A 55962-nucleotide genomic window follows, 5' to 3' on the forward strand; every position below is an offset into this window, starting at 1 on the left:
TGCATCGCGATCACGCGATCGTTTTCCGCCGTGATCCGGCCGCCCTGGTCGGGCGCGCCCTCGATCTTGCGATCCCCTTGGAAGCGGATCAGGTAGTCCGTCGCCTCGCCGTAGCGCACCACGCTGAGGCCGGGCAGCAGCTTCTCGTCGAGCGCGCCGGACACCTTCGCTTCGTCCACCGCGCTCGCGAAGCGCACGTGCGCCTCGGTGCCGCCGGCGAAGTCGACGCCCACCTTCACGCCGAAGAGCGCGGCCCAAACCGCGCCGATCACGATCACGCTGATCGAGATCGCGACCCAGCGCCGGAAGTACGAGATGAAATCGATCTTGGTGTTCGGCCGGATGACTTCGAAGAACTTCACGACGATTCCCCCGGCCTAGACCGACAGCTCGGAGACCGGGGCGTCGCCCGGCTTCCACTGGTAGAGCGCGCGCGTGACGACGAGCGCGGTGAACACGCTGGTGAGGATGCCGACCGCGAGCGTCACGGCGAAGCCCTTGATGGGGCCGGTGCCGTACTGGAACAGCACGATCGCGGCGATCAGCGTCGTGATGTTCGAGTCGAGAATCGTCCACAGCGCGCGCTCGAAGCCGGTCGCGATCGCGGCGCGCGGCGTGCGGCCGCTGCGCAGCTCCTCGCGAATGCGCTCGAAGATCAGCACGTTGGCGTCGACCGCCATGCCCATCGTGAGGATGAGGCCCGCGATGCCCGGCATCGTGAGCGTGGCTCGCCCGAGCGAGAGCAGCGCCAACAACACCACCACGTTCACCGCGAGCGCGATCGCCGCGTAGAGCCCGGACTTGCGGTAGTAGACGGCCATGAACGCCACCACCACGGCGAGCGCGACGATCGAGGCGATGCCGCCCGCGCGAATCGAGTCCGCCCCGAGCGCCGGCCCGATCGTGCGCTCTTCCTCGATGCGCACGGGGATCGGCAGTGCACCGGAGCGCAGGATCACCGCGAGGTCGTTGGCCTCTTCGGCGCTGAAGTTGCCCGTGATCACGCCTTGCTGCGTGATCCGCGACTGAATCACCGGCGCGCTCACCACGCTGCCATCGAGCAGAATCGCGAGCTGGCGCCCGCGATTCGCCTCGGTGAGGTCGCCGAACTCGCGGCCCGCGTCGGCGGACCAGGTGAAGCTCACCTGCCGCTCGGCGCGTGTCTGATCGAAGGTGACGCGCGCGTCTTCGAGCTGATCGCCGCGCATGTTCGCCGCCTCGGGCAGCAGGTACGCGCCGAGCACGGCGTTCGTCTTTTTCTCGAGCTCTGGCGCGATCACCATGCCCGCCGGCAGTCCGCCGCTGTGCTTCGCCCGCAACAACTCCTCGGTCTGCGCGTAGTCCTCGACGATCTTGAACTCGAGGTGACCCGTCTGCCGGAAGATGTCGGGCACGCGCGAGACGCCGGGAATCTGCACGAGGATGCGGTCCGTGCCCTGGCGCGTGACGACCGACTCCGGAATGCCCGTGAGGGGATCGTCGATGCGGCGGCGGATCACCTCGATCGACTGATCGATCGCGCGCTTGTGCACCTCGACCAGCCACTCGTCGGTGAGCGTGACCGAGAGGTCGTAGTCGCCTTCGTTCGCGACGTCGATCGTGTCGTACTCGCCGAGCACCTTCTCGACCGCGGCGCGATCTGCGGTCGTCGACGGCTTCAGGAGCAGCCGGTGCGCAGTCGGGTCCACGCTCGACGTGACACCCGTGACCTTGTCGTCGGCGAGCTGTTGCTCGACGCCGTTCTTGATCGCGGTCAGCTCTTGGCGCACCGCGGCGTCCAGATCGGGTCCCAGCACGATGTGGACGCCGCCGCGCAGGTCGAGCCCGAGGCGCATCACGTCGTCGACCCAGAGCGGAGTCGCCTTGCGCTGCTCCTCGGGAATGAAGTTCGCGGCCGAGATCCAGGTGCAGAACAGCATCAGGAGCCCGAGCAGGATCCACTTCGTGCGCAGGCTCACTTCGCCTCTCCCTTCGGCGCGTCCGCGAGCTTGCGCTCGATGCGCGAGCGCTCGACCTCGATCTTCACGCTGCCGCCCTTGCCGATCTCGAGCGTGAGCACGTCATCGGTCACGCCGACGACCGTGCCGCGAATGCCGCCCGCCGTAACCACGCGGTCGCCCTTGGCGAGCGCCTTCAGCAGCGTCTCGTGCTCCTTGCGGCGCTTCTGCTCCGGCCGAATCAGCAGGAAGTAGAGCGGCACGAGCATGATCAGCATCGGCACGACCATCGTCTCGAACGCGCCGGGCTGTGCTTGAAGCCAAATCGCGGACGCTGCGTCCATCACACCTTCCCTGCGTCGCGCGCCAGTGCTTCGGCCCGCGAGGTGTCTTCCCACGGAAAGCCAGCGCGGCCGAAGTGACCGTGATAACTCGTGGCGCGATAGATCGGGCGGCGCAGGCGCAGCGCGTCGTTGATGCCGCGCGGCGTGAGGTCGAAGTGCTTGCGCACGAGCTTGTCGAGCTGCACGCCGTCGAGCTTCGAGGTGCCGAACGCGTCGACGCGAATGCTCACGGGCTCCGCGACGCCGATCGCGTACGCGACCTGCACCTCGCAGCGCCGCGCGACGCCGGCGGCCACGAGGTTCTTGGCGACCCAGCGCGCGGCGTAGGCGGCGCTGCGGTCGACCTTCGAGGGGTCCTTGCCCGAGAACGCGCCGCCGCCGTGGCGACCCATGCCGCCGTAGGTGTCGACGATGATCTTGCGGCCGGTGAGGCCGGCGTCGCCCATCGGGCCGCCGACCACGAAGCGCCCGGTCGGATTCACGTGGAAGATCGTGTTGTCGTCGATCAACTCGGCGGGCAGCGAGGGGCGAATCAGCTTCTCGACCACGTCGCGGCGCAGGTTGTCGTAGCCAACCGCTTCATCGTGCTGCGTCGAGAGCACCACCGCGGAGATGCGCGCGGGGCGATCGCCCAGGTACTCGACCGAGACCTGCGACTTCGCGTCGGGGCGCAGGTACGGAAGCTCGCGCGACTCGAACAGCGCGCGCTGGCGCTCGATCAGCTGGTGCGCGAAGCGGATCGGCGCGGGCATCAGCTCGGGCGTCTCGTCGCACGCGAAGCCGAACATCATCCCCTGGTCGCCGGCGCCCTGCTCTTTGTGCAAGCCCTCGCCTTCCGTCACGCCCTGGGAGATGTCCGGGCTCTGCTTGCCGATCGCGACCATCACGGCGCAGGTGTCGGCGTCGAAGCCCATGCGCGAGTCCGTGTACCCGATGTCGCGCACCACATCGCGCACGAGCGAGGGGAAATCGATCACGGCGCGGGTGGTGATCTCGCCCGCCAGCACGATCAGGCCGGTCGTCGTGAGCGTCTCGCAGGCGACCCGGGCGGCCGAGTCTTGCGCCAGGATCGCGTCCAGCACCGAGTCCGAGATCTGGTCGCACATCTTGTCCGGGTGGCCCATCGAGACCGACTCGGAAGTGAACACGCTGCGGTTGGACATGGAGGCTCCGAGGCTTTGCGGCGCGGCCTCGCACTCGCGCAACTCGCGGGCGAAAGAGGCGGCGCACAGTAAGGAACGCCCCCTAGCGGGGCAACGAAAAAGCCGAGTGGATTCGTGGGGAGTAGGTGCCCGGACGCCGGCGGGACGTGGCGCGATCGGACGCGTGCGAGCGGAAGCGGACGCAGGCGGACGGCATCGCGCAAGCAGTCCCGACCACGCGGGGTCAGACCCGAAATGGCCGAGAAGTTGCGGGCGTGGGCCGCAGCCTCAGCTCTCGTGCGGGCGCGTCAGCAGCGCGCCCAGCGCCGCTAGCGCGGCCTCGGCGTCTGCTCCTTCGGCGCGCAGGCGCAGCCTCGTGCCCTGGGTCGCAGCGAGGCCGAGCAGCGAGATCACGCTGCGCGCGCTGATCCAGTCGTCGGGGTCGGTGCTATCGGCGCGCGTCACCGAGATCTCGCTCGTGAACTTGTTCGCGGTCGCCGCCAATTCGCCTGCCGGTCGCGCGTGCAAGCCGAGCTCGCTCGCCACCTCGTATTCCGCCTCGATCACTTCGCGCGCTCCCCAGGCAGGAGCTCGCTCGCCACCGAGATGTTGCGGCGGCCGTACTCCTTCATCGTCGTCGCGACTTCGGCGAGGGTCTTGCCCTCCCCCCAGCTCGCGAGCTTGATCAGCATCGGCAGGTTCACGCCGGTCACGACTTCGACGGGGCGCTCGCCCAGGAACGAGAGCGCCACGTTCGAGGGTGTGCCGCCGAACATGTCCGTGAGAATCAGCGCGCCGGCGCCGCGATCGACCGCGTCGAGCTCCTTCGCGATCGCGCTGCGGATCTGTTCGACGCTCATCGCCGGCCCGATCGCGACCGCGCGAAAATCGGGCGCGTTCGGAACGATCAGCCGCACGGCCTGCAGCATCTCCTCGCCGACCCGGTAGTGCGAGACGACCACGACCCCGACGCGCATCAGCTCTTCTCCACGTCGCGGTGCGAGACGCTCACGTTCTGCCCGAGCCGCCGCAGCTCCGTCGCGAGCTCCTCGAGCACCGCCACCGAGCGATGCCGCCCGCCCGTGCACCCCACCGCCACCGTGAGATAGGACTTGCCCTCGCGCTCGTACAGAGGCAGCAGGAACGAGAGCAGCGAGCCGAGGTGCGCGAGCAGCTGCTTCGCGGGCGGTGTGTCGAGCACGAAGCTCGCGACCTCGGGGTCGAGGCCGGTACGCGGGCGCAGGCGCGGCTCGAAGTGCGGGTTCGGCAGGAAGCGCACGTCGAACACGAGGTCGGCGCCGCGCGGCAGGCCGTGGCGGAAGCCGAACGAGACGAGGCTCACGACCGGCCCGCGCACGGACTCGCCCGCGCCCGCCCACTCGGCGATCGCGCGCCGCAGCTCGTGCACGTTCAGGTCGGACGAGTCGAGTCGCAGGTCCGCGAGCCGCGCGACTTCTGCGAGCAGCTCGCGCTCGCGTGCGATGCCTTCCTCCACCGAGCCCGCCGGCGAGAGCGGATGCACGCGGCGCGTCTCGCGGTAGCGGTCGACGAGCACGTCCGTCGTGCAATCGAGGAACAGCACGCGCACTCGCACATCACCCCTACGCAGCTCGTCGATCACGCGCGGCAGGTCGCTCAGGAAGCGCTCTTCAGCGCGTCGATCGCGAGCGCGATCTTCTCGATCGGCGGATCCGCCTGCGTGCACAGATCGAGCACCTGACTCGTGAGCTGCGCGGGCAGATTGTCCACGCAGTAGAAGCCGAGATCTTCGAGCGCGTTCATCGCCGTGGTCTTGCCGCTGCCCGACAGCCCCGACACGAACACGACGCGCGGCGCGCTCATCGCTCGCTCTCGCCGCGCAGCCGCGCGTCGACCTTCTCCGCGCCCGAGCGCCCGCGTAATCGCTGCTCGTGATCGCGCACCGCCGCCTCCACCAACGTGGCCATGTTGGCGGAAGGCCGCACCGGCAACACGAGGCAGGGCAGCGAAATCCCGAGCAGCGACTCCGTCGGCCGCTCGAGCCCGACGCGCTCGTACTGCGCGCCCTCGCGCCAATGCTCAAGCCGAAACATCAGCGACACCGCCGACTCCTCCGCCACCGCCCCCGGCCCGTACAGATCGGGCACGTACAAGATCCCGAGCCCGCGAATCTCCAGGAAGTGCCGAATCGCCTGCTTCGCGCGCCCCATCAGCCGCGCGTTCTCGACCCACAACTCCACGACGTCGTCCGCGACGAGCTGATGTCCCCGCGCCACGAGCTCGAGCGCGGTCTCGCTCTTCCCGACGCCCGAAGGCCCTAACAACAGGGCGCCCGCGCCGCGCACGCGCAAGAGGCCGCCGTGTACCTGCATGCGCCGCACCTCGCAGTCTCGATGCCCGCAAAGCTACAGCGCCCAAGGAACCGACACGTTCACCTCTTCTGCGCAGGCGCGAGTCCGCGACGCGCCGGCTTCTCGCCTCCGCCGACGCGAGTCCGCGATGCGTCGCCTCGAAACGCCCGCGCGCAGCGCAAACCGCCGCAATCCCTAACGCGCACAGCGTGCGGAAGCGGGGCCTCGATGGCCCCGCTTCCGCCCTTTCCCAACAACGCGCGACGAGCACCCCAGGCAAGGAGGTGCCGCGGCGGGCGGGGGCCGGCGGCGGCGAGGTAAAGCGGAGCGAGGGCCCCTGAGAATGCGCGCCTTCAGAAAATGCGCGCACGCCCAGAGCCGCCGCTTCCCACCAAAGGCCCGAGTGAGCCACGAGCAGCCGACGCCCCCCGCCCGCCGCGGCGCCGGCGCAACGCGTTCAGAGAGCCGCGAAACAACTCGCCGACGACCGGCCTAGAACCGCGCGTCCTCGTGCTCGATCGCGCGCAGCACGTCCTCGCGGGTCGCCGCCGACTCCACCGCCCGCCGAAACGCCGGATCCCGCAGCGAGCGAGAGATCCGCGCCAGCGCCTTCAGGTGCTGCCCGCCCGCGTTCTCCGGCATCACGAGCAGGAAGAAGAGATGCGTCTTCTGCCCATCCACCGAATCGAAGTCCACCCCTGCGCTGCTCTTCGCGAAGGCCGCCATCAGCCTCGGCAGCCCGGCGACCTTGCCGTGCGGAATCGCCACGCCTTCGCCGATGCCCGTGCTCTGTAGCCGCTCGCGCTCCGCGAGCACCTCGACCAGCTTCGCCTTGTTCGCCGCCGGCTCCGCCGCCGCGACCGCGGTGCAAATCTCCTCGAGCACCTCGCGCTTGCTCGTCGCCCTCAAGTCCACGATCACCGCGTCGCGCAGCAGGATGTCGAGAATCTTCATGGCGGCGGCGTTCCTAAGACGCGATTGCCCGAGGGCGAACCGAAATCAGGCAAGCTAACCGACCTGCCGTCGCTGAGTCGAGGAGAGGATGTTCATCGCCTCGCGGTACTTCGTGACCGTGCGCCGCGCGATGTCGATGTTCGTGCCCTTCAGGATCTCGGCGATGCGCTGATCCGAGAGCGGGTTCCTCGGATCCTCCGCCGCGATCAGCTTGCGGATGCGCTCCTTCACGCTCTCGCTCGCGATCGCGTCGCCGTCGACGCGCGAGATCGACGAATTGAAGAAGTACTTCAGCTCGAAGATGCCCTGCGGCGTGTGGCAGTACTTGTTGGTGGTGACGCGGCTGACGGTGGACTCGTGCATGCCGATGTCGTCGGCCACGTCGCGCAGGTTCAGCGGCTTCAGATACGCGATCCCGCGATCGAAGAACTCGCGCTGAAAGCGCACGATCGATTCCATCACCTTGAAGATCGTGCGTTGGCGCTGGTGGATGGACTTGATCAACCAGAGCGCCGAGCGCACGCGCTCCTGCACGTACTCGCGCGTGTCCTTCGAGACCTCGCGCGACTTCGCGAGCACGTCGCGATACATCGCGTTGAGCTTCAGCTTCGGCAGGCCGTCTTCGTTCAGCACGACGTGGTAGTCGTCGCCGATCTTGTGCACGTAGATGTCGGGCACGATGTAGATCGGCTCTTCGCCGCCGAACGCGCGGCCCGGCCGCGGCTCGAGGTTGCCGATCACCTGCGCCGCCGCCGCGATCTGCTCGATCGTCGCGCCGGTGTCGCGCACGAGTCCCTTGAACTCGCGCTTCTGGAGCTGGTCGAGGTGATTGGCGACGAGCGCGCGCACGAGCTCGTCCTTCACCTTGAAGTGGTCGAGCTGCAACAACAAGCACTCGCGCAGATCGCGCGCGGCGATCCCGGGCGGATCGAGCTTCTGGATGCGCTGGATGGCGGCTTCGACCCGCTCGATCGGCACGCCCGACTGGCGCGCGATCTCTTCGGCCGGCGATTGCAGGTAGCCGTTGTCGTCGATGTTCCCGATCACCCAGCTCGCCGCGGCTTGGTCGTCGGGATCCGCGTCCGCCATCTGGAGCTGGAACGTGAGGTGATCCTGCAGCGACTCGCGCTTCACCGCGGTCGCCTCGTAGCTGCGCCGCTCGTCCTCGCCGCTCGCGCCGACGCCGCCGTAGCTCGTCTGCGGGTACGCCTCCGCGTAGCTCTGCCAGTCGATGTCGGCGAGGCGATCCGCGGCCGCCTCGGTGTCGCTCTCGCGCACCGGCGCTTCCTGCTCGGTCGCCTGCTCGGGCATCGCTTCGGAAGCGGCTTCGGCGACGGCATCGCGCGCCGGCTCGTCGTCGCCTTCCGGCACTTCCTCGAGCACCGGGTTCTGCTCGAGCTCCTGCTGCACGCTCGTCACCAGCTCGAGCTGCGAGAGCTGCAGCAGCTTGATCGCCTGCTGCAGCTGCGGCGTCATCACCAGCGACTGCGAGAGCTTCAGCGACTGCTTGAGTTCGATCGCCACGGTCTAGACCCGCGGTTCCAGCTGGAAGTTCTCGCCGAGGTAGAGCTCGCGCACGCGCGCGTCGTTCGCGATCTCGGTCGGCGAGCCGTGGCGCAGGTTGCGGCCGTCCTTGATCACGTAGGCGCGATCACACGACGCCAGCGTCTCGCGCACCTTGTGCTCGGTGATCACGATCCCGATTCCCTTCTGCTTGAGCCCCACGATGATCTTCTGGATCTCGTCCGTGGTGATCGGGTCGATTCCGGTGAACGGCTCGTCGAGCAGCAGGAACTTCGGGGACAGCACCAAGGCCCTCGCGATCTCGACGCGCCGCCGTTCGCCACCGGACAACGAATCGGCCCGCTGCCGGGCCTTTTCGGTCAGCCCGAACTCGGACAACAGCGCCTCGCGCCGCTCTTTTCGCTTCGCCGCGCTGGGCTCGATCGTCTCGAGGATCGCGTTCAGGTTGTCCGCCACCGAGAGCTTCCGGAAGACCGAAGTTTCCTGCGGCAGATAGACCACGCCGAGCCGCGCGCGCCGGAACATCGGCAGCGACGTGATCTCGCGCTCGCCGAGGAAGACGCTGCCGTGGGTCGGCCGAATCGCGCCGACGATCATGTTGAACGTGGTCGTCTTGCCCGCGCCGTTCGGGCCGAGCAGGCCCACGATCTCGCCCGGCCACACCTCGAGGTCGAGGCCGTCGACCACGGTGCGCTCGCCGTACTGCTTGACGAGCCCCTTCGCGGTGATCGCCTCGCCCTTCACGGCGTCCCGCAGTCGCGGCCGAACACCTTGCTGTTGCCGCTCATCTCCACCTTCTCGCGCTCGAGGAAGAAGGTGATGCGCTGCGCCTCGGCGCGATTGCACTCTTCGGTCAGCTCCGCCGGGCTGCCCGTGCACACGAGCTTGTCTTCGGTGCGGTAGAAGATCGCCTCGTCGCACTTGGCGGTGCGATCGCGCTGCTTCACGACGACGTTGCCGCGCGCGAGCACTTGCTCCGGCTGACTCGTGTCGCCCTTCGTCATCGCCTCGAGCTCGTCGCACTGCAGCGTGATGTCGCCCTGCACGGCGTTCACGTGTCCGGTGAACGAGAGCTTTCGGCCGCCGGGAACGGACTGCACGTCGAGCGTGTCGCCCTGCATCTCGATCGGCTCGCGCAGCTCGTCGCCGCCCTGGTTCCGCCGGCGCGGCTTCTCGCTCGGTTTCGGGGCGACGGGCGCCGCAAGCCGCGCCGCGACGCCCTGCGCGAGCGCATCCAGCGCGCGCGGAAGGTCCGCCTCGTTCGCCGCTTTCTCGGCGAGCGGCTCGCCCAGCGTCTCGCCCGAATCGAGGTCGAGCACGCGTGCGTCGATCGCGAGTGCCTCGCCCATCGGCGTCACGCTGCCCGTCACGAGCGTGCGAACGCCGGTGCGGTCGCGCAGCGCGACGCGCTCGGCCGTGCTCGGCTTCTCCGGGTATTCGCCGATCGCGTTCGGCGGAACGATCGCGCCGATGCCCTGCCCCCCGAGCCGCTGCGCGACGGCCGTCGCGATGTCCGGCGCGCCCTCGGAGCTGGCGCCCATCGAGACGAACGGCGCGACCCCGACGTCGCCGCGCTGCTGCGGCGGCGCCTCGGCGCCGCACGAGCCGAGCAGCAGCGCCACGAGAGCGACGCGGTGCAGCGCGCGGCGCGAGCTCACGGCGCTTCCTCCGCGATCGACGCGCCGCCCAGCAGCCGCAGCCGGTTCTGGCGCACGAAATATTCGAGGCCGCGGCCGCGGAACACCTGCGCGCGCTCGCGCCACACCACCGGCGCGTCGCTCGTCACGACGCCGCGCGTGTGCCCGTAGCGCAAGCGGTCCGTCTCGAACGCACTGCCCGAGGCGGTGCGGCCGTCCACGCCGCCGCTCGCGGTGAACTCCTGCGCCGCAAGGTCGAGCACGCCGTGCGCACACACGAGCTCGAGCGCACCGGGCAGCTCAGCACGCACACCCGTGAGCGAGATGCGGCCGGTCGCCGGCGACACCTCGGCGCGCTGCGCCTCCACGACGAGCTCGCTCCGTTCGCCGCTCGCGAGCACGTAGCTCATCCCGCTAATCGTGAGGCCCGCCGTGCGCGGCGGCTCCGCCGCACTCGCCGCGGCCCAAAACGCCGCGAGCCCCAGGAACAGGGCTCGCGAACCGAACGAATGGAGGCCGGAGGCGCGCAAGGTGCAAGCAACATACCCAGGTGAAGTGCCCGGGCAACGAAGAAAAACGCCGAACCGCGCCGGAAGTCGTCAGGCCTCGCAGGGCCTCAGACTTCCTCGTGGCCCGTGAGCGTCTTGACCGGCTCCTTCTCGGCCAGCCAGTGCGCGGGACGCATCACGACGTAGTCCACCACCACGCCGACGGGATGCAGGATCGTCGCGATGATCTTCAGCGGGTGCCCCGTGCGATCCGAACGGTGGTCGTCGGCGAGGGCAGGCGCTGCGAACGCGAGAGCGAGCGTGAGAGCGGCGATGCGCGTCATGGGAATTCCTCCGCGCGCCAGCCTAGCCCGCGCGCTCCGGCTTGAATCGGCGGATGCCAGCCGCGCGTTGAGCCGTGAGAAGATGGAGGTGGAGGAGCACTCGTGGCCATCGACGAAGGAAAGAAAGCGCCGGCGTTCACGCTGAAGGACGCCGACGGCAAGCCGGTCTCGCTGAGCGACTTCAGCGGCAAGGACATCGTGGTCTACTTCTATCCCAAGGACGACACGCCGGGCTGCACGAAGGAAGCCTGCGGCTTCCGCGACGCGTGGTCGGAGCTGCAGAAGCTCGGCGTGGTGGTGCTCGGCGTCTCCCCCGATGGCGCGATCGCGCACCAGAAGTTCGCCGCGAAGTACGCGCTGCCGTTCCCGCTGCTCTCCGATCCCGACAAGTCGGTGATGGAGAAGTTCGGCGCCTGTGGCGAGAAGATGATGTACGGGAAGAAGGTGATCGGCGTGATCCGCTCCAGCGTGTGGGTCGGACGCGACGGCAAGGTGCGCAAGCACTGGAAACGCGTCGCGAAAGCGGAGGCCCATCCCGAGGAAGTGCTGGCCGCGCTGCGCGCGGGTTGATTGCGACGCGCCGCGCCGCGGTCAGTGCGTGACGCGTGCACCGATCAGCGCGGTCACCGCGTCGCTGATGCCGTCCACGCTCAGGTGGAACATGGGGAAGATGCGCTCGACGAGGCGCACCGTTTGGTAGCGGTTCCAGTCTTCGCGCGGCTCGGGGTTCAGCCACACCACGCGCTCGAAGTGGTCGCGGATGCGGTGCAGCCAGTCGATGCCGCGCGTGCCGCTCTGGCGGCGCGGGTCGATGTTGCCGTTCGGCTCGAGCAGCTCGGCGGGATGCATCGCTGCGTCGCCGACGATCATCACCTTCCAGCTCGGATCGAGCTTCCGTAACAAGTCGCCGGTCGGCACCGCCTCGCGCCGCAGCAGCCGCGCATTGCGCCCGAGCTCTTCGTAGACGCAGTTGTGGAAGTAGTAGGCCTCGAACTGGCGCAGGCCGCGCTCGGCGTGCAGCGCGGTGAGCAGCTTGCTCACGGGGTCGAAGTACGGGTCCATCGTGCCGCCCACGTCCATGAGCAGCAGCAGGCGGATGTCGTTGCGGCGCTCGGCGCGCCACACCAGCTCGATCTCGCCCGCGTTCTTGCACGTCTCGTCGATCGTCTCGTCGAGGTCGAGCTCGCTCTTCGCGCCGGTGCGCGTGAGCTGGCGCAGGCGCCGCAGCGCCACGCGGGTCTGCCGCACGTCGAGCGTGCCATCCGTGCGGTAGTCCTCGAAGCGCCGCTCCTCGGCCACCTTCATCGCGCTGCGATTCTTCGCGGGCCCGCCCACGCGAATGCCGGTGGGATGCTCGCCGCCGTGGCCGAAAGGCGAGCGCCCCCCGGTGCCGATCCAGCGCCCGCCGCCGTCGTGCCGCTCGGTCTGCTCCGCGAGGGTCTCCAGGAACTTCCGCATCAGCTCGTCGCTCGAGAGCTTCTCGAGCAGCGCGCGCTCGTCGTCCGTGAGGGGCCGGAAGTTCTTGGGATCCTTCAGCCACTCGAGCAGCTCGTCCTCGATCTTCAGCGAGCCCTCGACACCTTGGAACACCTTCAAGAACGCGCGGTCGAAGGCGTCGAAGTACGTCTCGCTCTTGATCAGCACGCAGCGCGCGAGGTTGTAGAAGCGCTGGAGGCTCGAGCCGTGCAGCCCCTTCTCGAGCGCGCCGAGCAAGAGCAGCCACTCCTGCGTGCCGACCGGCACGCCTTCGTCGCGCAGCTCGTAGAAGAAATCGATGAACATCGCGTCTCGTGCTCTGGATCAGCCGCGGGCGCAGCCTGCCGGCTGCATCGCCACCTCGGTGGCCGCGCTGATCGGAGACCTAGTTGTTGTACTTCGGCCCTAGTTCCTTCCACTCGCTCGGGTATCTCCCGCCGCGGTCGTGATACTTCTCGAGCGCCTCGGTGTCCTTCTCGTTCTTCAAGAGCGCTCCGAGGAAGGGGATGTGCATCTCGATGTCGTCGGCGCTCATGCCCGCGCGCTGCAGCACCGCGATCCAGTCGATCAGCTCGCTGGTCGAGGGCTTCTTGCGCAGCTCGCTCTGCTCGCGCAGCCAGTAGAACTTGATCAGCACCTGGTCGAGCAGCTGCGTCTTCAGGTGCGGGTGGTGCACGCCGACGATCTGCGTCATCAGCGCCTTGTCCGGGAACTCGATGAAGTGGAACACGCAGCGGCGCAGGAACGCGTCGGGCAGCTCCTTCTCGTTGTTCGACGTGATGATGATGACGGGGCGATGCTTCGCGACGATCTCGTCGCTGGTCTCGCTCACCGTGAAGCGCATCTCGTCGAGCTCCCGTAACAAGTCGTTCGGGAACTCGAGGTCGGCCTTGTCCACCTCGTCGATCAGCAGCACGCGGCGCTCCTCGGCCTGGAACGCGCGGCCCACCGGGCCCATGCGGATGTAGGAGCGGATGTTCGCGACGTCGCCCTCGCCGAAGCGCGCGTCGTTGAGGCGCTGCACCGTGTCGTACACGTAGAGGCCATCCTGCGCCTTGGTCGTGGACTTGATGTGCCACTTCTCGATCTGGAGGCCGAGGCCCTCGGCAACGTGCTGCGCGAGCAGCGTCTTGCCGGTGCCAGGCTCGCCCTTGATGAGCAACGGGCGCTCCAGCGCGATCGCGCAGTTCACTGCGTCCACGAGCGAGGACGACGCGATGTAGCCCTTCGTCCCGCTGAATTGAAAGAACGCGTCCGACTTCGGTGCAGCTTCAGTTTTTTTCGCCATGGGCGCGCAGTGTCCTCAATGCGTCGGGAATTTCGAGGGCAAGCGGCGCGGGTCAGCGCGGCCAGAGGGGCTTGTCGATCGTGAAGCCGATCGGGTCTCCCCAGCGGTTGCGGTGCATCACCTTGTGCACCGGCACGCGCGGGGCGACGCCCCACTTGCCGGTCGGGTAGCCGAACGTCACGCAGGCGTGGAAGTTCCAGCCCTTCTCCGGCACGCCTAACAGCTCGTTCACTTCGGCGAGGCGGAACGCGAACACGCTGGTGAGCGCGCTGCCGATGCCCTCGGCGCGCGCGGCGAGCTGCGCGCTCCACACCGCGGGGAAGATCGAGCTGCCGGTCGGGTCGCCCTGCCCGTACGCCATCAGGATCAGCGGATAGACCTCGAAGTTGTCCCCGAGCCACATCGCGCTCGCGCGCATGCGGCGGAAGCCCGCGCTGCCGGGCGCGTCGGGGTTCTTCTCCGCGAACTCGACGCGCTCCTTGTAGAAGCCGGCCCACAGGCGCGAGAGGCAGTCGCGATAAATCGGGCCGAGCTTCGCTTTGAGCCCCGCGTCGTCGATCCACAGGAAGCGCCAGCCCTGCGCATTGCCGCCGCTCGGCGCGCGAATCGCGGCGTCCATGATGCGCTGCTGCGCGTCCATCGGAATCGGGTCGGGCTTCACGCGCCGCATCGCGCGCGTCGTGTACAGCGCCTCGTAGACGTCCATCTCTTCGACTCTCCGTTCGCCTTCGGCTCACTGCGCGCGGCCTCCGCCGCTTGCACGGCTCGGGCCGCTTGCCGGGTTTGGTTGCCTAGCTTCGCGCGCTTCGCTCAGCGCGCGCACGCAGCGCACCTCTCGCAGCGCGTCGTCGCGGCGTGCGACAGTGCGCGCATGAGCGATCTCGCCGAACGCTTCGCGGCCTACGCCGCGCGCAAGCTCGACGGCGCGCGCGAGGTGCGCGTGAGCGGGCTCGATCGCATCCCCGGCGGCGCCTCGCGCGAGACGTATCGCCTCGTGCTGCACTACGAGCAGCACGGCCGCGCGCACGAGCGAAGGCTCATCTTGCGCCGCGACCCGCCCGGCTCGCTGATCGACACCGAGCGCCGCCTCGAGTTCGCCGCCTACGCCGCGTTCTGGAACACGGCGGTGCCGGTGCCCGAAGCGATCTGGCTCGAGGAAGACCCGGCGCATCTCGACTACGCGTTCTGCGTGATGCAGGAGCTCGCGGGCTTCGAGGCGTCGCCCGCGATGCTGCTCGCGCCGCCGTACGCCGAGCACCGCGAGAAGATCGGCGCGCAGAAGTGGCAGATTCTCGGCGAGATCGCGAAGGCTGACCCCAACAAGCTCGGCCTCGTCGGCGTGATGAAGGACGTCGCGCCGGCGGAGTGCTGGCAGCGCGAGCTCGGCTACTGGGAAGGCGTGATCGACGAGGACGAGCTCGAGCCGCAGCCGATCATGCGCGCCGTGATCCGCTGGCTGCGCAACAACCCGCCGCCGCCCGCGCAGAAGATCTCCGTCGTCCACGGCGACTACCGCACGGGCAACTTCCTCTACGACACCGCGGGCGACATCCACGCGATCCTCGATTGGGAGATGGCGCACCTCGGCGACCCGCTCGAAGACCTCGCCTGGGGCCTCAATCCCGTGTGGATGTGGGCGCGAGACGGGCGCGCGGGCGGCCTGCTTCCGAGGGCCCACGCGATCCGCACGTGGGAGTCCGCGAGCGGCCTGCGCGCCGACCCCGCGGCGCTGCAGTGGTGGGAGCTGTTCTCCTGCGTGAAGGGCCAGGGCATCTGGGTCTCGAGCGCGCGCGAGTACCAGACGGGCAAGAACCAAGACCCGATCCTCGCGATCTCGGGCTACCTGATGACGAACGCGCAGGACCGCGCCGCGCTCCACTTGTTAGGGAGGCTCACGTGAAGCCGGACCCGCAGCGCGTGCTCGAGCAAACCGCGGCGCAGCTCGGCGGCGAGATCCTGCTCGCGGTCCAGCCGCGCTACCGCCAAGCGGGCGTGGGCATGCTCGCGGGCCTGCTCGGCGCGATCCGCGAGGAGTTCGACCGCGCCGCGGCGCGGCGCGTCGAGGAGAACGCCGCGCTGCGTGCGCTCTTCGCGCGCGGAGCCGAGATCGCGACCGACGCCGCCCTCGCCGCGCGGCTGCGTGCCGCTGCCGCCTCGCGCGACGACTCGCTGCTCGTGCCCGCCCTCGACGCCGCGAACCAGCAGCTGCGCGCGCTGCTGATCGCGCTGCACGCCCACGTCGAGGCGCTCGCGACGCCCGCCGCGCGCGAGCTCGACGCCGCGATCTGGCGCGAGCTCGCGGCGAGCACCGCGCGGCGCAAGCTCAGCCTCGGCGCGTTCTAGAAGCCTGCGCGGCTGTCGCCCCGGACTCCGCCGCGCCTCGCGCCGCGTTCTAGACCTGGCTTCGCGGCCGGCTCCAAGTCCACGTCCCGACGGACTTTTCTATTGCCCGCGCTTGGGGCCCGCCATACGATGCGACCCCTCACGGGAGGCGCACATGCGCGTACTTGGCACGGTCGTCGAACAGGAATCCGGGAAGCCCCTCGCGGGTCTTCGCGTGCGCGCCTACGACAAGGACGTGATCACCGACGACAAGCTCGGCCTCGATGCCGTGACCGACGCCGCCGGCAAGTTCGAGATCTCGTACACCGAAGCTCACTTCCGCGACCTGAACGAGACCGAGCCGGACATCTACATCCGCATCTACCACGCGAGCGGCAAGAAGCTCCTCCACACGACCGAGCCGGCCGTGCGCTGGAACTCGAAGAGCACCGAGGTCTTCGACGTGAAGATCTCGAAGGCGAAGCTCTAGCTCCGCGTTCCGGCGCCTCGCGACGCAAGGCGCTCTGCCAGATCCTCGAGAGTCGCGGCGAACCAAAGCTGGCGCCCGCGATTCGTCTCGCGCACGAAGTCGCGGAAGGAATCGCTGCCCGCGACGTACGCACCGACGTCTCCGACGATCGCGACGCGCACTCCGTAGTTCACGAACTTCTGCAGCATCTCCCCGAGCACGCGCGTCTTCAGCTCAAAGCACTCCGGCGCAAAGCGCGCGACGGGAATCGCGAGCCAGTCGTACTCGCTCCCGTACGCCTCCCCCATCGCATCGAGCGCATCCCGCTCCGCACGTAGCAAAGGCCCCGACTCCGAGAGCACGCACACGCGAGCTCCTCCAAAACTTCGCAGCGTCGGCTCCGTCACCCGTCGCTCCGTACGTGAGTCATTGCCTGCGCGACCTCGCTCCGTGACGCGCGCTCACCCTGCCAGAGCAACCTCGAAGTCGACCACTCCTCGCAGCAGGTCGGCCGAGGCCGCAAGCGAAGCGCGCAGCAGCGGGCGAGTCCGCGAGCCCGATGCGAAGTAAACGTGGAAAAAAGCGGGCCACTCGAAGCACCGCGAACGAAGAAGCATCCGCACGCCTCGCCGCACCGGTACACCCAGCCGCACGCGGCCCGCGGGATCAGTGAGCGCGCTACGCGCGCTCACTGATCCCACGAAATCTCGCACTCCTCGCCCACCGCGTGCCCCTGGCACGTCAGCACCCAACCCTGAGCAACCTCTTCCGGCGTGAACACGTCGTTCGCGACCATCGTCACCTTGCCGCGCAGGCAGCGCGCGGCGCACGAGCCGCAGTAGCCCTCCTCGCACGCGAATGGCGCTCCGAGGCCCGCTTTGCGCGCTGCGGCCAGCAGGCTCTGGCCCTTCGCGTACGGGATGCGGTGCGCGGTCTTGTCGAGGTGCACCACCACTTCGCGCGGCACACCGCTCGCGTTCTCCGCCGCCGCGACTGCCGCGGCGCCAGCCTGCGAGTGCTCGCCCACGCCCTCGAAGCGCTCGATCCAGAGGTGATCGCGCGAGTGCCCGCGGGCGAGTAGCGCCTGCTCGACGAGCTCCATGAACGGACCGGGGCCGCACAGGTACGCGTCTGCTTGCTCGAAGCCGGCGTGCACGCGCTCGACCTCGGGGCGCGACGTGAGCCCCTGCTCGGCGTCGAGGTGATGGATCACTTCGAGGCGGCCCACGTGCGCGGCCGCGAGCGCGTCGAGCTCGGCGCGAAAGATCACCGAGGTGGCGTCGCGGTTCGCGTAGAAGAGGCGCATGCGCCGCTGCGTCGTCGCGAGCGCGGCCTTGATCAGCGAGAGGATCGGCGTCACGCCGCTACCGCCCGCGAAGAGCACGAGCGCGCGCTCGCCGTCGTGCAGCGTGAAGCGCCCGGCGGGCTGCATCACCTGAAGCGTCGTCCCCGCGGCGACGTGTGCGTGGAACCAGCCCGAGCCGCGGCCGCCGGGCACGAGCTTCACCGTGACCTTCGGCGCGGCGTCCGTCTCGGGCGCGCTCGAAAGCGAGTAGCAGCGCAGCAGCTCGCCGCCGGCGTGGGGAACCTTGAACGTGAGGAACTGCCCCGCGCGGTAGCGGAAGCGCTCGGAGAGCTCGGCGGGGATCTCGAACACGTACGAGAGCGTGTCGTGCGTCTCGCGGATCACTTCTCGAACGCGCAGGCCATGGAACGACAACGGAGTCTCCCGCAGATGAAGGGCACGTGAAGAATCTCAGGACCGTGTGAAGGAGTTCACAGCGTCGCCGCCCGCGCGTGCGGTGTCATCGGGTCGCCGGGAGGGCGGAGAAACTCGACGAACGCGCGACCAACCCAGCGGCCCCTGGTTTGGCAGCGCGAGCGAGAAGCGGGTGCGCATCCCTGACTTCGAATTCACGAGTCGCCGCCCTTCCGGTTTTTTCGTGGGCTCCGCTCGGCTTATACCGGGGTGGCGCGCGGCGTCCGGGTGGCAGGCTCGCCTCGCTGCGCGCGCGCTGAGCGAGCCTTGCTCGCTCGGCGCGCTTGCCGGGTGTTTCGCGGGCTCCGCTCGGCTGTGCGTAGGTTGCGCGGCATCCGCGGCCGGCTTGCTGTCGCGACCCGTGGTGTCTCCCGAGGACGCGGTGTCCGCGCGCGGGCCTCGCTCTGCGGACTCTCTGCGTGGCCTTCACGACCGCGGCTTCCAGCGGATCGGGAGGCGCTCGATGCCGGTGATGAAGTTCGAGGGGCGCATCGGAGGCGGGGCGTCGGTGGCGAGCTCGACGTCGGGGAGGCGGGCGAGCAACTCCTCGAACATGACGCGCAGCTCGAGGCGGGCGAGCGAGGCGCCGAGGCAGAAGTGCGGGCCGTAGCCGCCGAACGTAAGGTGCTCGTTGGGGTCGCGCGCGGTGTCGAAGCGGTACGGGTCTTCGAACACGGCTTCGTCGCGGTTCGCGGAGGGGTAGAGCAGCAACAACTTCTCGCCCTTGCGAATGCGCGCGCCGTGGAACTCGAGGTCGCGCGTCGCGGTGCGGTTCATGTTCTGGATGGGCGTGACCCAGCGCAGCATCTCCTCGATCGCGACGGAGATGCGGCTCGGATCGCGCACGAGCGCGTCCCTCTGCGCCGGATTCCGTAACAACTCGTAGAGCCCGCCGGTGAGCACGTGGCGCGTGGTCTCGTCGCCGCCGATCAGGATGAGCAGCGCCTCTTGCCGCAGCGCCTCGTCGTCGAGGCGCTCGCCGTCGATCTCGGCGTAGACGAGCGTGGAGATGAGATCGTCGCCGGGCGGCTTGGCGCGGCGATCGGCGACCACCTGCGCGTGGTACGTGATCCACTCGACGCCGGCCTTCATGGCAGTGGCGCGCGCCTCGGGCGTCGCGTTCGCGTTGGTGCCGAGCAGCATGTCGTCGGACCACTTCAGCAGGCGCTCGTGGTCGGCTTCCGCGACGCCGAGCATGTCGCCGATCATGATCATGGGCAGGTGCCGCGCGACGTCGCGCACCCAGTCGCACGCACCGCGCGGCGCCACCGCGTCGAGCAGCCGCTGGCACGCGGCGCGCGCCTTCTGCTCCTGCTCCTCGATGCGCCGCGGCGTGAAGCCCTTGTTCACCAGCGCGCGGCGCCGGCGATGCAGTGGCGCGTCCATGTTGATCATCGACGGAATCGGCGGCGAGTCCGGGCGCGAGCCGCCGCTGCTGCAGAAGCGATCGGGGTCCTTCGCGGCCTCCTGGACGTGCGCGTGCCGGGTCACGCCCCACAGCCGGTTCTTCTCGTCCCAATACACCGGCGCGTTCGCGCGCATCCAGCGAAACGCGTCGTGCGGCCCCCGCGCGTAGAAATCGCCGTCGAGCAAGTCGATCGGCATCGGCGGAGTCGGCTGCGTCACGGGCGCCTCGTCTTTTTTCGCGGGGTTCTTTTCCGCGCGGCGCGCCTTCTCTACCGTACGGCGCCCATGAATCCCAAGCTGCTGTTCTGGTGCTGGGCGCTCGCGAACATGGCCCTGGTGCTCGGCCTCGCGGTGCGCGGCGTGCTCGCGATTCGAGCGAACCAGATCGAGGGTCACCGCCGCTCGATGACGTGGGCAGGCTTCTTCGTCGTCGCGTTTCTCGTGGCGTACGTCGTGAAGCGCGTGACGCTCGGCGGCGAGGATCTCGACGCGTGGAGCAGCGCCGCGCGCGTCAACCTCTACGTCCACGAGACCTTCGTCGCGACGATGCTGATCGCCGGCGGCTTCGCGTTCGCGCTCGGCCGCAAGCTCGCGCGCACGCGGCGCGTCACGCAGAACGCGAACGACCCCCTCGCCCCGCGCGAGACGATCTCGCGCCATCGGCTCGCAGGGCGCATCGCGGTTTTCGCCGCGGTGTTCGGCTTCCTCACCGCGTGCGGAATCCTCGGCGGGATGCTGGTTCGGGGTTAGGGGCAGACGCCGTGCTCGCTCCGCGGGGGCGAGGTTCGCGCTCTTCCACGTTTACTCCGCATCGGGCTCGAAGACTCGCCCGCTGCTGCGCGCTTCGCCGACGCGCAGCGAGTCGTCGGGGCACGCGCATCCTCGGAAGCGCGTCGGCGAATCTTCCACGTTTACTCCGCATCGGGCTCGAAGACTCGCCCGCTGCTGCGCGCTTCGCTTGCGGCCTCGGCCGACCCGCTTGGGAGGACCGTTCGTCTTCGAGGTCGTTCGGACTTCGCCTTAGCGCGGCAGGCATCACGCTTAGCCGCGCGCTTCGTTCGGCGCGGCTGTCACTCAGGAATGGGCGACGCGGGGACTCCGAAGTCTTTCGTGATCGGCACGAACTTCGGCTGCGCTTCAATGCGCGCGATCCAGCGCTGCACGTGCGGGTAGCGCGCGAGCTCGAAGGCGCCCTCGCCGGCGACGTGCGTGTACGCGAACAGCGCGATGTCCGCGATCGTGAAGCGCTCGCCGACGAAGAACGCGCGCGTCGCGAGCTGCGCGTCCATGATCGCGAGCGCGGCGTTGCCCCAGGTCTGCTTCGCCTCGATCTCGGCGGGCGTCTTCGTCGAGAGCAGCTTCGCGAAGTGCCAGAAGCGCAGCGTCGCGATGTTCGGCTCGTGGCTGTACTGCTCGAAGAACATCCACTGCAGGATCTGCGCACGCTCCCACGCGTCGCGCCACGCGAGGTCGGTGCCCTCGGCGAAGTACGCGAGGATCGCGTTCGACTCGAACAGCACGCGCCCGTCCTCGAGCTCGACGGCGGGGATGCGACCGTTCGGGTTCTTCGCGAGGAACTCGGGAGTGCGCGTCTCGCGCTTCAGGATGTCGAGCTCGACGCGGCGGAACGGAATCCCGCGCAGCGTGAGGAGGAGCCGCACCTTGTACGCGTTGCCGGACTCGAGGTAGTCGTAGAGCGTGATCATGCGAGAGCGTTTACTCGTGCGGGGCGGGCGCGTCGAACGAAATCTTTTGGCGGGCTGCGCGGGGAGACCGACGCAGGGTGCGCGATCACCGCTCCTCGAGGGTCCACGGACGGCGAGGCCACCGTTCGACCTTCGCTGGGCTGCGCCTCGCTGCGTTCGCGCGCAGCCAGCCCTTCGCGCACTACGTCGCGTGCCTGCCGAGCCGCGCCGAGGAGCCCGCGATCCACGTCTTTCAGCGCTTCGTGCTGCGCGAGGCGCCGAGCCGCGAAGCCGCGCGCATCGAAATCGCGCGAGACGGGTTGAATCCGCACAGCTGTTAGGAAGAATATCCTCGCCTCCCCAGAAGGAATCGCCATGCAACGCCGCGAGTTCCTCGCCGCCGTGATCGCTTTCGCCGCCGCGCCCGCGCTGGCGCACCCTGGTCCGCACCGTCACCCGCACACACGGCGGAGGCGCAGGCGCATCCGCCGCCGACGCATTCGTCGCCGCGTGCTGTGGCGCACGGTCGGCCCGCGCCGCTTGCTCGTCGTGCCGCTCGCCGTCGCCGTGGGCTGGGAGCTGCTGGTCGACGACCGCGTCGTGGTCGTGCACGAGGTGCACCACGATCACGTGATCGTGAAGCACGGCGATGGCAAGACGGAGAAGATCGAGGTCGTGAAGGAAGACGACGCCGAGAACTCGAAGGAGCTCGAGGGGTCGGAGGTCGAGGAAGAGGTCGAGGAGTGAGCGCGCGCGTCGCGCCGCTCGCGCGAGCCGACCTCGCCGAGCTCGAGCCCGTGTTCGCCGCGGTGTTTGCGGGCATGGGCTTCGTGCCCAACAGCATGCTCACGATGGCGCGCAGCCCGCAGTTGCTGCGGGCATTCGCGGGCCTCGCGATGACCGTGCTCGGCCCCGGCACGCTCAGCGCGGAGCTGAAGCAGCTCGTCGCCCACGTCGCGAGCCTCGCCGCCGGTTGCCGCTATTGCCAAGCCCACACCGGCGGGAGCGCCGCGCGTGCGGGTGCGAGCCACGCAAAGGTCGGCGCCGCGTTCGAGTTCGAGACGAGCGCGCTCTTCAGCGCGGCCGAGCGCGCAGCGCTGCGCCTCGCGCGCGACGCTGCGCAGGCCCCCTCGCTCGCGAGCGACGCACACTTCGCGGAGCTGCGAGAGCACTTCAGCGAGGCGCAGATCACCGAGCTCGTCTCGGTGATCGCGCTGTTCGGCTTCCTCAACCGCTGGAACGACACGATGGCGACGACCCTCGAACCCGAGCCGCGCGCGTTCGCGAGCGAAGCGCTCAGCCGCGCAGGCTGGAAGATCGGCGCGCACGGCTGAGCGACGGCGCGGCGCTCAATGACATCGCTCGCGCCGCGCGCACCGCTACGCCTCGCGCTCGAAGCGCAGTCGCACGCGCACGTTGTCGCGCGCGACTGGCTGGCCGTCGCGAATCACGGGGCAGTAGCGCCAGCCCGAGATCGCGGACAGCGCTGCGTCCTCGAACGCGGCGCCGGGCGAAGACTCGAGCACGCGCAGGTTTCGCGGCGCGCCCTGCTCCGCGACGTCGAACTCCACGAGGACGAACCAGTGGTCGATCCCTCTGCGCTCCGCGTCCTCGGGCCACTCGGGCATGACGCGTGAAGGCACCACCTCGCCGCACTGCTCGCCGTCGATGCCCGGGAGGAGGCGTCGTTCGCGCGGAGGCTCGAACCAAGCACGCACTGGGGCGAATTCAGGTCGCGAGCTTCGCGGGTGCCGAAATCGAAAAGCCTCGGGCGGTGTGATGAACCGACAATGAATCGGAAGTCCGTCGCAGCCGCGGCCACGCGGAATCGACCAAGCACCCTCCTCTCTCGAAACCACGACAGGAGATCTTCGGAAGCCGATTGGCCCGCAGATCGAAGCGCCGAACCGATTCGCGAGCGGGGTCGCGACTGTGACGAACACCGCACACGCCGCCGCGACTCCTAACAACCCCGCGAGCGCGTAGCGCAGCGCGCCCACGGCTCACGCCTTCTCGAGCACGAAGCTGAGCCGCACGCGCAGGCCACGGCGCTCCACCGCCCGCCCGTCCATCACCGCGGGCCGATAGCGCCAGCGCTCGATCGCCTTCAGCGCGTTCTTCTCGAACACGCCGCGCGGCGATGCATCGACCACGCGCGCGTTCGCGACGCTGCCCACCTTCGTGATGTCGAACTGCACGAGCACCCAGCCATCTCCGCGTCCGTTCGGCGGGTAGTCGGGAAGCACGCGCACGATCGGCTGGATGTCGACGTCGTTCCTGCCGCCCACCATGAAGTCCGGCCGCGTCCCCGCTCCCGGAGGCCTGGTCGGCTGGATCGCCGGCATCAGCTTGATCTCGCCCGCACAGTCGCCGCACGGCGTCGTCTCGATCGTGATGGGCGGCGGAAGCATCTCGCGCTCCGGCGGCTCCGCCTTCTCGCGCGGGGGCTTCGGCTGAGTCGGGGTGTCGTGCCTGAGTCGCGTGAAGTTGATCTTGCTTGCACCGATCGTCGGCAGCGCGATCTCGTCCCCCGAGTGCGTCATCTCGCTCAGCCCGATAAACACCACGCTGAGCGTCATCGCTCCGCACAAGCCGGTCGCCAGGAATCGCAGCGCGCTTCGAATCACGTCCATGGCACGTCCTCCGTGTTGTTGCGTGCAACGACACGAATACGCACAAACGTGAACGCACGTATGAAGCGAACATGAACCGTCTCAGCGCCGCCGCGTCACGAGGCGACTCGACGCGCGAAGAACCTCGGTGGCTGACGCGCCAAGGCGAAGCCAGACCATCCTCGCCGTCGAACGCTCCTCACTGCGTGTCGGCCGAGACCGCAAGCGAAGCGCGCAGCAGCGGGCGAGTCTTCGAGCCCGATGCGAAGTACACCAGGGAAAACGCAAGCCTCGGTGGTTGTTAGGCCACCGAGGCCCGCGCGCTACACCTTCCCGAACAACTGCTGCGCCACCTTGCGGATCTGCACCTCGTCCGAGCCCTCCGTGATGCGATAGCGACGGTGGTGGCGGTAGATGTGCTCGAACGGCTTGTGGCGCGTGTAGCCGATGCCGCCGTGCGTCTGGATCGCTTGGTCCGCGGCTTTGCAGCAGAACTGATTCGCGCGGTAGTTCACCATCGCGATCTGCGCCGAGAGCTTCGCGTCCACGCGCGACGGGTCCTTGCGGGCGTCCATCTCCCACGCGACGCGCCGGATCGTGTTGCGGATGAACTCCGCGTCGGTGTGCAGCTCCGCGAGCGGCCACTGGATCGCCTGATTCACCGCGAGCGGCTTGCCCCAGGTCTTGCGCTCCTTCGCGTACTTCACCGCCTCGAGAATGCAGTACTGGCCCGCGCCGAGGCTCGACGCCGCCTGCCGGATGCGGTTCTCGTGCACGAACATCTGCGCCATGTCGAGGCCGGTGCCCTCGCCGCCCAGGATCGCGGCGTTGTCCACGCGCACGTTTGTTAGGGAAACCTCGGCGTGGTCGGTGGGCATGTTGAACGTCCACCACTGATGCTCGACTTTGAAGCCGGGCGAGTCGGTGGGCACGATGAAGCACGTGATGCCGCGCGGATCGCCGGGCTTGCCCGAGCTGCGCGCGAACACCATGTCGTAGTTCGCGCTGTGCATGCCGCTGTTGAAGCGCTTCTTGCCGTTGAGGACCCACTCGTTGCCGTCGCGCACGGCGGTGGTCTCGAGGAACAGCGCGTCGCTGCCGTGGTTCGGCTCGGTGAGCCCGAACGCGAGGCGCTTCGTGCCGTTCATCATGCCCTCGAGGAACTCCTTCTTCTGCTCCTCGGTGCCGCGATGCCACATCATCAGCACGGTGGGGAAGTTGCCGACGATCGAGGCCTCGTTCTGAAGATCGTTGTGCAGCCCGAGGCCCTTCGTCGCGAAGTGCTCGCGGATGATCGCCATCGCGAGGTTCGAGCCGTCCTTGCCGCCCAATGCCTTGGGCAGCGCGAAGCGCAGGTGGCCCGCCTTGTCCGCGCGGCGGCGCATCTCGCGCAGCAGCTCTTCCCACTCCTTGCGCGGCTCGCCGTCCTTGTCCCAGTCCGTGCGCGAGTGCTCGCGGCGGTGGTCGAAGAAGCGGATGTTGTCGTTCTCGCGCTCGAGCGGCTTGATCTCGAGCTCGATGAACGCGTCGAGAACACCGAGGTAGTCGGTGATCTCTTTGGGAATCTCGAAGTCCATGGGCGCCTCCAGTGGTGAGCGCGCCACGGTAGTGCGAACTCGCGCGGGCGTGTTTGCTCCCGCGCGGAAATCTGGGCGACGCTCGCGCGCATGAGCGCACCCGAAGTGCAGACCACGTTGGGACAGGTGCGCGGCGTGGGGCAAGGCGGCACGCACGCCTTCCTCGGCATCCCGTACGCGGCGCCGCCGATCGGCGCGCTGCGTTTCGAGTCGCCGCAGCCCGCGGCGCCGTGGCGCGGCGTGCGCGAGTGCGCGGCGCACGGCCCTGCGCCGATGCAAGCGCGCGACGGGCTCTCGTTCGAGCTCGGCCTGCTCGCCGAACATCCCCAGAGCGAGGATTCGCTCACGCTCAACGTGTGGCGCCCGGCGGCGCCGGCGCGCGAGCCGCGCGCGGTGATGGTGTGGCTGCACGGCGGCGCGTTCGCGAGTGGAACTGCGGCGGGGCCCGCTTATCAGGGCGCGGCGCTCGCAGTGCGCGGCGACGTGATCGTGGTGACGCTCAACTACCGCGTCGGCGCGCTCGGCTTCCTCCACCTCGCCGCGCGCAGCAACCTCGGCCTGCAGGATCAGCTCGCGGCATTGCGCTTCGTGCAGCGCGAGATCGAGGCGTTCGGCGGCGACCCGCAGCGCGTCACGCTGTTCGGCGAGAGCGCAGGCGCCGGAAGCATCATCGCGCTGCTCGGGATGCCCGCCGCGCGCGGGCTCTTCCAGCGCGCGATCGTGCAGAGCGCAGCGCCCGGTGGCCAGCTCAGCGCGGACGAAGCCTCAGCGCGCGCGAAGCTGCTCGCGGAGAAGCTCGGCGGCGATGCGGCCGACCTCGCGTGGTGGCGCTCGCTGCCTGCGGAGCGAATCGTCGCCGGGCAAGGCCTCGCCGAGCCGGGGCCACGGCGCATCGGCATGTTCTTCGCGCCGGTCGTCGACGGCGGCTCGCTGCCCGAGTGGCCGATGCGCGCGATCGCGGCAGGCAGCGCGCGAGACGTCGCACTGATCATCGGCACCACCGCGAACGAGATGCGCCTGTTCCAGCTCGTGCCCGGCTTTGGCGCGATGCCGGAGGCGGCGCTCGAGCCCTTCGTCGCCGCGAAGCTCGCGAGTGCGACATTTCGGCCCGGCCAGAATGTCCGCGAGGCGGCGGCGCGCATCGTGGCCGCGTACCCGGGCGCGACCCCGCTCGATCGCTTCTTCGCGCTCGAGACCGACGCGAGCTTGTTCGCGCCGAGCGCGCAGCTCGCCGCCGCGCACGCGCGCGCGGCGGACACCTGGATGTACCGCTTCACCTGGGCGTCTCCGCTGCGCGGCGGCGCGCTGGGCGCGTGCCACGCGCTCGACGTGCCATTCGCACTCGGCACGCACGCGAGCACGCCGGAGCTGCGCGCGTTCGCCGGCGACGACGCGCGCGCTGCTCGCGTCGCGCACGCCACGATGGACGCGTGGGCCGCCTTCGCGCGCACCGGGAATCCCGAGCACGCGAGCCTCGGCTGCGCTTGGCCGCGCTACGACGAGGCGAAACGCGCGACGCTCGAGCTCGGCGACCCGTGCCGTACCGCGTTCGCTCCGAACGAAGAGAAGCGCCGGCTGTGGGCCGAAGCGCTGGAGGACTCGCGATGAAGCTCGGTGGCTTCCTGATGCCCTCGCATCCGCCCGAACGTGCGATCGGCCCCGCGATCGAGTGGGATCTCGCGCAGATCGAGCAGCTCGACCGGCTCGGCTTCGACGAGGTGTGGATCGGCGAGCACTTCAGCGCGCCGTGGGAGCCTGTGCCGGCGCCCGACTTGCTCATCGCGCAGGCGATCCCGCGCACGTCGCAGATCAAGCTCTGCCCCGGCGCGCACCTCCTCCCGTACCACCACCCCGTCGAGCTTGCGCACCGCGTCGCGCAGCTCGATCACATGGCGCGCGGCCGGTACATGCTCGGCATCGGCATCAGCGGCCTGCCGAGCGATCTCAACCTCTACGCGATCGATCCCGCGAGCGGCGAGAACCGGCGCATGACGATCGAGTCGCTCGACATCATGCTGCGGCTCTGGCGCGGCGAAGCCTTCGACTTCCGCGGCAAGTACTGGAACGTGGGCAAGCCCGCCTCGAGCTTCGACTTCCTGAAGCTGCATCTGCGCCCGTATCAGAATCCGCATCCCCCGATCGGGATTGCCGGCCTCTCCGCGGGCTCCGAGACCCTGAAGATCGCGGGCGAGCGCGCCTTCATGCCGCTCTCGCTCTCGCTGAACGACGACCACACGGCGTCGCACTGGAAGTCGGTGGAAGAAGGCGCGCGCCGCAGCGGGCGCACGCCGAGCCGCAAAGACTGGCGCATCGTGCGCGACATCTACATCGCGCCCACCGACGCCGAGGCGAAGCGGCGCGTGCGCGAAGGCATGCTCGGCCGCGTCTGGCGCGACTACCTGCTGCCGTTCTTCACCGGCAGCGGCATGGGCCCGAACCTCGTTAGGCCCGGCGACCCCGAGAGCGCGCTCAGCGTGGACTACTTCATCGAGAACGCCTGGCTGGTCGGCTCGCCCGACACCGTGGTGCGCAAGATCCAGCGCCTCCAGCAAGCGACCGGCGGCTTCGGGACGCTGCTGATGATGGTCTACGACTACAGCAACGAGTCCGCGCACTTGGACGAGTCCCTGCGCCTGCTGACGAAAGAGGTGATGCCGCATTTCGCCGACTGACCTCGCCGCGCACTGACGGGCGCACAGATCTCGATCGACGGCGCGCAGCCCGCAGGCTGAACGAGGAGCGCATGACGAGCGACGAACAAGCCATCCGCAACTTGCTCTTCACCTACGCCGAACGCATCGACCGCGGCGACATCGAAGGCATGGCGCGCCTCTTCGAGCACGCCGCTTACCGCGCCGGCGACCAGCCGCCGATCACCGACTGGCGAGCCGTCGCGCATCTGAACCAAACGCTCGTGATCCTCTACGAAGACGGCACGCCGAAGACGCAGCACGACACGACCAACGTGCTCATCGAGCTCGACCCCACGAGCACCAAAGCCTCCGCCCGCTCCCGCTTCACGGTCCTCCAATGCGCTCCAGGTCAACCGCTCCAACTCATCGTCGCCGGCCGCTACCACGACACCTTCGAAAAGCACGCCAACACCTGGCGCTTCGCCACCCGCCACATCTTCATGGACCTGATCGGCGACCTGACCAAACACCTCCGCCTCGACAAGCTCGCCGAAGCCCAACGCCGCCCCTAACGCGCGCGCGAGTCTTCGACGCGCGCCCCGCCACTAACAACTCCACCACCCGCAAGCCCCCGCGCCCCCTGACCACGCGCAGCGCGCGGGAGGCGCGCCTCAACGGCGCGCCGATCCGCGCCCGCGTCTACTCCCTGTCACGCGATCCACGCAAGGCAAGAGCAGCCGGCGCGGGCCGCAGCGGGGGTCGCGGAGCGAGTGCCCAGGCGCGAGGCGCGCTCACACTGGGATGCATCGCGCCAAACAGCACGATGAGCGCACGACTCCGCCTGACGCGCCCGCGCGGCCGAGCGCAGCCGAGCCCCCGCGGAGGCCCGCGCCGGCTGCGCTGCCCCGAACAAGCGGACCACGCCCAGGCTCGAGCGCGCGCCGAGTCTTCGACGGCGCGCGCTCCCACTACCGAAGGGGCCCCTTCGACGACACCACGAACTTGTCGGCCTTCATCTCCTTCACCCCGAACCCACCCATCGCCGCCTGGAACTTCGCCATGTGCGGCGTCGCGAAGTGCGACGCCAGGATCGCGTCACTCTCCCACTCCTCGAGAATCCAGTACCGCCCCGGCTCCGAGAGATCCCGCGCAAACGTGTAGGCGTGACAACCTTTCTCCTTGCGCGACTCCACCATCATCTCCCGCATCGCCGCGTCCGCCGCGGCCACGTTCGCCGCATCGATCAGCAGCGCCGCATGAATCACGATCACGAGGATCCTCCTTCTCACGTGGGTTGACTCGAAGTCGCGCATGATAAGCGCGGTTGCGAGCAACTTGGGCCGCGCATGCGCGTTGATTCTTCGTAAGATGGCGCGCCGGACGGACCGTCCGACTCGACGAGGTGCCCATGCCGCTGCTGCGTCTGCTCGCGGTCTCGTTTTCCGTTCTCGCGCCGACGCTCGCGCTCGCGGGCGGAGCCTCGGTGCACGAGCCGCCCGGCTTCCAGACCTTCGCGAGCCCGCAGGTGAACCCCATCGCGGTCTCGCCGAGCGGCCACGAGATCTACGTCGCCAACACCTCGAGCAATACGCTCAGCGTGCTCACCGCGTCGCCGCTGCGGCAGGTGCGCCAGGTCGACGTGGGCCTCGAGCCGGTCGCCGTCGCGGTCAAGCCGGACGGCAGCGAGGTGTGGGTCGCGAATCACGTGAGCGACTCGATCAGCGTGATCGACGTGGCGGCCGGCAGCGCGAGCTTCCGCGAGGTCGTCGAGACGATTCAGGTGCTCGACGGCGCACTCGCGACGCAGTTCGACGAACCGGCGGGCATCGCGTTCGCCGGCAACGGCAAAGCCTACGTCGCACTCTCTTCGCGCGATCAGATCGCCGTGATCGACACGACGAGTTATCAGGTCACCGGCTTCATCGCGGTGCGCGGCTCCGATCCGCGCGCGATCGCGGTGCGAAACGGCCTGCTCTACGTCGCCGCGTTCGAGGCCAACAACCAGAGTGAGGTCTCCGCCTGCGCGACGCCGTTCGGCAGCCCCATCGTCGGTGGGCAGTGCACGCTCGGCTTGCAGCAGCTTCAGACCTTCGTGACGCAGCCGAACATCCCCGGCGCGACGAAGAACATCGTGATCGACCCGCAGGTCCCCGATCGCGACCTGTTCGTGTACGACACCGCGACCGACCAGGAGATCGCCACGGTGTCCGGCATCGGCACCCTGCTCTACGGCCTCGCGGTCGACGCGAACGGACGCGCGTTCCTGACGCAGACCGACGCGCGCAATGCGGTCAACGGCAATCACGGCGAAGTGCTCATCACGCTGCAGAACCGCATGTTCGACAACGAGCTCGCGGCGGTGACCTGCACCAGCGGCGGCTGCGGCAGCGTGACGACGCGGAACCTCGAAGCGAGCGGGACGACGCACGCGAACTCGCTTGCAACGCCCTACGGCATCGCGCTCTCGGCCGACGGCTCGACGCTGCTGATGACCGCCGCGGGCGCGAGCCGCATCGCGAGCTTCAGCACGAACCTCACCGGCGCCGCGCTCGACACGCTCGACGTCGGCGCGATCCCGCGCGGCGTCGCGCTCTACTCGCCGAGCGGCGCCACCGGAACAGCCTACGTGCTGAACTCGCTCGACAACTCGGTCTGGCAGGTGGCGCTCGGCGCGAACGGCGCGCTCACCCACGTCGCGAGCGTGACGGTGGGCCGCGACCCGACGCCGGCGGCGGTGCGGCGCGGCGCGATCGCCTTCAACAACGCCTTCGCCTCGACGACCGGCAACTTCTCGTGCGGAAGCTGCCACCCCGACGCGAACGTCGATCAGCTGCTCTGGCGCATCGGCGGCGACTGCAGCGCGATCGGCTGCGCCCCCGGCGACGAGCCGCGCACGACGATGCCGATCCGCGGCCTCGCGAACACCGTGCCGCTGCACTGGGACGGCACGCTCGGCGACCCGTTCGGCGGCGGCAACGGTTCGGTCGGCCTGAACGGCGCCGGCGGCACGGACTGCGCGCTCGGCGATGCGGACGGCGAGCACGACTGCTTCCTCGACCTCGTGAACGGCAGCCTCTCCGGCGTGATGTGCGATCAGGCGAACGCGTGCCCGCCGGGCGGCAACGAGCTCAGCGCGCAGGAGCGCGACGACCTCGCGCGCTTCATCGCGGCGGTCGCATACCCGCCGGCGCGCATGCGCCGCGTCGACGACGATCCGTCGCGCCTCGCGGACCCGGTACCCGCGACACAGGGCGGTGTCGCCACCTCCGCGGTGAAGGGCTTCGCCGAGTTCTTCGCGAACCAAGACGGCGCGGGCCAGCCGCGCTCGTGCGGCGATAACGACGGCGGCTGCCACGCGCTGCCGCTCGGCACGGCGACGAACTCCGCAACGCTCGACGGCTTCGATGCGCCGACGATGCGCGGAATGACGGATCGCACGCTGCAGTTCTCGCTCGGCGTCACCAACGCGTAAGAGATCCTCGCGTTCGCCACGGCGAACAACGAGCCCGGGTTCGCGTGGGATCCCAACCAAGGCTTCAAGGAGCAGGTCACGTTCGGCTCCGCGTTCCTCGTGTTCGAGACGGTCTACGGCGTGCGACCGGTCGACATCTTCCAGATGCTCGAAGAGGCGAGCACCGGCACCTCGGGCGCGACCGGCCGCCAGCTCACGCTGAACACCGCCACGGCGAACGCACCCGAGACGCTCGCGTTGATGACGGCGCTCGAAGCCGCCGACGCGCGCGGCGCCGTCAACCTGCGGCTGGTCGGGCGCCGTAACAACGCGACGCTCTTCCTCAGCTACAACGGCATCGTCTACGCGGGCGACACGTTTTCGCTGACGCCCGCCCAGCTGCGCAGCGAGGCCGCCGCAGGCGTCACGTTCGCGACGCTCACCGCGCACCTCCGCCGCGACACCGGCACGACGCCGCAGCCGCTGATCTCGACGGTCGGCGCGAGCTCGTCTGCGACTCCGATCGGCGATCCGCCGCTGCCGACCCTCGCGACGTCGGGAAACCCGGCGGCGTTCAACGTGACCGGCGCCAACGTCTCGCAGTTCGCGACGATCTTCGTGAACGGCGCCTCCGCCCCCGGCTTCGTGACCTGCGGCGCGGGCTCGACCGGCGGGTTCTGTAATCCCGGCAACGTCTCGATCGACCTGAATTCCAGCCCCGGCGCGGGACTGCACCTCCTGCAGCTGCAAAACCCCTCGGGCTTGTTCTCGAACGAGCTCCCGATCTGCGCGGGCGCCGCGAACGGCTGTCGCGACTCGCAGTAACCGTCAGGGCCGCCGCCGCACGAACGCGGCGGCGAGCCCTGCGGCCATCAGCGCGAGCGCGGGCGCATCGCCAAAGCGCGCATAGGTGCTCGGCTCGGCGTTCGCGTGCAGCTCCGCGTGAATCGCGCCGCGTTCTTCCAGCGCGAGCGACGCCACCACGCGGCCACGCGCGTCGATCAGCGCGGAGATCCCCGTGTTCGCCGCGCGAGCGATCGGCGTGCGCAGCTCGATCGCGCGCACGACGGCGTGCGCGAGGTGCATCTCCGCGTAGCCGCTGCGGCCGAACCACGCGTCGTTGGAGAGATTGAAGAAGAACTGCGCGCCGCTCGCGGAGAAGCCGCGCATGAGGCCTGCATCCGTGACCTCGAAGCAGATCGGCGCAGCGAACGGAACGCCGAGGCGCCGAAACACCGTCGCTTCGCGGCCCGCCTGATACGGCGTCGCGTTCGCGACGCTCGCGAAGAGCGCTCGCAGCGGCGCGCCCCACGCGGGCTCGGCCTCGGCGAACGGCACGAGCCGCTGCTTCGCGTAGCTCTCGATCACGCCCGCGCGCGGCACCACCAGCAGCGCCGAGTTCGTGACTCCGCCGCGCGCGAGACGCTGCGCGCCCGTAATCACCGGCACACCGCTCGCTTCGACCTGACGGCGCACGGCCGCGAGCAGGCGCGCGTCGCGCTCGAGCACCGCGTCGATCGCGGTCTCGGGCCACACCGCCACGTCGAGTGGGCCCGCGCTCGCGAGCAGCTCGCGCGTGAGCGCTGCGTAGTCCTCCGCATGGACGAGCGCCGCGCCCGCTTGCCAGCGCTCGCGCTGCGGCGTCGACGCCTGCACGACGCCGACCCGCAGCGGCTCGCCCTCGCGGAGGCGCGCGGCGCCGATCCCAACGGCGCACGCCGCGGCGAGGCCTAACAAGAGGGGTGCCCACAGGGGACGCGCGCTGCGCTGCGCCCACGCGAAACCGATCCCGGCGGAGATCGCGATCGCGACGAAGCTCGCCCCGCCCGCTCCGATCCACTCCGCGCTCTGCAGCAGCCCAGGCGCAGGCGCGAGTGCATGCGACGCGAGCAGCCACGGCAGGCCGAGCGGCGCCGCACGGAACCACTCCGAGAACGCGTACAGCGCCGCGAACGCGAGCGGCGCCAGAGCGGGCGCGAGGCGCGGCCGCAGCGCGGCGAACGCGGCCATCGCGAAGGCGGGCACGAGCGCGTAGGCAGCGACGAGGCCGGCCGTGACGAGCCACGCGGTCGCGGGCGGCGTCGCGTACTCGACCGCCAGCGCGTGCACGAGCCAGCGCACGATCGCGAGCGCCATCGCGAGCGAGTACGCGTACGTGAGCGTGAAGGCGCCGAGCGGGCGCGCGCTCCAGAGCGCCGCGGCGAGCGGCGCGAGCATCGCGAGCGCGAGCGGCCACGCACCGAACGGAGGGAACGCGAGCACGGTCAGCACGGCGCTCGCGAGCGCGAGCAGCGCCCGCGCGTGCGGTTTCACGCCGCTGGCCAGCCCGGCACGAGGCGCAGATCCTTCGCCGCGGGCTGCGCGTGAATCGTCTTGCCGTGCCACTTCGCGGCATCCGGGCTGGTCACGAGCCACGCGATCACCGCGGCGGGAACGAGCGGAGGGGCACCGCCACCCGGAACGGCCCGTAACAAGTCCTCCGTGAGCCCTTGCTCGCGCATCGATTCGGTGAGCACGAGGCCAGGCTCGAGGTTGAAGAACGACAAGCCCGAGCGCGCGTGCTCCGACGCGAGCGCGCCCGCCAGTCGGATGAACGCGGCTTTCGACGCGCCGTACGCGAAGCCCCACGCGCCCGAGCCCGGGGGCGGATCGCTCATGCCCGCAGCGCTCACGAGATTCACGATCGCCCCGCTCTTGCGCGCGAGCATCTGCGGCAGCAGCTCCTGCACCACGAGCAGCTGATGCGTGACGTTGCCGAGGAACACGCGCGAGACGTGCTCGAGATCGAGGGAGAGCACGGGGTCCATGACGCCGGGGCCCTGATAGATCGCGTTGTTCACCAGCACGTCGATGCGCCCGAACGCCGCGAGCGCGGCGCGCGCCGCAGCGCGCGTGCTCTCGCGATCGAGCAGGTCCATCGGCACCGCGTGCGCCCGCGCGCCGCGCGCGCGCAGCAGCTCCGCCGTCTCGTCGAGACTGCCCGGCATCGCGCGCACCAGCGGCTTCCCGGCGAGCGGCGAGTAGTCGTGCTGCTCCGCGCCCGTGACGGTGCGCGCAGAGATCACGACGTCGAAGCCCTTGTCCGCGAGCGCGAGCGCCGTGGCTTTCCCGATTCCGCGCGATGCGCCCGTGACGAACGCGACCGGCTTGCTCACGAGGGCTTCCCCGCACGCGCCCGCGCGCGCGCCGCCCGGTAGTCGGGCTCGCGCTTCTCCATGAATGCGCGCACGGCCTCGACGTTCTCCGCCGAGCCCGCCTGCGCCTTCATGCCCGCGCGCTCCGCTTCGAGCGCGACCGCGATGCCCGGCGCGAGCGCGGCCTTCAGCGTGCGCTTCGACTCGCGCAGCGCCGACACCGGGAACTGCGCCATCTCGCGCGCCTTCGCGAGCGCAACGCCGAGCACCGCGTCGTCCGCGTGCAGCGAAGTCGCGATGCCCACCTCCAGCGCGCGCGCCGCGGGAATCCACTCCGCCGTGTACATCAGCTCCCCCGCGCGGCGCGGGCCGATCAGCGCCTGCAACAGGTACGAGCTCGCGCCTTCCGGCACGAGGCCGAGCCGCACGAACGGAAGCCGCAGCCGCGCGCTCTCGCCGAGGTACACGCAGTCGCAGTGGAAGAGGAACGTCGCGCCGAACCCCACGCAGACGCCGCGCGCCGCCGCGAGCAGCGGCTTCTCGAACGCGACCAGCGCATCCATCGTGTTGTCGTACCCGCTCGCGAACGGCCCCGTGCGCGGCTTCGCACCGCCCGCGAACGAGCTCAGGTCCACGCCCGCCGAGAAGTCCCCGCCCGCGCCCGTAACGACTGCGACCGCGACGTCCTCGTCCGCGTTCGCCGCGCGCAGCGCATCCGCAAACCCGTCCCACTGCGCGTCGTCGAAGGCGTTCTTCTTCTCCGCGCGATTCAGCGTGATCAGGCGAACGCCCGCAGAGGAATCGGTGACGAGCGGTGACGGCATGCGGCCTCCCTGGGAACCGGCGCGGTGTATCAGAGGGCGCGACTCAAATCCGCAGCCACACCGCGAAGCCGTGCCTGCCCGCCTGCACCACGAGATCGCGCAGGCGCGCGAGGGCGCGCTGGTACTCGCGGTTGTCGATGCGCACGCGGTACTCGGCGTGCGCGTCGCGCGCGACCGCGAACTCGTAGCGGGCGCCGTAGGTCTTGCGGTCCGCCTCGGTGAGGATGTCCGCGACGTCGTCGAGCGCGGCCTGCGGCACGAAGACGTCGCGACCGTCGCCGAGCTTGCCCATCTCGAGGGGCAGCCGGTTCAGCTCGACCAGGACGCCGTGGCCCTCGAGCGCGGCGACCGTGTTCGCGGAGATGCGCACGCGCTCGTCGGTCTCGAGCTCGCCGCGCTCGCTCATCCACACGCGCCCGCCGGCGCCCGCGCGAAACGGCGGAGGCGGCGCGTCGAACTGATCGGGCTCGAGATAGATCACGCGCACGCTGCGCTCGGCTCCCGGACGAGCCGCGCAACGTAGGCCAGGCCCGCGCGCCTGGAAGCCGCGCGACAAACGCTTAGGATCGCCGGCTTCGCGAAGGAGCCGGCATGCCCATCTCGCTCAAAGGCAGGAGCCTCCTCACGCTGCGCGACTTCAGCGCCGACGAGATCGCGCTGATGGTCGACACCGCCGCCGATCTGAAGGCCGCGCGCCGCGCGGGCATCTTCCCGAAGCGCCTCGCGAACAAGAACGTCGCGCTGATCTTCCTGAAGCCCTCGGCGCGCACGCGCGCCTCGTTCGCCGTCGCCGCGGCCGATGAGGGCGCGAACCTCGAGGTGCTGCCGCCCGCCGACATCCGCTTCGGCGAGAAGGAGTCGGTGAAGGACATCGCGCGCGTCCTCGGCCGCCTGTTCGACGGCATCGTTTTCCGCGGCTTCCAGCACGCGCTCGTGCGGGAGCTCTCGCTTCACGCAGGCATCCCGGTGTGGAACGCGCTGTGCGACACGTACCACCCGACGCAGGTGCTCGCGGACCTGCTCACGTTGCGCGAGAACGTGGGGCACATCCGCGGCACGAAGCTCTGCTACGTGGGCGATGGCCGTAACAACGTCGTGACTTCGCTGATGGTCGGCGCCGCGAAGATGGGCGTCGATCTGCGCGTGCTCGCGCCGCGCGCGCTCCACCCGAACCCCGAGCTCGTGAAGCAGCTGTTCGCGGAGGCATCGGTGGGCGCGGAGATCACGATCACGGAGGATCCGCACGAAGCGCTGAGCGAGTGCGACGCCGTCTACAACGACGTGTGGGTCTCGATGGGCGAGGAACATCTCGTCGCCGAGCGCGCCGCGCTGCTGCGCGAGTTCCGCGTGACGCGCAAGCTGATGTCGCTCACCGGCCGCGCCGACACGATCTACCTGCACTGCCTGCCCGCGCTGCACGACGACTCCACCGAGTTCGGCCGCGCGCACCCCGAGCTGCGCGAGGTCGACGACGACGTGTTCGAGCACCCGCGCAGCCGCGTGTTCGATCAGGCGGAGAATCGGATGCATACCGCGAAGGCTGTGATGGTGCTGACCTTGTAGGTGGGGAGGTGTGCCTACGGCCTTCGAGGGGCACGTTTTCCTTGTTTACTTCGCAGCGGGCTCGAAGACTCGCCCGCTGCTGCGCGCTTCGCTTGCGGCCTCGGCCGACTCACCTTGGTGTGGTCCTCGTCATCGAGGTCGTTCCGGCTGTCTCGCGGCGCGGCAATGCATCGAGCTTGGTCGGGCATTGTCTTGGTTTGTTAGGTAGAGATCGGTTGCGCGCGTCGGGAGCTTTCGGATGGCGATCGTGAAGTGGGTGCTGGGGATCGTGGGCGGGGTTGGGGTGGCGCTGGGGGCGCTTTACTTCGCGATGGCGGAGCGCGTGGAGGTGGTGTTGCTGCATCACCATGGGGACGGGGGTGAGCAGACGGTGCGGCTGTGGGTGGTGGATGACGCCGGCTCGGCCTGGCTGCGCACCGGAGCGAGCAACGCGACTTGGCTGCCGCGGGTGCGCTCGCATCCGGAGATCGAGCTCGAGCGCGGCGGCGAGGAACGCGCGTACACGGCGGTCGTGATCGACGACGCGGAGACGGTCGCGCGCGTCAACCAGCTCTCGCTCGAGAAGTACGGCTGGAGCGAGGAGTTGTTACGGGGCGCCGGCACGGCGCCGACCGGACAGGTCGCGATTCGGCTGGACCCCCGCTAGCCAGGCGGCCTCGCGTCGCGTAGCGCGGTAGCGCACTCGCCGACGAGGCCCGGGCCGCGGTAGATCATCCCCGAGTAGATCTCGACGAGCTGCGCGCCCGCGGCGCTGAGCGCGAGCGCGTCGGCGCCGCTCATCACGCCGCCGACGCCGATGCGCAGCTGCTCGGGATGCGCGAGCTCGCGGAGTGCGCGCATCCCGGCGAGGGCGTGGTCGCGCAGCGGCGCGCCCGACACGCCGCCGGGCGCGTCGGGCCTTGCGTGCGGGGACTTCGCGAGCGCGAGACCGATGCTGGTGTTGACCGCGACGAAGCCGTCGCACACGTCGGGCCGTGCGAGGGGCTTCACGAGCGCGGCGAGCGTGTCGGGGCTCCACGCGGCGCGCTCGGGCGTCTCGGGCGGGAGCTTCACGAGCAGCGGGGTCGGCTCGCGCCCGTGCTCGCGCGCGAGCGCAGCGAGGCGCGCGCGCGTCGGCGCGACGAGCTCTTGCGCGAAGCCGTCGCCGTAGAGCACGCCGCGTAGGCCGCTCGTGTTCGGCGACGAGAGGTTGATCACGAACAGCTGCGCGTGGCGATCGAGCGCCGTCACGAGCTCGCTCAGCTCTGCGCGCGCTCTCGCCGCGAAGCCGGGCTCGCTCGCGCCGCGCACGGTGAGCGGATGCGGCGCGATGTTGCACGCGACGACCATCTCGCCGTGCTTCGCGCGCGCGAGGCGCGCGGCGACGCGCGCGAGGCCGTCGCTCGGGAAGCCGAGCCGGTTCCACACGCCCTGCTCCGCTTCGAGGCGCGCCAGGCGCGGGCGCAGCGGATTGCCGGCCCAAGGCTGCGTGAGGATCGTGCCGATCTCGGCGAAGCCCGCGCCGATGCGCGCGAGGCCGGCGACGGCGACCGCGTTCTTGTCGAAGCCGGCGGCGACCCCCACGCGATTCGGGAAGGTGATGCCGCGCCACTGAAACGCGTCCGCGACGCGCGGCGCGGGGAACAAGCCCAGGCGCAGCCCGAGCAGCGCGAGTTGGTGGCCGCGGTCGGGCCCGAGCGGCCGTAACAACACGCGGTCCGCGAGCGAGTAGAGCGCGCTCACGCGACGAGATCTCCGAGCTTGCGCAGCTCCGCCACCGCGCTCTCGGGCAGCACCGGCGGCGGCTTGCCCACGGCGTAACAACCGAGGATCACCTGCGCGCTGCGCTCGATGATCTCCGCCATGTCCGCCGCGCGGCGCAGCGAGCGCCCGGCGACGAGCAGGCCGTGGTTCACGAGCAGCACCGCCCAGCTCGCGCGCATCGCCTCACGAACCGCGTCTGCGAGCGCTTCGGTACCGGGCATGATGAAGGGCACGCGCGGCAGCTCGCCGAAGAACGCGGCCTCTGTCGAGATCGGCAGGAACGGCAGGCCCGTGTTCGCGAGAATCGTCGCGTTCGGCGCGTGCGCGTGAATCACCGCCTGCGCCTCCGGCTTCGCTGCGTAGACCGCGCAGTGCATCAGCCGCTCGCTCGACGGCGACGCCGCGTTCTCGTCGCGTACGCGGCCGTCGACGCCGATGCGCACCATCGCCTCGGCGCGCAGATCTCCCTTGAACAGCGCGCTCGGCGTGATCCACAGCTCGTCCGCGCCGGCCCGCGCACTCACGTTGCCGCCGGTCGCGGTGATGAGGGCCTGGCGGCAGAGCTCCTCGATCACGTGGACCATCTGCACCCGCACGTCGCTCGCTTCGGGCTTTGCAATCGCAGGAGAGCCCGCGCTCTCTCCGAGCGACGCGAGGGCTGACAAGTCGCCTGCCGAGTCGCGGGCCGCCGCCCAGAGGCGCTGCAGCTCGGGCTGCACTTGCTGCAGCGTCATCGCCTTGCCGGCGTCGCCGGCGAACGCGATGCCGCCCGACATCGCCTCCTGCATCGCGTTCACGCGGCCCGTCAGCATTCCGTCGAAGATCGCCGCGCGCATGCGCAGGTTCACTTCGGGCGCGGGCTCCGCGTCACCGAGCGCTGCGCTCGCGCGCCCGCCGCGCAGCGCGATGAAGAAGCGCAGCGCGGCGTCGGGCAGCGAGAACTGCAGCGCGACGTCCTTGCCCGCTGCCGCGGCCTGAAACGCGGCATCGCCAGCCACGCTCGCCGCGAAGCGATCCAGCGCACCGCGCAAACGCGCGACGACTTCTGCGCTCGCGCCGTCGGGGGCTACGGGCGGCGCCGTCGGCGCCGGCTTCTTCGCGGGTGGCTTCTTGTCGCGCTGCAGATCCGTCACCGCGGGCTGCGGTCGCGCGAGCAGCTCCGAGCGCAGAGCTGCGCTCGGCTCCGCGCGCGGCGCCGCGAGGGTCACGCGCTCCCACACGCTCGCGTCCGCGAGGTGCCGCGGGCGCTCACCGCGCACGAGCCGAGCGAGGTCGTCGCTCACGATCTGGCCCTGATGGATCGCCACCTCGAACGTGTTCCCGCCGACGTGCGGCGTCGCGATCACGTTCGCGAGCGCGAGCAGCGGGTGATCGGCGCCGGGCGGCTCCACGCTGAACACGTCGAGCGCGGCGCCCGCGAGCTGGCCGCTCGTGAGCGCCTGCGCGAGTGCATCCTCGTCCACGAGCGCCGCGCGTGCGGTGTTCACGAGACACGCGCCGCGCTTCATCCGTGCGAGCTGCTCCGCGCCGATCAGGCCCCGCGTCGCGTCGGTCGCGGGCGCGTGCAGGGAGACGAAGTCGCTCTCGGCGAGCACCTGCGCGAGCGGCGCGAGCTCCACGTTCGCGCGCACCGCCGCCTCCTCGGTAGCGACCGGGTCCGCTGCGAGTACGCGCACGCCAAAGCCCGCGAGGCGCTCGGCGACCTTGCGACCGACGGCGCCGAGGCCGACCAGGCCGATCGTCTTCCCCCACAGCTCGCGGCCGCGCAGTGTTCCGTACGCGCGGCCCATCGCGCCGAGATCGCCCGCTTCGACCGCGGGGTCCCGCAAGAACTCGTTCGCGGTAGGAAGCTTGCGTGCGAGCGCGAGCAGGAAGGCGAGCGTGAGGTCCGCCACGGCGTCGGCGTTGCGCCCTGGCGCATGCAGCACCGGCACGCCGAGCGCGCTTGCGGCGACGACATCGACGTTCACCGCGTCGCCGCGACACGCCGCGACGACGCGCAACTGCGGCGCCGCGAGCAGCACGTGTGCGCTCACGAGATCGATCTCGGTCACGAGCACGTCGAAGCCGCTCAGCGCCCCCACGAGTGCGTCTCCTTGCAGCAAGCGCCCCTTCGCCCGGTAGCTCGCGTACTCGACCTCGCCGAGCCGGCGAAACGCCTCGAGCGCGCTCGGATCGACTTCGGCGGTGATCAGGATGCGCGGGCGCCACGCCGGCTTCGCGGCAGCGCCGCTCTGCGCGAGCGCGCCGAGCATCCCCTGAATCGCGTGCCCCTGCGCGACCGAGTCGCCGGGCGCGCGTTTCGTACGCAGCTCGCGCCAGCGCGCGTAGCTCGCGGCGTACGCACTCGCGCGCTGCGCATCGGGCACGAAGGCGTCGTGCGGCGCGACCGCGCGCGCCCCATCGCGCGCGCCTCCGAAAGCGCCCGCAGCGACGCCCGCGCAGATCGCGGCGCCGAGCGCGCTCGCTTCCGGCGCGCCGCGTTCCACGGCGCCGCCGCTCACGTCCGAGACGATCTGCGCGAACAGTGCACTTCGCGCGACTCCACCGCCGAGCGCGAGCGCGCCTCGCGCGGGCGCGACTGCGCCCAGCGCCTCGAGGTTCGCGCGAACGGCGTACGCGATGCCTTCGACGACTGCGCGCAGCAGCCGCGCGCGGCCGCGCTCCGGCGCCCCTAACAAGTGCGTGAGCGTGAGGTCGCCGAGGGGCAGCGCGAGCGCACGTGCGTCCGGAAGCTGCGCGCCGAACGTGGAGAACACGCCGGCGGCGCCGGCCTCCGCGAGCGCTGCCTCGGCGAGCGCACGCGCGGCGCCGCTGCGCGACTCCGGGAAGAGCGCGCGGCCGAGCCACTCGAGCGCCTCGCCTGCAGGCCCCGCGTTGCTCTCGGCCACCCATACGCCGGGGACGACGTGCGGGGCTCGCCAGACTCGGCCCTCCGAGTCGCTCGTTCCCGCCGCGATCACGCGCTGCAGCGGCAAGGTCGTGCCGCACACCGCGCCGGTCGCTCCAGGCTCGGTCACGCCGAGACCGAGCAGCGCGCACTGCGTGTCGGCGCCGCCCGCCGCGACCGCGATGCCGGGCGCGAGCCCGAACGCTGCCGCAGCCTCGGTGCCCAACAAGCCGAGCCGCGCGCCCGGAACGACGAGCTGCGGCAGCTGCGAGGCGCGCACGCCCGCCTGCTCGGCGAGGTCGAGCGCCCAGCTCCCGCTCGCGAGCTCGAGCAGGCCGCTCGCGCCCGCCTGCGAGAGATCGCTCGCGAGCTCGCCGCACAGGCGGAACGCGAGCCAGTCGGAGAGCGCGAGCACGTGGGCGGTCTGCGCCCACAGCTCGGGCGCGCTCTCGCGCAGCGCGGCGAAGCGCACGAGCGGCAGCACCGGAATCGGCCAGCTCCCTGTGCGCGCCTGCAGCGCCGCGCCGTGCCCGGCAGCGAGCGCGAGCGCCTTGCCGAGCCCGCGCGCATCGCGATTGCTGGCGCCGAGCAGCGCACGCCCATCCGCAGCGAGCAGCACGCTGCCGAAGCGCAGCGCGGTGCACGCAACGCCGACGACTCGCGCGCCGCTGCCGCACGCGGCGACGACCTCGCCACTCGCGGCGGCGAGCGCCGCGAACGCGGCCTCGAGCTCGATCTCCGCACCGAGCGGCGCGGGCCACGGCTTCGCCACGACGCGCTGCTCGCCGGTCTCGGCGTTCAGCGCGAGCGCACGCGCGCTGCCGCCGCCGAGGTCGAGACCGAGCAGCCAGCTCACGGCAAGCGAATCGCGGGGCGAGGTGCGCTCTTCGGAGCGCGGCGAGGGACGAGCCGCGCGGTGTCGTGCTCGCGCATGGCCCTAATACCCGCGCGCGCGATCGACCGCGGATGCGACCGGCTCGCCGCGCTCGAGGCACGCGACGTTGTCTGCGAACAGCGCGATCGAGGTCTCGAGCAAGTCGGGGAAGCCGCCCGCGACGTGCGGCGTGATCCACAAGTTCGGCGCGCTCCAGAGCGGATCGCCCGGTGGCAGCGGCTCCTCCGCGAACACGTCGAACACCGCGCCCGCGAGCCGCCCGCTCTCGAGCGCGGCGCGCAGCGCGGCCTCGTCCACGATGCCGCCGCGCGCGAGGTTCACGAGGTAGGCGCCGGGCCTCATCTGCGCGAACGCCGCGGCGTCGATCGAGCCTCGCGTTGCGTCGGTCAGCGGCGTCAGGATCACCACGACGTCGGCCTCGCCGAGCACGCGCGAAGTGCCGCTCGGCGGCTCGATGCGCGCCACCGCGGGGTGCGCCTTCGGCTCGCGTTGCGTGCCGATCACGCGCATGCCGAGCGCGTTCGCGCGCTCCGCGAGCGCGCAGCCGATCGCGCCGAGGCCGAGGATGCCGAGCGTCTTGCCCGCCGCGGTCTCGGGCAGGCGCCGCACCCACGTGCGCTGCTGCTGCGAGGCCACGAAGAACGGGAGTTGTTTCAGCAGCGCGAGGATCAGCGTGAGCGCGAACTCCGCCATCGGCTCCGCCGACATGCCGCGCTGGTTCGCGATCACGACTTCGCTGCGCAGGCCGACGGGCGGCATCAGGTAGTCGACGCCCGCGCCGAAGGCCTGGATCAGGCGCAGCTTCTTCGCCTTCTCCCAATGACCGCGCGGCGGATGCAGCGTAAAGATGAACTCGGCGTCGCCGATGCCCGCGATGAACTCGGGGGCCTGACTCCAGACGACCACCTCGCGCCCGGGGAACTGCTTCTCCAGCAGCGGGCGTACGGCTTGCGCGAAGGGGACGTACGCGTGGATCGGCGACGGCATCGGCGCATCTTAATGCGCCGCGCGGGCCGGGCGCGCGTCGTCATGGCGCGGCGTGCGCGAGCTCGTCGTGCAGCTTCGCGAGCTCGTCGTACTCGCTGGCGGCGGCGTTGAACTGCTCCACGAGCCGGCTGCAATGTCCCTTCAGCTGGGTGCGCGTGCCGAGCTTCCCGCCGCCATACGCGCGGCCCATCGACTCGTGGCGGCGCGCCTGCGCGCGCGCCTCCGCAGCCTTCGCCCGGAAGTGCTGCGCCACCGCTGCGTGCTCCGACGGCGAGTCCGCCATCTCGACCACGAGCGCCTCTAGCGAGGGCGCCTCCTCGGCGCGCACCCAAGCGGGCACCGCGGCGAGCCCTGCGAGTAACACGAACGCTGCAATCTTCTTCGCCATGCTCTCTCCTTCGAGGCTCACAGCTCCTGCACGGTCACGGTGCGCGCCTTGCGCACCTCCGCCTTCGCGATCGTCACGGTGAGCACGCCGTCCTTGAACGAAGCGTCGACGCGCTCCGCATAGGCATCGCTCGGCAACGTGAAGGTGCGCTCGAACGCGCCTAACTCGCGCTCGACCACGCGCCGCCGCTCGTCGCGCTCCTCGCGCTTCTTCTCGCCGCGAATGGTGAGCGCGCCGCTCGCGAGCTCGACGCTCACGTCCTCGCGCCGGACGCCGGGGATCTCGGCGCTCACGACGTAGCGGGTGTCGTCCTCGCTGACGTCGATCGCGGGGACCACACGCGAGCGCTCGCCGCCGCCCCAGAACGCGTCGAGAAAGTCGCGCGAGTAGACGCGCGGCAGGTTCTCGAAGAGCTCGCCGAAGAATGGGTCGCGGGAGATCAGCCTGCGTTCGCGGTTCGCCACTGCGGGATTCCTCCGCATCTCGGGTGCCGCTCGCGTGGCGTTGCATCGCGCGTGCCGAGGCGCTGGCGAGCGCACGAATCGAGCGAGAGCACCGATGCTGTGGCGCAACGCCGCGACGGGGGCGCTCTGGTGCTGCGCGACCCGGGGACGTCGGCAAGCAGACATCGATCCAGGGACGTTCCGCAAGTAAAGCAAGCAGAGTTCCGCGGGCCGGAACGCAACTTCACTGTCTTGCGGAACGTCCCCGCGCTCGGATCCCCGAGCTCGCGTGCCGATGCGCGCGCCGCTCCCGCGCTCGCGGCGTCTCAGCCGATCGGCGCCTTCACGGTGAGCACGCTGCACGGCGCGTGGCGCAGCGTTCGCTCCGCGACGCTTCCGAGCACTGCGTGCTTCACGCCGCCGAGGCCGCGCGAGCCGGTGATGATCAGGTCGGCGTGCAGCCGCTCCGCGACGCCGTCGAACGCAGCGTGCGCGGGTGCGCTCGCGAGGTCGGTCTTCACGTTCACGCCGCTGAGGCCCGCCGAGAGCGCGGCGAGCCGCTTGCGCGCCTCGGCGTAGGCGGCGTCGATCAGCGCCTCCGGCACCGACACTTCGTACGGCGTCACGAACGGCATGCGCAGCTCGAGGCCATGCACGAGGTGCAGCTCCGCGCCGAACGCGCGCGCCCAGTCCGCAGCGAGCGCCACGGCCTCTTCGGAGTGCTTCGAGAAGTCGACGCCGACGACGATCTTCTTCGGCGCCTCCGCGTGTCCCTCGCCCTTCACGGTGAGTACGGACACGGGCGATTCCTTGACCGTGCGCTCGGCGACGCTTCCCAACAAGAAGCGCCTGAAGCCGGTGTGGCCGTGTGTGCCGATCACGACGAGATCGGCGCCGATCTCTCGCGCGCGCTCCGCGACGCACAGCGACGCCGGCGCTTCGCCGAGATGCGCGGTGCCGGTGAGGCCGGCGGCGCGCACCTTCGCGTTCGCGGCGGCGAGCTTCTCCTGCGCCGTCTTGCGTGCGGCGCCAATGAACTCCGGCGGGAGCGCCACCGCATACGGCTCGAACATCGGCAGCGGAATCTCGAGCGCGTGCACGACGTGCACCTCGCCCTTCGCGGGCGCCGCAAGTGCGAGCGCAGCGGCGAGCGCGCGCTCGGCGCCGCGGGAGAAGTCGCTCGCTACCAGAATCTTGCGCGGGGTCTTCACGGGTTACTCCTCGTCGTGATCGGCGTGATCGCGCGCCTTTCGCTCGGCGCGGCGATAGAGCGTCTTGCGGTCGATCCCGAGGATCTGCGCGGTGCGCACCTTGTTGTTGCCCGTGTGCGCGAGAACGATCTGCGTGTACTTCTCGTCCAGCTCGTGCAGGTTCATCCCTCGCGCGGCAGCTGCGCGCAGGTGCGCGTCGAGGTCGGGCGCCGGCGCCGCGTTGCTCGCGCTCGCCAGCGGCGCAGTCGCGGCGGGCAACGGGATGTCCGCGGGCCCGAGCGTCTCGGCGTCGCTCATCGCGAGCGCGCGCTCGATCACGTTCTCGAGCTCGCGCGCGTTGCCGCGCCACGGCTGAACGCGCAGGAGCGCCATCGCCTCGGCCGCGACGAAGCGCTTGCGCCCCTCGCCGTGGCGGCGCAGGAACGCCTCCACGAGCGCCGGGACATCCTCCGGCCGTTCACGCAGCGGCGGCACGTGCACGGGCACGACGTTCAGGCGATAGAAGAGATCCTCGCGGAAGCGCCCCGCCGCGATCTCGGCGGGCAAGTCCTTGTTCGTCGCCGCGACGATGCGCACATCGACCTTGATGGTCTGCGTGCCGCCGACGGGCCGGATCTCACGATCCTGCAGCACCCGCAACAACTTGCCCTGCAGCGCGAGGCCCATGTCGCCGATCTCGTCGAGGAACAGCGTCCCGCCGTGCGCCTTCTCGAACAGGCCGCGCTTGTTCGTGTGCGCGCCGGTGAACGCGCCGCGCACGTGGCCGAACAGCTCGCTCTCGAGCAGGCCCTCGGGAATCGCGGTGCAGTTGATCGGGACGAAGGGCTTGTCGCTGCGCGAGCCGTGAAAGTGAAGCGTGCGCGCCACGACTTCTTTGCCCGTGCCGCTCTCGCCTGTGATCAGCACGCTGGCGCGGCTGTGACCCACGCGCTGGATCAGCGCGATGATGTCGCGCATCGAGGCGCTGGTACCGATCAGGTCGCCGAGCTCGCCCGTGGTCTGCACCGCGCGGCGCAGCGACTCATTCTCGCGCGCGAGCGCCGAGCGCTCGATCGCGCGCTCGACCACGAAGGTCACCGCGTCGGGCTCGAACGGCTTCGTGATGTAGTCGAAGGCGCCCGCGCGCATCGCCTCGACCGCGGAGTCGATCGTCCCGAACGCGGTCATCAGCACCACCGGCGTGCTCGGGCGCAGGCGGTGCAGCTTGCCCACGAGCTCGATGCCGGACATGCCGGGCATGCGGATGTCGGAGAGCACCACGTCGAAGTCGCGCTCGGCGACGAGCTCCAGGGCAACGCTCGCGGAGGCCGCCTCCTCCACCCAGAGCCCGCGCTCTTTGAATAGGGACGCGAGCATCTCGCGCATCGCGCGGTCGTCGTCCACCACCAGAATCTGTGCCGTGTGTCGCATATGCAGCCTCTGAGCACAGGGCGTGCCAAGCGCCGAGCGCCCTCGCCCGCACTCGAGCACCGTTGATTGTGGCACGAAGCGACACAGCCCGGAGGGAGATCGGGGCTGTCGGCCACAGCAAAGCGTTCCGGAGGTGTCTGATTCCGGCGTGTCGCTGCGGCGCTACTGGGCTGCGAGCACCACCCGAAACTCGGTGCCTTCGGGGCCCGTTCGCACGATCTCGATCTCGCCGCCGTGGTCTTGCGCGATGCCCTGCGCGACGGCGAGGCCGAGGCCGTGCCCCTGCCCCGCCTCCTTCGTCGTGAAGAACGGGTCGAAGATGCGCTGCGCGACCTCGGGGGGAATCCCGGTGCCGGTATCGGCGATGCGCACCTCCGCGCCGCCATCTGCGGGGGCGACTCTGACGCGGAGCTGGCCGCCGCGCGGCATCGCGTCGATCGCGTTCATCACGAGGTTGAGGAAGACCTGCTGCAGCGCCTCGGCGTCGGCGGTCACGGACGGCACCTCGCCGTACTCGCGCACGACCTCGACGCGCCGCCGCGTGAGCCGCTCGGTGAGAAACGCCAGCGTCGAATCGAGCAACGGCCCGAGCTGCACGGGCACGCGCGTCCGGCGCGCCGAGGGCCGAGCCATGTTGAGCAGGCTCTCCATGATGCGGGCGATGCGCGCGATCTGCGCCTGAATCGTGCGCAGCCGCCAGCGCGCGTTCTCGTCCTGCACCGCGGGCTCGAGCAGCTTCGCGTGGCCCTGAATCACGCCCATCGGCGTCCCGATCTCGTGCGCGAGCCCGGCCACGAGCGTGCCGATCGAGGCGAGCCGCTCGGCCGCCTGCGCGCGCGCGCGGCTCGTACGCAGCTCGACCCCCGTCGTCTCGAGATCGCGCGCAAGCTTGCGGCCCGATTCCGCGAGCTGCTGATTCAAGTACTCGAGGTCGCGCTCGCGACGATCCACGTACGTCTCGAGCGCGAGCGAGGAGTCGAGGTGGAGGCGGCGCCGCAGCGTCGTGAGCAGGCGCCGCGAGCGCTCGATCTCACCGGGAAACGCGTCGATCACCAGAGGCGTGAGCAGCGTCTCGTAGAGCGAGTAGGCGCCCAGGTACCACGTGGGAGCGAGCCCGATGCGTTCGTGCACGTCGCCGATGTGCCGCCGCCGCTCGAGGTACGCCTCGTCGATCACCGGCTCCGCGAGGCTGCACAGGTACTCGCGCTGATCGGCGAGCAGCCGCTCCGTCACCTTGGGGGCGCGCAGGAGCGTGCGGGTCTCGGGGAACGCGAGCAGGTGCCGGTAGAACGCAGCCACGAGCTCGTCCGCGTTCTTCTCGAACACGGGCTCGAGGTCGGCGAGCCGCGCGATGTCCTCGTCGCGGAGCTCGTAGAACGCGAGAAGCACGGAGCACTCGAACGCCATGGCGGCAGAATGGAGCGATCCGGGGCGCTGTCAAAACATTCGAGCAGGTCGGCACGGTCGCTGCAACGCAACCGAGCCGGAGGGCCCCATGCGCCGCCAACGCTCGAAGACGCACCCCGCTGCCACACAGCCCCGCGAAAGCGCGACCAACAAGCCGCGCCGCGGCGATCCCTACTCGACGCGCCGCAAGCACCCCGACCCGAGCGCATGCACCGAGTGCCGCGCGATCTACCGCGCGGGACGTTGGGCGTGGGGCTCACCGCCGGCGGACGCCGAGCGCGTCGTGTGTCCCGCCTGTCGCCGCATCGCGGACGGCTATCCCGCGGGCTTGCTCTCGCTGCGGGGCGACTACTGGCCCGCGCATCGCGCCGAGCTCGAGGCGCTGGCGCGCCACGTCGAGGAGCGCGAGCGCGCGGAGCATCCACTGAAGCGCATCGCGACCGTGCGCACGAACGAAGGCGCGCTCGAGATCGCGACGACCGACGCGAAGCTCGCGCGCGGAATCGGCGCAGCGCTACGCCGCGCGCACCGCGGCGCGCTACACGTCCCGCGCAGCTCGCGCGACAACGTGACGCGCGTCGTGTGGGAGAGGTGATCGCGATGAAGCTCCGCTGCGGCCTGACGGCGAGCACTGCAGTTCTGACGGCCATCTTCAGCGTCGCGTGCGAACGCCCGAATCCGCCCGCGGGCGGAGCCGCGCTCTTCGCGAAGCACTGCGCTTCCTGCCACGGCGCGACCGGCGTCGGCGATGGCCCGCTCGCCGCCGAGCTGCGCACGCCGCCCGCGGATCTCACGCGCATCGCCGAGCGCAACGGCGGCAAGTTCGACGAGGCCGCGGTGATGTCGGCGATCGACGGGCGCCGCGCCGTCGCCGCGCACGGACCGCGCGACATGCCCGTGTGGTCGGAGGTGTTCCAGACCGAGTTCGAGCAGAGCGGCATGCCGCGCCCGCACGCGACCGCGCTCGAACGCTCGCGCCTGATGGCCGACTACCTGCGCACGATCCAGGCGAAGTAGCCGCAGACGCAGAGTTTTCGCGCGGCGAGGCGTTTCGTCGCGGTTAGACTGCGCGCGCTTTTTTCCGACGGAGGGGCGCGTGGCAGAGGTGAAGACCGTCGTCGTCGACGGAATGGCGCTGGCGAACGATCTGCGCTCGCGCATGACGCAGGAGGTCGCGCAGCTCACGGCGAGCGGTCGCCGCGCGCCGTGCCTCGCGGTGGTGCTCGTCGGCGACAACCCGGCGAGCGCGTCCTACATCAAGGGCAAGCGCCGCGCGTGCGCGCGTCTCGGCATGGACTCGGTCGAGCACACCCTCGCCGCGGACGCGACGCAGGCCGACCTGCTCGCGCTCGTCGACAAGCTGAACCGCGACGCCGGCATCGACGGCATTCTCGTGCAGCTCCCCTTGCCGAAGCAGATCGACCCGAGCGCGATCGCCGCCGCGATCGACGCCGACAAGGACGTCGACGGCGTGGGGCCGCTCAACGCGGGCCGGCTCGTGCTCGGCCTGCCGGGCCTGTTCGCCTGCACGCCGCTCGGGATCATGGAGATCCTCGCGCTGCACAAGATTCCGCTCGAAGGCGCGAACGCGTTGGTGATCGGGCGCAGCATGATCGTGGGCAAGCCGATCTCGCTGCTGCTCCAGCAGAAGAACGCGACCGTCACGATGTGCCACTCGCGCACGCGCGACCTCGCGGGGTTGTGCCGGAGCGCGGACATCCTCGTCGCCGCGACTGGCGCGGCGCGCATGGTGAAGCGCGACTGGATCAAGCCCGGCGCGGCGGTGATCGATGTCGGCGTGAGCGAGATCGACGGCAAGCTCGTGGGCGACGTCGACTTCGAGAACGTGATGGGTGTCGCCGGGATCGTGACGCCGCCGAAGGGCGGCGTCGGCCCGATGACGATCACGATGCTGCTGCACAACACGCTGCGCGCGTACCGGCTGCGGACCGGCGCGTGAGCGCCCTGCTCCGCACGCCGCTCTACGCCGTCCACCGCGCGCTCGGCGCGCGGCTCGTGCCGTTCGCGGGCTTCGAGATGCCCGTGCAGTACCGCTCGATCCTCGAGGAGCACGCCGCCGTGCGCGAGCGCGCGGGCCTGTTCGACGTCTCGCACATGGGGCAGCTGCATCTCGGCGGCGCGAGCGCGATAGCCGACGCCGAGCGGCTGCTCACGTGCCCCGTCGCATCGCTGAAGCCCGGCCGCGTGCGCTACGGCCTGCTCTGCAACGAGCGCGGCGGCGTGGTCGACGACGTGACCGTCTACCGCATCGCGAGCGATCACCTGCTGATCTGCGTGAACGCCTCGAACATCGCGAAGGACCACGCCTGGGTGGCGTCGCACCTGAGCCCGACGACGCAGCTGCGCAACGCGAGCGACGAGACCTGCCTGCTCGCGCTGCAGGGGCCCGCGAGCGACGCGATCCTCGCGCCGCTCGTGGCCGCGGATCTCGCGCGCGTGCGCTTCTTCGCGTTCACCGAGACGACGCTCGCCGGCATGCGCGTGCTGGTGTCGCGCACGGGCTACACGCACGCCGGCGGCTTCGAGATCTACGGCGCCGCGGGCGATGCGGAGAAGCTGTGGCGCGCGCTCAGCGAAGCAGGCGCGGCGCATGGGCTCACGCCCGCGGGCCTCGGCGCGCGCGACACGCTGCGCCTCGAGGCCGCGCTGCCGCTCTACGGCCACGAGCTCGACGACGCGACGACGCCGCTCGAAGCGCGCCTCGAGCGCTTCGTGAAGCTCGACGCCGGCGGCTTCATCGGCTGCGAAGCGCTGCGCGCGCAGCGAGCGAGCGGCGTGCCGCGCGCGCTCGTCGGATTCGCGATCGAGGGCCGCGGCATCGCGCGCGCAGAGCACGTGCTCACTGCGAATGGCAGCGAGGTCGGACGGGTCACCTCGGGTGCGCCCTCGCCCACCCTCGGAAACGCGATCGGGCTCGGGTACGTTGCGCCGCCGTTCGCCGCGGTGGGAACTGCGCTCGGCGTGATCGTTCGCGGTCAAAGCGTCGCAGCGCGGGTCGTCGAGACGCCATTCGTGCGCGGGCCGCAATAACGAGCTGCATTCGGGGGGATGCCGTGGCGAAGTACGAAATTCCGGACGATCTCTACTACACGCGCGAGGACGAGTGGGTCCGCGTCGAGCGCGGGCGCGCGACGATCGGCGTCACCGACTACGCGCAGCAGCAGCTCGGCGACATCGTGTTCGTGGAGCTGCCGGAAGTGGGGCGCGCGCTCGATCGCGGCGAGCCCTTCGGCGTGGTCGAGTCGGTGAAGGCCGTCGCGGACCTGTTCGCGCCGATCACCGGCGAAGTCGTCGAGGTGAACTCCGGCCTCGCGGAAGCGCCCGACGGCGTGAACGCGGATTGTTACGGCGACGGCTGGATGATCGTGGTGAAGCTCTCCGACGAGAGCGAGCTCGAGCAGCTGCTCAGCGCCGGCGACTACATGCAGCACGTGAAGGACCGTGGGTAAGGCTTCACGTGCGTTATCTGCCTCACACCGACGACGACGTACGGGAGATGCTGGCCGTCGTCGGGCAGCCTGATCTCGGCGCGCTCTTCGACAGCATCCCCGCGAAGTTCCGGCTGACGCGGCCGCTCGACGTGCCTGCGGCGGCGAGCGAGTACGAGATCCTCGACGAGCTCGGCGCGCTTGCGGCGCAGAACGAGAACGCCGCCACGCGCGCGTGGTTTCTCGGAGCCGGCGTGCACCACCACTACGTGCCGAGCGCCGTCGACGCGCTGATCTCGCGCGCCGAGTTCTACTCCTCGTACACGCCGTATCAGCCCGAGATCTCGCAGGGCACGCTGCAGGCGATCTTCGAGTGGCAGACGATGCTGTGCGGCCTGACCGGCATGGAGGTGAGCAACGCCTCGCTCTACGACGGCGCATCCGCGACGGCCGAGGCCGTGCTGATGGCGCTGCGCATCGGGAAGCGGCGCAAGGTCGCGGTCTCCGCGGCGCTGCATCCGCACTATCGCGGCGTGCTCGAGACCTATCTCGCGGCGCTCGACTTCGAGCTCGCCACGCTTCCGCGCGGCGCGGACGGGCGCACGCAGGCGAGCGGCGTCGATCGCGACACCGCGTGCGTCGTCGTGCAGCAGCCGAACTTCTTCGGGTGCATCGAGGACCTGCGTGCGATCTCCGCCGCCGCGAAGGCGCAAGGCGCGCTGGTCGTCACGAGCGTGGCCGAGGCGATCTCGCTCGCGCTGCTCGCGGCGCCCGCGGACTGCGGCGCCGACATCGTGTGCGGCGAGGCGCAGAGCTTCGGCGTACCGATTGCGTTCGGCGGCCCGCACCTCGGCTTTCTCACCTCGCGCATGGCGCACGTACGGCAGATGCCGGGCCGACTCGTCGGCGAGACGCTCGATGCCGACGGCCAGCCCGGCTACGTGCTCACGCTCTCGACGCGCGAGCAGCACATCCGCCGCGAGCGCGCGACGTCGAACATCTGCACGAACCAGGGCCTGTGCCTGATGATGGCGACGATCTTCCTCGCGCTGCACGGCAAGACCGGCCTGCGCCAGCTCGCCGAGCGCAATCTCGCGAAGGCCGAGTACGCGAGGGCGCAGCTGCGCGCTGCGGGGCTCACGCTTCCGTTCGCCGCGCCGAGCTTCAACGAGTTCGTGGTGCAGCTGCGCGAGCCGGCCGAGCGCGCGCTCGCGCGTGCGCGCGGCGCCGGCATCGTGGCCGGGCTCGATCTCGCGAAGTTCGCCCCCGAGCTCGGCGATGCCCTGCTCGTGTGCGTGACGGAGACCGCCTCGCGCGCGCAGATCGACGCGCTCGCGCGCGTTCTCGCTGGAGCGAAGTCGTGAGCAGCAACGCGACGCGCGGGTTTTCGTACGAGGAGGACCTGCTGTTCGAGCGCAGCCGGCCTGGCCGCGGCGGCGTCGACCTCCCGCGCAACGACGTGCCCGAAGTCGACGCGCGCGCCCTGCTCGGCGCGCTCGCGCGAGACGAGATCGCGGGCCTGCCCGAGCTGAGCGAGGTCGAGGTCGTGCGCCACTTCACGCGGCTCTCGACCTGGAACGCCGCGGTCGACCTCGGCCTCTATCCACTCGGGTCCTGCACGATGAAGTACAACCCGAAGCTCAACGAGAAGGCAGCGCGGCTCGCCGGCTTCGCGGCGGCGCATCCGCTCTCGCCCGCGAGCGAGACGCAGGGCCTGCTCGCGCTCTTCTGGCAGCTCGAGCGCTGCCTCGCCGAGATCAGCGGGATGGATCGCGTGACGCTGCAGCCCGCCGCCGGCGCGCAGGGCGAGCTCGCCGGCATCATGATGATTCGCGCCTATCACGAGCATCGCGGCGAGAAGCGCACGAAGGTGCTCGTGCCCGACTCGGCGCACGGCACGAATCCGGCGAGCGCCGCGCTGAACGGTTATCAGGTCGTGTCCGTGCCGAGCGGCGACGACGGCATCCTGCATCCCGAGGCGGTCGCGAAGGCGATGGGACCCGACGTCGCGGGGCTGATGATCACGAACCCGAACACGCTCGGGATCTTCGAGACGCACCTCGCCGAGATCTGCGATGTGGTGCACGCGGGCGGCGGCCTCGTGTACGGCGACGGCGCGAACCTCAACGCGCTCGTGGGCGTCGCGCGGCCGGGCGACCTCGGCATCGACGTGATGCACTTCAACCTGCACAAGACGTTCTCTACGCCGCACGGCGGTGGCGGCCCGGGCGCCGGCCCCGTCGGCATCAAGGCCGCGCTTGCGCCGTACATGCCCACGCCCGTCGCCGAGCGCGCGAGCGATGGGAGTCATTACTGGAATCACGATCTGCCGAGGTCGATCGGCCGGCTGCACGGCAATCACGGCAACGTGGGCATGCTCGTGCGCGCCTTCGCCTACATCCGCGCGCTCGGGCCGGACGGGCTGAAGCGCGCCACCGAGCTCGCGGTGCTGAACGCGAACTACGTGCTCGCGCGACTGCGGGGCGCATACCACGTGCCGTACGAGAACCCGGTGCTGCACGAGTGCGTCGTGACCGACCGCAAGCTCGCGGACACCGGCGTCACCACGCTCGACGTCGCGAAGCGCCTGATCGATCACGGCTACCACCCGCCCACCGTGTACTTCCCGCTGATCGTGAACGGCGCGCTGATGATCGAGCCCACCGAGAGCGAATCGAAGGAAGGCCTCGATCGCTTCGTCGACGCGCTGCTCGCGATCGCGGAGGAAGCGCGCCGCGATCCCGAGACGGTGCGCACGGCGCCGCACCGGACGCGCCGGCGCCGCCTCGACGAGACGCGCGCCGCGAGAAAGCCCGTGCTGCGATGGCAACCCGGCGGCGCGTAGGGCCTTTGCGCCCCGCGCTGGCGTGCGCGCTCGCCGCGTCGCTCGCATGCGCGAGTGGCGGCGCGGGCATCGGTAACCCGCTGAAGCCGAACATCACGGCCGACTCCGAGCGCCGCATCGGCGACAGCGGCGACACCCAGCTGCGCGCGGTGCTGCCGCTGATCGACGATCCGGTCGTGCTCGGCCTCCTCAACGACCTCGGCCAGAGCCTCGTGCGCCACCTCGAGCCGCAGCCGTTCGTCTACCGCTTCCGCATCGTCGACGAGCCCAGCCTGAACGCCTTCGCGCTGCCGGGCGGATACATCTACTTCCACACGGGCACGATCCTCGCCGCGAAAGATCTCGACGAGCTCGCCGGCGTGATGGCCCACGAGATCGCGCACGCGAAGCGCAGCCACATCGCGCGGCTCGCCGAGAAGAGCGCGATCCCGTCGCTGCTCGCGAGCTTGTTGGGGATCGGCGCGGCGGTCGCGACCGGCGATCCCGCGGCCGCGATCGTCGCGCAGGGCATCGATCAGTCCCTGAAGCTCGCCTACACGCGCGAGATCGAGGCGGAAGCCGACTCGGTCGGCACGGTGTTCATGGTGCGCGCCGGCTACGACCCGCGCGGGATGGCGGGCTTCTTCGATCGGCTGATCGCGATCAAGGAGTCGCGCACCGGCATCCAGATTCCCGCCTACCTGCTCAGTCACCCGCGCACCGAGCTGCGCCTCGACGCCGCGATCGCGCGCGCGAGAGAGACGACCATCACCGGCAAGCGCGACACCGCGCTCATCGAGGCGTTCCCCGAGGTGCAGGCGCGGCTCGCACTGCTGATCCGCGAGGAGCGGAGCACGTTGCCGTCGTTTCGCACGGCGCCCGACACGAAGATCACGACGCCCGCGCTCGCAGAGGCCGAGAAGCTCGCGAAGGCTGGCGACAAGGCGGGCGCCGCGCGCGTGCTCGCCGACGCCGGCGCGCGCGAGCCGAACGATCCGCGCGTCGCGTTCCGCGAGGCGGAGCTGCTCAGCGAGCTCGAGCGCGCGGGCGACGCCATCGCCGCTTATCGCCGCGCGCTGCGCCTCGACCCCGACGTCGCGCTCTCCTACTACCGCATCGGCCAGCTCTATCAGAAGCAAGGGGATCGCGTGAACGCGGTCTACTACCTCGAGCAAGCCGAGCGCCGCTTCGAAGCCGGCGGTGCGCGCGCGAAGGAAGTGCGCCAGCGCATCAACCGCCTCACCTTCCCGCTGTTCGAGCGCAGCGGCATCTCGGACGGCAGCGAGCCGACGACGCCGACGCACGCGACGCCCGTCGGCGCGCTGCGCGACGAGCTGCGCGCCGGCGCGCCGCGCGCGATCTGGTTCGGCGAGCTCGCGCAGGAGTGGGCCGAGCGCGCGCACGAGCTCGAGCTG

General features: G+C 70.4%; 59 protein-coding genes and 1 pseudogene (2 of these 60 only partly in view). 23 read left to right on the forward strand and 37 right to left on the reverse strand.

All coding sequences use genetic code 11. From position 1 onward, the window contains the following. The 14 genes and pseudogenes from secF to FJ091_05155 all read right to left on the reverse strand — a co-directional run. A protein-coding gene (secF, locus tag FJ091_05090; GenBank protein MBM4382727.1) for a protein translocase subunit SecF crosses the window boundary here: on the reverse strand, positions 1 to 362 show its 5' end (the start). It extends 613 nt beyond the left edge of the window; only the first 362 of its 975 coding nucleotides appear in the window; the start codon lies at positions 360 to 362; its stop codon lies beyond the left edge, outside the window. Positions 363 to 377: 15 nt separating this feature from the next. Beyond that, entirely contained in the window at positions 378 to 1958 is a 1581-nt protein-coding gene (secD, locus tag FJ091_05095) for a protein translocase subunit SecD (GenBank protein MBM4382728.1), read from the reverse strand. Beyond that, the gene (gene yajC, locus FJ091_05100; GenBank protein MBM4382729.1) at positions 1955 to 2281 is read right to left on the reverse strand and encodes a preprotein translocase subunit YajC; all 327 of its coding nucleotides are present in this window, start codon (positions 2279 to 2281) and stop codon (positions 1955 to 1957) included. Before yajC ends, secD begins: the two co-directional genes overlap by 4 nt. Continuing rightward, positions 2281 to 3444, reverse strand: a complete 1164-nt coding sequence (locus FJ091_05105) for a methionine adenosyltransferase (GenBank protein MBM4382730.1) — start codon at positions 3442 to 3444, stop codon at positions 2281 to 2283. The genes yajC and FJ091_05105 overlap by 1 nt, the downstream gene beginning before the upstream one ends. A 267-nt stretch (positions 3445 to 3711) precedes the next feature. Next, complete coding sequence (locus tag FJ091_05110; GenBank protein ID MBM4382731.1) at positions 3712 to 3990, reverse strand: HPr family phosphocarrier protein; 279 nt, start codon at positions 3988 to 3990, stop codon at positions 3712 to 3714. After that, positions 3987 to 4400, reverse strand: a complete 414-nt coding sequence (locus tag FJ091_05115) for a PTS sugar transporter subunit IIA (protein MBM4382732.1) — start codon at positions 4398 to 4400, stop codon at positions 3987 to 3989. Before FJ091_05115 ends, FJ091_05110 begins: the two co-directional genes overlap by 4 nt. Continuing rightward, positions 4400 to 5265: pseudogene (gene rapZ / locus FJ091_05120) on the reverse strand (RNase adapter RapZ). Before rapZ ends, FJ091_05115 begins: the two are co-directional and overlap by 1 nt. Continuing rightward, positions 5262 to 5774, reverse strand: coding sequence for a hypothetical protein (locus tag FJ091_05125; protein ID MBM4382733.1), 513 nt, complete (start codon positions 5772 to 5774; stop codon positions 5262 to 5264). The pseudogene rapZ and the gene FJ091_05125 overlap by 4 nt, the downstream one beginning before the upstream one ends. Positions 5775 to 6245: 471 nt before the next feature. Then, positions 6246 to 6707 (reverse strand): PTS sugar transporter subunit IIA, encoded by a 462-nt coding sequence (locus FJ091_05130; GenBank protein ID MBM4382734.1) that lies wholly within the window; start codon positions 6705 to 6707, stop codon positions 6246 to 6248. A gap of 54 nt (positions 6708 to 6761) precedes the next feature. Further along, positions 6762 to 8231, reverse strand: a complete 1470-nt coding sequence (gene rpoN, locus FJ091_05135) for an RNA polymerase factor sigma-54 (protein ID MBM4382735.1) — start codon at positions 8229 to 8231, stop codon at positions 6762 to 6764. A 3-nt stretch (positions 8232 to 8234) separates the two neighbouring features. Then, on the reverse strand, positions 8235 to 8975 hold the full coding sequence (gene lptB / locus FJ091_05140) for an LPS export ABC transporter ATP-binding protein (protein ID MBM4382736.1): 741 nt from the start codon (positions 8973 to 8975) through the stop codon (positions 8235 to 8237). Further along, positions 8972 to 9889, reverse strand: coding sequence for a hypothetical protein (locus FJ091_05145; GenBank protein MBM4382737.1), 918 nt, complete (start codon positions 9887 to 9889; stop codon positions 8972 to 8974). Before FJ091_05145 ends, lptB begins: the two co-directional genes overlap by 4 nt. Beyond that, positions 9886 to 10278, reverse strand: a complete 393-nt coding sequence (gene lptC / locus FJ091_05150; GenBank protein ID MBM4382738.1) for an LPS export ABC transporter periplasmic protein LptC — start codon at positions 10276 to 10278, stop codon at positions 9886 to 9888. Before lptC ends, FJ091_05145 begins: the two co-directional genes overlap by 4 nt. 206 nt (positions 10279 to 10484) lie before the next feature. Next, positions 10485 to 10700 (reverse strand): hypothetical protein, encoded by a 216-nt coding sequence (locus tag FJ091_05155; protein ID MBM4382739.1) that lies wholly within the window; start codon positions 10698 to 10700, stop codon positions 10485 to 10487. 102 nt (positions 10701 to 10802) lie between these two features. On the opposite strand from FJ091_05155, the gene bcp reads away from it, so the two are divergent. Continuing rightward, on the forward strand, positions 10803 to 11270 hold the full coding sequence (gene bcp / locus FJ091_05160) for a thioredoxin-dependent thiol peroxidase (protein MBM4382740.1): 468 nt from the start codon (positions 10803 to 10805) through the stop codon (positions 11268 to 11270). A 21-nt stretch (positions 11271 to 11291) separates the two neighbouring features. Here the strand turns inward: bcp and FJ091_05165 are convergent, their stop codons facing one another. The 3 genes from FJ091_05165 to FJ091_05175 form a co-directional block, all read right to left on the reverse strand. Beyond that, entirely contained in the window at positions 11292 to 12482 is a 1191-nt protein-coding gene (locus FJ091_05165; GenBank protein ID MBM4382741.1) for a VWA domain-containing protein, read from the reverse strand. 79 nt (positions 12483 to 12561) lie between these two features. Beyond that, positions 12562 to 13464 carry a MoxR family ATPase gene (locus tag FJ091_05170; protein MBM4382742.1) on the reverse strand — a complete coding sequence of 301 codons (903 nt, stop codon included), beginning with the start codon at positions 13462 to 13464 and terminating at the stop codon, positions 12562 to 12564. A gap of 52 nt (positions 13465 to 13516) precedes the next feature. Then, on the reverse strand, positions 13517 to 14170 hold the full coding sequence (locus FJ091_05175; protein ID MBM4382743.1) for a nitroreductase family protein: 654 nt from the start codon (positions 14168 to 14170) through the stop codon (positions 13517 to 13519). Positions 14171 to 14335: 165 nt separating this feature from the next. Here FJ091_05175 and FJ091_05180 point away from each other — a divergent pair, with 165 nt between their 5' ends. The 3 genes from FJ091_05180 to FJ091_05190 all read left to right on the forward strand — a co-directional run bounded on the left by FJ091_05180 (position 14336) and on the right by FJ091_05190 (position 16276). Then, positions 14336 to 15364 (forward strand): phosphotransferase family protein, encoded by a 1029-nt coding sequence (locus FJ091_05180; GenBank protein ID MBM4382744.1) that lies wholly within the window; start codon positions 14336 to 14338, stop codon positions 15362 to 15364. After that, entirely contained in the window at positions 15361 to 15807 is a 447-nt protein-coding gene (locus FJ091_05185) for a hypothetical protein (protein ID MBM4382745.1), read from the forward strand. The genes FJ091_05180 and FJ091_05185 overlap by 4 nt, the downstream gene beginning before the upstream one ends. Before the next feature lie 154 nt (positions 15808 to 15961). Next, a complete protein-coding gene (locus tag FJ091_05190; GenBank protein ID MBM4382746.1) occupies positions 15962 to 16276 on the forward strand; it encodes a hypothetical protein in 315 nt (104 codons plus the stop codon). On the opposite strand, the gene FJ091_05195 is transcribed toward FJ091_05190, so the two are convergent. From FJ091_05195 to FJ091_05205, 3 genes are all read right to left on the reverse strand, one after another. Continuing rightward, positions 16273 to 16623 (reverse strand): DUF4180 domain-containing protein, encoded by a 351-nt coding sequence (locus tag FJ091_05195; GenBank protein MBM4382747.1) that lies wholly within the window; start codon positions 16621 to 16623, stop codon positions 16273 to 16275. The two genes, FJ091_05190 and FJ091_05195, sit on opposite strands and share 4 nt — an antisense overlap. Before the next feature lie 320 nt (positions 16624 to 16943). Further along, positions 16944 to 17990 carry a ferredoxin--NADP reductase gene (locus FJ091_05200; GenBank protein MBM4382748.1) on the reverse strand — a complete coding sequence of 349 codons (1047 nt, stop codon included), beginning with the start codon at positions 17988 to 17990 and terminating at the stop codon, positions 16944 to 16946. Between the two features lie 450 nt (positions 17991 to 18440). Then, positions 18441 to 19619, reverse strand: coding sequence for a cytochrome P450 (locus tag FJ091_05205; protein MBM4382749.1), 1179 nt, complete (start codon positions 19617 to 19619; stop codon positions 18441 to 18443). Positions 19620 to 19706: 87 nt separating this feature from the next. Between FJ091_05205 and FJ091_05210 the strand changes: the two genes are divergently transcribed. Beyond that, positions 19707 to 20171 carry a DUF420 domain-containing protein gene (locus tag FJ091_05210; GenBank protein ID MBM4382750.1) on the forward strand — a complete coding sequence of 155 codons (465 nt, stop codon included), beginning with the start codon at positions 19707 to 19709 and terminating at the stop codon, positions 20169 to 20171. A 320-nt stretch (positions 20172 to 20491) separates the two neighbouring features. Here the strand turns inward: FJ091_05210 and FJ091_05215 are convergent, their stop codons facing one another. Then, positions 20492 to 21127 (reverse strand): glutathione S-transferase family protein, encoded by a 636-nt coding sequence (locus FJ091_05215; protein ID MBM4382751.1) that lies wholly within the window; start codon positions 21125 to 21127, stop codon positions 20492 to 20494. Positions 21128 to 21204: 77 nt separating this feature from the next. Here FJ091_05215 and FJ091_05220 point away from each other — a divergent pair, with 77 nt between their 5' ends. From FJ091_05220 to FJ091_05230, 3 genes are all read left to right on the forward strand, one after another. Then, positions 21205 to 21447 (forward strand): hypothetical protein, encoded by a 243-nt coding sequence (locus tag FJ091_05220; GenBank protein ID MBM4382752.1) that lies wholly within the window; start codon positions 21205 to 21207, stop codon positions 21445 to 21447. Between the two features lie 34 nt (positions 21448 to 21481). Further along, complete coding sequence (locus FJ091_05225) at positions 21482 to 21853, forward strand: hypothetical protein (protein ID MBM4382753.1); 372 nt, start codon at positions 21482 to 21484, stop codon at positions 21851 to 21853. 74 nt (positions 21854 to 21927) lie between these two features. After that, entirely contained in the window at positions 21928 to 22440 is a 513-nt protein-coding gene (locus tag FJ091_05230) for a carboxymuconolactone decarboxylase family protein (protein MBM4382754.1), read from the forward strand. Between the two features lie 45 nt (positions 22441 to 22485). On the opposite strand, the gene FJ091_05235 is transcribed toward FJ091_05230, so the two are convergent. From FJ091_05235 to FJ091_05245, 3 genes are all read right to left on the reverse strand, one after another. Continuing rightward, positions 22486 to 22749, reverse strand: a complete 264-nt coding sequence (locus tag FJ091_05235; GenBank protein MBM4382755.1) for an energy transducer TonB — start codon at positions 22747 to 22749, stop codon at positions 22486 to 22488. A gap of 360 nt (positions 22750 to 23109) precedes the next feature. After that, on the reverse strand, positions 23110 to 23739 hold the full coding sequence (locus FJ091_05240) for an energy transducer TonB (GenBank protein MBM4382756.1): 630 nt from the start codon (positions 23737 to 23739) through the stop codon (positions 23110 to 23112). A 302-nt stretch (positions 23740 to 24041) separates the two neighbouring features. Next, a complete protein-coding gene (locus tag FJ091_05245; GenBank protein ID MBM4382757.1) occupies positions 24042 to 25295 on the reverse strand; it encodes an acyl-CoA dehydrogenase family protein in 1254 nt (417 codons plus the stop codon). A gap of 90 nt (positions 25296 to 25385) precedes the next feature. On the opposite strand from FJ091_05245, the gene FJ091_05250 reads away from it, so the two are divergent. From FJ091_05250 to FJ091_05260, 3 genes are all read left to right on the forward strand, one after another. Continuing rightward, positions 25386 to 26903 carry a carboxylesterase/lipase family protein gene (locus FJ091_05250; protein MBM4382758.1) on the forward strand — a complete coding sequence of 506 codons (1518 nt, stop codon included), beginning with the start codon at positions 25386 to 25388 and terminating at the stop codon, positions 26901 to 26903. After that, a complete protein-coding gene (locus FJ091_05255) occupies positions 26900 to 27967 on the forward strand; it encodes an LLM class flavin-dependent oxidoreductase (protein MBM4382759.1) in 1068 nt (355 codons plus the stop codon). Before FJ091_05250 ends, FJ091_05255 begins: the two co-directional genes overlap by 4 nt. Before the next feature lie 71 nt (positions 27968 to 28038). Continuing rightward, positions 28039 to 28500 carry a nuclear transport factor 2 family protein gene (locus FJ091_05260; GenBank protein MBM4382760.1) on the forward strand — a complete coding sequence of 154 codons (462 nt, stop codon included), beginning with the start codon at positions 28039 to 28041 and terminating at the stop codon, positions 28498 to 28500. A gap of 396 nt (positions 28501 to 28896) precedes the next feature. Here FJ091_05260 and FJ091_05265 read toward each other — a convergent pair whose 3' ends face one another. After that, positions 28897 to 29199: an antibiotic biosynthesis monooxygenase gene (locus tag FJ091_05265; protein ID MBM4382761.1), complete on the reverse strand. Its 303-nt coding sequence runs from the start codon at positions 29197 to 29199 to the stop codon at positions 28897 to 28899. A gap of 137 nt (positions 29200 to 29336) precedes the next feature. Between FJ091_05265 and FJ091_05270 the strand changes: the two genes are divergently transcribed. Both FJ091_05270 and FJ091_05275 read left to right on the forward strand, forming a co-directional pair. Further along, entirely contained in the window at positions 29337 to 31400 is a 2064-nt protein-coding gene (locus tag FJ091_05270) for a beta-propeller fold lactonase family protein (protein MBM4382762.1), read from the forward strand. Between the two features lie 99 nt (positions 31401 to 31499). Then, the gene (locus tag FJ091_05275) at positions 31500 to 32204 is read left to right on the forward strand and encodes a hypothetical protein (GenBank protein MBM4382763.1); all 705 of its coding nucleotides are present in this window, start codon (positions 31500 to 31502) and stop codon (positions 32202 to 32204) included. A 3-nt stretch (positions 32205 to 32207) separates the two neighbouring features. Here FJ091_05275 and lnt read toward each other — a convergent pair whose 3' ends face one another. The 4 genes from lnt to FJ091_05295 are packed head-to-tail and all read right to left on the reverse strand — an operon-like array spanning position 32208 to position 35824. Further along, complete coding sequence (gene lnt / locus FJ091_05280; protein ID MBM4382764.1) at positions 32208 to 33692, reverse strand: apolipoprotein N-acyltransferase; 1485 nt, start codon at positions 33690 to 33692, stop codon at positions 32208 to 32210. After that, on the reverse strand, positions 33689 to 34534 hold the full coding sequence (locus FJ091_05285; protein MBM4382765.1) for an SDR family oxidoreductase: 846 nt from the start codon (positions 34532 to 34534) through the stop codon (positions 33689 to 33691). The genes lnt and FJ091_05285 overlap by 4 nt, the downstream gene beginning before the upstream one ends. Next, positions 34531 to 35337 carry an enoyl-CoA hydratase/isomerase family protein gene (locus FJ091_05290; GenBank protein MBM4382766.1) on the reverse strand — a complete coding sequence of 269 codons (807 nt, stop codon included), beginning with the start codon at positions 35335 to 35337 and terminating at the stop codon, positions 34531 to 34533. The genes FJ091_05285 and FJ091_05290 overlap by 4 nt, the downstream gene beginning before the upstream one ends. Positions 35338 to 35380: 43 nt before the next feature. Further along, the gene (locus FJ091_05295; protein MBM4382767.1) at positions 35381 to 35824 is read right to left on the reverse strand and encodes a hypothetical protein; all 444 of its coding nucleotides are present in this window, start codon (positions 35822 to 35824) and stop codon (positions 35381 to 35383) included. A gap of 104 nt (positions 35825 to 35928) precedes the next feature. Between FJ091_05295 and argF the strand changes: the two genes are divergently transcribed. Continuing rightward, positions 35929 to 36900 (forward strand): ornithine carbamoyltransferase, encoded by a 972-nt coding sequence (gene argF / locus FJ091_05300; protein MBM4382768.1) that lies wholly within the window; start codon positions 35929 to 35931, stop codon positions 36898 to 36900. 238 nt (positions 36901 to 37138) lie between these two features. Next, entirely contained in the window at positions 37139 to 37546 is a 408-nt protein-coding gene (locus FJ091_05305; GenBank protein ID MBM4382769.1) for a hypothetical protein, read from the forward strand. Here the strand turns inward: FJ091_05305 and FJ091_05310 are convergent. From FJ091_05310 to FJ091_05345, 8 genes are all read right to left on the reverse strand, one after another. Next, positions 37543 to 38622, reverse strand: a complete 1080-nt coding sequence (locus tag FJ091_05310; protein MBM4382770.1) for a dihydroorotate dehydrogenase 2 — start codon at positions 38620 to 38622, stop codon at positions 37543 to 37545. The two genes, FJ091_05305 and FJ091_05310, sit on opposite strands and share 4 nt — an antisense overlap. Further along, a complete protein-coding gene (locus FJ091_05315) occupies positions 38619 to 42389 on the reverse strand; it encodes a class II aldolase/adducin family protein (protein MBM4382771.1) in 3771 nt (1256 codons plus the stop codon). The genes FJ091_05310 and FJ091_05315 overlap by 4 nt, the downstream gene beginning before the upstream one ends. Positions 42390 to 42470: 81 nt before the next feature. After that, complete coding sequence (locus FJ091_05320; protein MBM4382772.1) at positions 42471 to 43415, reverse strand: D-2-hydroxyacid dehydrogenase; 945 nt, start codon at positions 43413 to 43415, stop codon at positions 42471 to 42473. A 40-nt stretch (positions 43416 to 43455) separates the two neighbouring features. After that, positions 43456 to 43803 (reverse strand): hypothetical protein, encoded by a 348-nt coding sequence (locus tag FJ091_05325; protein MBM4382773.1) that lies wholly within the window; start codon positions 43801 to 43803, stop codon positions 43456 to 43458. A 17-nt stretch (positions 43804 to 43820) separates the two neighbouring features. Beyond that, on the reverse strand, positions 43821 to 44267 hold the full coding sequence (locus tag FJ091_05330; GenBank protein MBM4382774.1) for an Hsp20/alpha crystallin family protein: 447 nt from the start codon (positions 44265 to 44267) through the stop codon (positions 43821 to 43823). A 305-nt stretch (positions 44268 to 44572) separates the two neighbouring features. Then, complete coding sequence (locus FJ091_05335; protein ID MBM4382775.1) at positions 44573 to 45457, reverse strand: universal stress protein; 885 nt, start codon at positions 45455 to 45457, stop codon at positions 44573 to 44575. Between the two features lie 3 nt (positions 45458 to 45460). Next, complete coding sequence (locus FJ091_05340) at positions 45461 to 46867, reverse strand: sigma-54-dependent Fis family transcriptional regulator (GenBank protein ID MBM4382776.1); 1407 nt, start codon at positions 46865 to 46867, stop codon at positions 45461 to 45463. Positions 46868 to 47029: 162 nt separating this feature from the next. Beyond that, complete coding sequence (locus FJ091_05345; GenBank protein MBM4382777.1) at positions 47030 to 48274, reverse strand: hypothetical protein; 1245 nt, start codon at positions 48272 to 48274, stop codon at positions 47030 to 47032. An 88-nt stretch (positions 48275 to 48362) separates the two neighbouring features. On the opposite strand from FJ091_05345, the gene FJ091_05350 reads away from it, so the two are divergent. From FJ091_05350 to FJ091_05385, 8 genes are all read left to right on the forward strand, one after another. Further along, on the forward strand, positions 48363 to 48869 hold the full coding sequence (locus FJ091_05350; protein ID MBM4382778.1) for an ATPase: 507 nt from the start codon (positions 48363 to 48365) through the stop codon (positions 48867 to 48869). A gap of 5 nt (positions 48870 to 48874) precedes the next feature. Next, positions 48875 to 49291, forward strand: coding sequence for a cytochrome c (locus FJ091_05355; protein MBM4382779.1), 417 nt, complete (start codon positions 48875 to 48877; stop codon positions 49289 to 49291). 88 nt (positions 49292 to 49379) lie between these two features. Beyond that, a complete protein-coding gene (folD, locus tag FJ091_05360; GenBank protein ID MBM4382780.1) occupies positions 49380 to 50234 on the forward strand; it encodes a bifunctional methylenetetrahydrofolate dehydrogenase/methenyltetrahydrofolate cyclohydrolase FolD in 855 nt (284 codons plus the stop codon). Continuing rightward, positions 50231 to 51325 carry a glycine cleavage system aminomethyltransferase GcvT gene (gcvT, locus tag FJ091_05365; protein MBM4382781.1) on the forward strand — a complete coding sequence of 365 codons (1095 nt, stop codon included), beginning with the start codon at positions 50231 to 50233 and terminating at the stop codon, positions 51323 to 51325. The genes folD and gcvT overlap by 4 nt, the downstream gene beginning before the upstream one ends. A 23-nt stretch (positions 51326 to 51348) precedes the next feature. Next, positions 51349 to 51744, forward strand: a complete 396-nt coding sequence (gcvH, locus tag FJ091_05370; GenBank protein MBM4382782.1) for a glycine cleavage system protein GcvH — start codon at positions 51349 to 51351, stop codon at positions 51742 to 51744. 8 nt (positions 51745 to 51752) lie between these two features. Further along, positions 51753 to 53087 (forward strand): aminomethyl-transferring glycine dehydrogenase subunit GcvPA, encoded by a 1335-nt coding sequence (gcvPA, locus tag FJ091_05375; GenBank protein MBM4382783.1) that lies wholly within the window; start codon positions 51753 to 51755, stop codon positions 53085 to 53087. Further along, complete coding sequence (gcvPB, locus tag FJ091_05380; protein MBM4382784.1) at positions 53084 to 54568, forward strand: aminomethyl-transferring glycine dehydrogenase subunit GcvPB; 1485 nt, start codon at positions 53084 to 53086, stop codon at positions 54566 to 54568. The genes gcvPA and gcvPB overlap by 4 nt, the downstream gene beginning before the upstream one ends. Before the next feature lie 5 nt (positions 54569 to 54573). After that, positions 54574 to 55962 carry the 5' portion of a M48 family metalloprotease gene (locus FJ091_05385; GenBank protein MBM4382785.1) on the forward strand. The gene runs 183 nt beyond the window's last position, so the window shows 1389 of its 1572 coding nt (coding positions 1-1389); the start codon lies at positions 54574 to 54576; the stop codon falls past the right edge of the window.

It is taken from the genome of Deltaproteobacteria bacterium (assembly GCA_016875395.1).
Lineage (GTDB): Bacteria > Myxococcota_A > UBA9160 > UBA9160 > UBA6930 > VGRF01.

Bases quoted from the DNA above. Each gene is read 5' to 3' on its own strand.
- FJ091_05215 (MBM4382751.1), bottom strand. From the start codon at position 21,127: ATGATCACGCTCTACGACTACCTCGAGTCCGGCAACGCGTACAAGGTG.
- FJ091_05210 (MBM4382750.1), top strand. From the start codon at position 19,707: ATGAATCCCAAGCTGCTGTTCTGGTGCTGGGCGCTCGCGAACATGGCC.
- FJ091_05180 (MBM4382744.1), top strand. From the start codon at position 14,336: ATGAGCGATCTCGCCGAACGCTTCGCGGCCTACGCCGCGCGCAAGCTC.
- FJ091_05205 (MBM4382749.1), bottom strand. From the start codon at position 19,619: ATGCCGATCGACTTGCTCGACGGCGATTTCTACGCGCGGGGGCCGCAC.
- FJ091_05340 (MBM4382776.1), bottom strand. From the start codon at position 46,867: ATGCGACACACGGCACAGATTCTGGTGGTGGACGACGACCGCGCGATG.
- FJ091_05245 (MBM4382757.1), bottom strand. From the start codon at position 25,295: ATGGACTTCGAGATTCCCAAAGAGATCACCGACTACCTCGGTGTTCTC.
- yajC (MBM4382729.1), bottom strand. From the start codon at position 2,281: ATGGACGCAGCGTCCGCGATTTGGCTTCAAGCACAGCCCGGCGCGTTC.
- FJ091_05290 (MBM4382766.1), bottom strand. From the start codon at position 35,337: ATGCCGTCACCGCTCGTCACCGATTCCTCTGCGGGCGTTCGCCTGATC.
- FJ091_05115 (MBM4382732.1), bottom strand. From the start codon at position 4,400: ATGCGCGTCGGGGTCGTGGTCGTCTCGCACTACCGGGTCGGCGAGGAG.
- FJ091_05230 (MBM4382754.1), top strand. From the start codon at position 21,928: ATGGGCTTCGTGCCCAACAGCATGCTCACGATGGCGCGCAGCCCGCAG.
- FJ091_05165 (MBM4382741.1), bottom strand. From the start codon at position 12,482: ATGTTCATCGATTTCTTCTACGAGCTGCGCGACGAAGGCGTGCCGGTC.
- FJ091_05125 (MBM4382733.1), bottom strand. From the start codon at position 5,774: ATGCAGGTACACGGCGGCCTCTTGCGCGTGCGCGGCGCGGGCGCCCTG.
- FJ091_05270 (MBM4382762.1), top strand. From the start codon at position 29,337: ATGCCGCTGCTGCGTCTGCTCGCGGTCTCGTTTTCCGTTCTCGCGCCG.
- FJ091_05255 (MBM4382759.1), top strand. From the start codon at position 26,900: ATGAAGCTCGGTGGCTTCCTGATGCCCTCGCATCCGCCCGAACGTGCG.
- FJ091_05130 (MBM4382734.1), bottom strand. From the start codon at position 6,707: ATGAAGATTCTCGACATCCTGCTGCGCGACGCGGTGATCGTGGACTTG.
- FJ091_05240 (MBM4382756.1), bottom strand. From the start codon at position 23,739: ATGGACGTGATTCGAAGCGCGCTGCGATTCCTGGCGACCGGCTTGTGC.
- FJ091_05250 (MBM4382758.1), top strand. From the start codon at position 25,386: ATGAGCGCACCCGAAGTGCAGACCACGTTGGGACAGGTGCGCGGCGTG.
- FJ091_05350 (MBM4382778.1), top strand. From the start codon at position 48,363: ATGCGCCGCCAACGCTCGAAGACGCACCCCGCTGCCACACAGCCCCGC.
- argF (MBM4382768.1), top strand. From the start codon at position 35,929: ATGCCCATCTCGCTCAAAGGCAGGAGCCTCCTCACGCTGCGCGACTTC.
- FJ091_05190 (MBM4382746.1), top strand. From the start codon at position 15,962: ATGCGCGTACTTGGCACGGTCGTCGAACAGGAATCCGGGAAGCCCCTC.
- FJ091_05325 (MBM4382773.1), bottom strand. From the start codon at position 43,803: ATGGCGAAGAAGATTGCAGCGTTCGTGTTACTCGCAGGGCTCGCCGCG.
- FJ091_05225 (MBM4382753.1), top strand. From the start codon at position 21,482: ATGCAACGCCGCGAGTTCCTCGCCGCCGTGATCGCTTTCGCCGCCGCG.
- FJ091_05320 (MBM4382772.1), bottom strand. From the start codon at position 43,415: ATGCCGTCGCCGATCCACGCGTACGTCCCCTTCGCGCAAGCCGTACGC.
- FJ091_05305 (MBM4382769.1), top strand. From the start codon at position 37,139: ATGGCGATCGTGAAGTGGGTGCTGGGGATCGTGGGCGGGGTTGGGGTG.
- FJ091_05170 (MBM4382742.1), bottom strand. From the start codon at position 13,464: ATGGCGAAAAAAACTGAAGCTGCACCGAAGTCGGACGCGTTCTTTCAA.
- FJ091_05175 (MBM4382743.1), bottom strand. From the start codon at position 14,170: ATGGACGTCTACGAGGCGCTGTACACGACGCGCGCGATGCGGCGCGTG.
- FJ091_05355 (MBM4382779.1), top strand. From the start codon at position 48,875: ATGAAGCTCCGCTGCGGCCTGACGGCGAGCACTGCAGTTCTGACGGCC.
- lptC (MBM4382738.1), bottom strand. From the start codon at position 10,278: ATGAGCTACGTGCTCGCGAGCGGCGAACGGAGCGAGCTCGTCGTGGAG.
- FJ091_05345 (MBM4382777.1), bottom strand. From the start codon at position 48,274: ATGGCGTTCGAGTGCTCCGTGCTTCTCGCGTTCTACGAGCTCCGCGAC.
- FJ091_05155 (MBM4382739.1), bottom strand. From the start codon at position 10,700: ATGACGCGCATCGCCGCTCTCACGCTCGCTCTCGCGTTCGCAGCGCCT.
- FJ091_05260 (MBM4382760.1), top strand. From the start codon at position 28,039: ATGACGAGCGACGAACAAGCCATCCGCAACTTGCTCTTCACCTACGCC.
- FJ091_05105 (MBM4382730.1), bottom strand. From the start codon at position 3,444: ATGTCCAACCGCAGCGTGTTCACTTCCGAGTCGGTCTCGATGGGCCAC.